The sequence below is a fragment of the Sorangium sp. KYC3313 genome, assembly GCF_052075895.1.
Taxonomy (GTDB): Bacteria; Myxococcota_A; Polyangia; order Polyangiales; family Polyangiaceae; genus Sorangium; species Sorangium cellulosum_B.
On sequence record NZ_CP197255.1, the window covers coordinates 8,251,836 to 8,309,506 of the forward strand.

Annotated in this window: 20 protein-coding genes (2 of these 20 cut by a window edge); 11 read left to right on the plus strand and 9 right to left on the minus strand. The window is 72.0% G+C overall.

Going from position 1 to position 57,671, the window contains the following annotated elements:
* Nucleotides 1-4,411, minus strand: the 5' portion of a protein-coding gene (locus ACSRUE_RS31760; protein WP_441286866.1) for a sigma 54-interacting transcriptional regulator. Its footprint begins 314 nt before the window's first position; the window shows 4,411 of its 4,725 coding nt (coding positions 1-4,411); it begins with the start codon at nucleotides 4,409-4,411; the stop codon falls past the left edge of the window.
* Nucleotides 4,412-4,421: 10 nt separating this feature from the next.
* Entirely contained in the window at nucleotides 4,422-5,921 is a 1,500-nt protein-coding gene (locus tag ACSRUE_RS31765) for a hypothetical protein (protein WP_441286867.1), read from the minus strand.
* Nucleotides 5,922-6,189: 268 nt separating this feature from the next.
* Here ACSRUE_RS31765 and ACSRUE_RS31770 point away from each other — a divergent pair, with 268 nt between their 5' ends.
* From ACSRUE_RS31770 to ACSRUE_RS31820, 11 genes are all read left to right on the plus strand, one after another.
* A complete protein-coding gene (locus ACSRUE_RS31770) occupies nucleotides 6,190-6,963 on the plus strand; it encodes an MBL fold metallo-hydrolase (RefSeq protein WP_441286868.1) in 774 nt (257 codons plus the stop codon).
* Nucleotides 6,964-7,064: 101 nt separating this feature from the next.
* Nucleotides 7,065-7,376, plus strand: coding sequence for a TetR family transcriptional regulator C-terminal domain-containing protein (locus tag ACSRUE_RS31775; RefSeq protein ID WP_441286869.1), 312 nt, complete (start codon nucleotides 7,065-7,067; stop codon nucleotides 7,374-7,376).
* A 111-nt stretch (nucleotides 7,377-7,487) separates the two neighbouring features.
* Complete coding sequence (locus ACSRUE_RS31780; protein WP_441286870.1) at nucleotides 7,488-9,011, plus strand: MbnP family protein; 1,524 nt, start codon at nucleotides 7,488-7,490, stop codon at nucleotides 9,009-9,011.
* A complete protein-coding gene (locus ACSRUE_RS31785; RefSeq protein WP_441286871.1) occupies nucleotides 9,008-10,054 on the plus strand; it encodes a cytochrome-c peroxidase in 1,047 nt (348 codons plus the stop codon). The genes ACSRUE_RS31780 and ACSRUE_RS31785 overlap by 4 nt, the downstream gene beginning before the upstream one ends.
* 223 nt (nucleotides 10,055-10,277) lie before the next feature.
* Nucleotides 10,278-10,718: a hypothetical protein gene (locus ACSRUE_RS31790; RefSeq protein WP_441286872.1), complete on the plus strand. Its 441-nt coding sequence runs from the start codon at nucleotides 10,278-10,280 to the stop codon at nucleotides 10,716-10,718.
* A 237-nt stretch (nucleotides 10,719-10,955) separates the two neighbouring features.
* Nucleotides 10,956-11,333: a hypothetical protein gene (locus ACSRUE_RS31795; protein ID WP_441286873.1), complete on the plus strand. Its 378-nt coding sequence runs from the start codon at nucleotides 10,956-10,958 to the stop codon at nucleotides 11,331-11,333.
* A complete protein-coding gene (locus ACSRUE_RS31800; protein ID WP_441286874.1) occupies nucleotides 11,330-13,030 on the plus strand; it encodes an ImmA/IrrE family metallo-endopeptidase in 1,701 nt (566 codons plus the stop codon). The genes ACSRUE_RS31795 and ACSRUE_RS31800 overlap by 4 nt, the downstream gene beginning before the upstream one ends.
* Complete coding sequence (locus tag ACSRUE_RS31805) at nucleotides 13,018-13,446, plus strand: type II toxin-antitoxin system VapC family toxin (protein ID WP_441286875.1); 429 nt, start codon at nucleotides 13,018-13,020, stop codon at nucleotides 13,444-13,446. The genes ACSRUE_RS31800 and ACSRUE_RS31805 overlap by 13 nt, the downstream gene beginning before the upstream one ends.
* Before the next feature lie 143 nt (nucleotides 13,447-13,589).
* Complete coding sequence (locus ACSRUE_RS31810) at nucleotides 13,590-14,891, plus strand: DUF6361 family protein (protein WP_441286876.1); 1,302 nt, start codon at nucleotides 13,590-13,592, stop codon at nucleotides 14,889-14,891.
* Entirely contained in the window at nucleotides 14,888-16,756 is a 1,869-nt protein-coding gene (locus ACSRUE_RS31815; protein WP_441286877.1) for a phospholipase D family protein, read from the plus strand. The genes ACSRUE_RS31810 and ACSRUE_RS31815 overlap by 4 nt, the downstream gene beginning before the upstream one ends.
* The gene (locus ACSRUE_RS31820; protein ID WP_441286878.1) at nucleotides 16,753-20,028 is read left to right on the plus strand and encodes a DEAD/DEAH box helicase; all 3,276 of its coding nucleotides are present in this window, start codon (nucleotides 16,753-16,755) and stop codon (nucleotides 20,026-20,028) included. Before ACSRUE_RS31815 ends, ACSRUE_RS31820 begins: the two co-directional genes overlap by 4 nt.
* 643 nt (nucleotides 20,029-20,671) lie before the next feature.
* Here ACSRUE_RS31820 and ACSRUE_RS31825 read toward each other — a convergent pair.
* The 7 genes from ACSRUE_RS31825 to ACSRUE_RS31855 form a co-directional block, all read right to left on the minus strand.
* Nucleotides 20,672-21,406 (minus strand): hypothetical protein, encoded by a 735-nt coding sequence (locus ACSRUE_RS31825; protein ID WP_441286879.1) that lies wholly within the window; start codon nucleotides 21,404-21,406, stop codon nucleotides 20,672-20,674.
* 150 nt (nucleotides 21,407-21,556) lie between these two features.
* Nucleotides 21,557-24,328, minus strand: coding sequence for a hypothetical protein (locus ACSRUE_RS31830; RefSeq protein ID WP_441286880.1), 2,772 nt, complete (start codon nucleotides 24,326-24,328; stop codon nucleotides 21,557-21,559).
* Nucleotides 24,325-28,284, minus strand: coding sequence for an RHS repeat-associated core domain-containing protein (locus ACSRUE_RS31835; RefSeq protein WP_441286881.1), 3,960 nt, complete (start codon nucleotides 28,282-28,284; stop codon nucleotides 24,325-24,327). Before ACSRUE_RS31835 ends, ACSRUE_RS31830 begins: the two co-directional genes overlap by 4 nt.
* Nucleotides 28,285-29,010: 726 nt before the next feature.
* Nucleotides 29,011-31,089 carry an ACP S-malonyltransferase gene (gene fabD / locus ACSRUE_RS31840; RefSeq protein WP_441286882.1) on the minus strand — a complete coding sequence of 693 codons (2,079 nt, stop codon included), beginning with the start codon at nucleotides 31,087-31,089 and terminating at the stop codon, nucleotides 29,011-29,013.
* Nucleotides 31,090-31,126: 37 nt separating this feature from the next.
* Entirely contained in the window at nucleotides 31,127-32,503 is a 1,377-nt protein-coding gene (locus ACSRUE_RS31845) for an MATE family efflux transporter (protein WP_012235825.1), read from the minus strand.
* Complete coding sequence (locus tag ACSRUE_RS31850) at nucleotides 32,500-50,370, minus strand: SDR family NAD(P)-dependent oxidoreductase (protein WP_441286883.1); 17,871 nt, start codon at nucleotides 50,368-50,370, stop codon at nucleotides 32,500-32,502. Before ACSRUE_RS31850 ends, ACSRUE_RS31845 begins: the two co-directional genes overlap by 4 nt.
* A gap of 58 nt (nucleotides 50,371-50,428) precedes the next feature.
* On the minus strand, nucleotides 50,429-57,671 hold the 3' portion of the coding sequence (locus ACSRUE_RS31855; RefSeq protein ID WP_441286884.1) for an SDR family NAD(P)-dependent oxidoreductase. It continues 3,482 nt past the right edge of the window; 7,243 of the gene's 10,725 nt are visible here — the last part of the coding sequence; its start codon lies beyond the right edge, outside the window; its stop codon occupies nucleotides 50,429-50,431.

Genomic DNA, 57,671 nt, shown 5'->3' on the forward strand with positions numbered 1-57,671 from the left:
CCCGCGGGAGGTGCTCCAGCTCGACGCGGCGCACGCCCAGCGCGGCCAGGCGCTGGACCAGGTGCGCGAGCTCCCGCACGTTGCCGGGCCACGCGTAGGCATCGAGCGCCGCGAGCGCGCGCGGCGCGATCTCGATGGGGGCGCCCGCCCGAGCCAGGTACCCGGCGAGCAGCAGCGGCACGTCGCCCTCCCGGTCGCGGAGCGGCGGCAGGTGGATCTCGATGGCGTTCACCCGGAAGAGCAGGTCCTGCCGGAACGCCCGCTCGGCGACCGCCTGCGCGAGGTCCCGGTTCGTGGCCGCGACGATCCGCACGTCGAACGGCCGCTCGTCGTCGCTGCCCACCGGGCGATAGCGCCGTGACTCCAGCGCCCGCAGCAGCACCGCCTGCCGCGCGAGCGGCAGCTCCCCCAGCTCGTCGAGGAAGAGCGTGCCGCCCTCGGCCCGGGCGAGCAGTCCGGGGCGCGCGCGCTCGGCCCCCGTGAACGAGGCCCGCGCGTGGCCGAAGAGCTCCGCCTCGAAGAGCGCGTCGGGGACGGCGCCGCAGTTGACGGCGACGAGCTCGCGCGAACGACGCGGGCCGAGATCGTGGAGCGCGCGGGCGAAGAGCTCCTTGCCCGTGCCGGTCTCGCCCGCGAGGAGCACGGGCAGATCGCTGTCGATGGCCGCGTCGAGGCGCGCGAGCGCCCGGCCCAGCGCGGCGCTCTGGCCCAGGATGTCGGGGAAGCTCCTCCGCGGCTGGGCCGCGGGGACGACGGTCGTGTCGGCGCGCCGGAGATCGGGCGCGGGCTCCGCGAGCGAGGCGAGGCAGGCAGGCGCCGGGCCTTCGCGGCGGGGCTCTTCCGGCGCGCCGGGGCGGGCGAAGAGCCGCAGGAAGAGCCCAGCGAGCGACGCCCAGCGAGCGGCCCGCGCCTCCGTGACGGCGTCGAAGCACGCTGGGCGGAACCGGTGCTCGACCACGATGAGCGCGCGCGGAGGCCCGGGGAGCGCCGGACCTGGCGAGGTCGCGCTCGCCGCCAGGGCACGCGCGCCCGCCGAGGCGTGGCCCGCGCCGGCGCGCAGCACGAGCCGCGAGCCGCGGCCGCCCGGCGTCTCCACGTCGCGCTGGTAGTGGACGGGCGCGGCCTGGCTCAGGGCAAGCTGCGCCAGGTCGGGCGCGACGCGCCGGGCCGCCTCGGCGATCTCCAGCCCGTCGAGGTCGGCGCCCCAGGCCGCGACCACCCGCCCCTGCTCGTCGACCACGGCGAGCAGCGCGCGCTCGGCCCCCGACTGCTGCACGAGGGCACGCGCGAGCCCGACGGCGGCCTCCGCGGCGCCGTCCGCGGTCGCCACGGACGCGAGCCACGCCCAGAGCGCGCCGTCCTCTCCGCTCGCCGCCGCCATCATGCCTGGGCCAGCATACGCGCCGCCCGCCGCCGCCGGCGCGCCCTGCACTGCGGACGGTGCCCCATGCGCGCCGCCCGGCGCCGCCGCCGCGGCCGGCGCCCGCCGTGCGCCCGGCCGCGCCGAGCGCAGCACGTCGAGCGCCTGCGCCTCCACCTCCGCGAGCATCGCCGCGCGCGCCCGCCGCGCGGCCCGGATCGCCCCCCGCGCCGCCCGCCGGGGCTCCGCCGGCAGCCTGGTGAGGTGCGCCTGCGCCTCCGCCACCTGGGCCCGCGCATCCACCAGCGGGTCGTTCGACCGCACGCCCGGGTCCAGCGCCGCGAGCGCCGCGAGCGCCCGCCGCCCGTCGCCGTCGAGCAACGCCACGTTCGCCCGCGCGATCACCAGATCGGCCTGGATCGCCGCGGGGAGCGACGCAGCGAGCGCCCACGCCTCCTCGATGCAGCGCTCCGCCGCGCGCGCGTCGCCGCGGCGCACCTCGATGTCCGCGCGCGCCGACAGGCACCAGCCGCGCCCCGCCACCTGCCCCAGCGATCGCGCGAGGCGCATCGCCTCGTCGAGCGCGCCGAAGGCCTCCTCGTAGCGCGACGCCTTCCCGAGCGCGATCCCGAGGTTCATCAGGCACGAGCGCATGCCGGCGCGGTCCCCGAGGGTCCGCTTGACCGCGAGCGACGCCTCGAACGTCCGCACCGCGCCGTCCACCTGGCCGCGGTACAGGGCCACGATGCCCGCGTTGTGGTGGAGCCGCGCCACCTCTTCCACGTCGTCCACGCGCTCGCCTTCCACGTCGTCCACGCGCTCGCCACCCGGGGGCAGCTTCGCCTGCGCCCCCGCGAGCCACGCCTCCGCCTCGCCCCAGTCGGCGCGCATCAGCGCCACGAGCCCCAGCGTCGACAGCGCGAACGCCTCGGCCGCGCCGCCGCCGAGCCGCCGCGCCGCCGCGAGCGCCGCGAGCGCCTGCTCCTTCGCCGCCGTCGCGTCGCCATCCCGCGCGCGCTTCTCCGCGCGCCGCCGCAGCGCGAGCACGAGCACCCGCTCGTCGCGCTGCGCCGCCTCGTCGAGCCACGCCACGACCTGCGGGTGCGCCGCGCCCACGCCCGCGTCGCGCGTCAGCCGCTCGAGCCTGCAGAGGAGCGCCGGGGTCCTCCGGTCCGGGTCCTCGCCGAGCGCGAGCAGCGCCTGGATCTCCTCCGACCGCAGCCCGGCCTCGCGCGCCTGCGCCGCGGCCCGCTCGTGGAGCTCTGCGCGCCGGGCCTTCGTGCACGGCGCCGCCGCCGCCGAGAGGAGCGCCGACGCAGGCGCGCCGGGATCCGCGAGCAGGGCCGCGGCGACCTCCTCGGCGACCTCCGGCGTGGCGAGCGCCGCGGCGAGATCCCTCGCCAGGGCGGGAGCGGACAGCGTGGTGAGCGCGCCGGTCGCCGCCTCCCGCCGCGCGATCAGCGCGCCCGCGAGCAGCTCGCCGAGGGCTCGCTCGCCGGAGGCGCGCGGCTGCCCGCCGCCCCGCGCGTCCGCCCGGCCGCCGCGCCCGAACCCGAGAGCGCAGCGCGCCTCGGGCAGGGCGCCGCCCGCGATCGCGATCGCGGCGAGCGTCGCGCAGGCGCCGGCCGACAGCCCGCGCACGCGCTCGATCGCCGTGTCCTTCGTGAGCGGCACGCGGCCGAGCGACGCGAAGAGCCACCCCGGGTTCTTCCCCGACGCCACGGCGGCCTCTCGCACGCTCGCCTCGTCGTCCACGCCGAGCGCGCGGCACAGCGCGCCGAAGCTCGCGTCGCCGAGCGGCCCGAGCGCCACGCACGCCGCGCCCTCGGGCGCGCTCCGGGCCGTCGCGACCACCTCGATCGCCGCGCCGCCGGGCGCCGCCGGCCGGCACCGGTACGCGTCGAGCGCGGCGCGGAGCTCGGCCGGGGCCTGCTCCAGGTCGTCCAGCAAGAGCAGGAGCGGGGGCCCACCGCCGGGCGGCGTCACGAAGGGCGGCGCCTGCTCTGCGCCCCGGAAGAACGCGATGAGCCGCAGCACGAGCGGGTCGGCGTCGCGCGGGAACGCCACGCAGCGGGCGCTCCGCCCGGCGAGCAGCGCCCGCGTCACGAGCTCGCGGCCGAGGTGGCTCTTGCCGGCGCCGCTCGGCCCCGTGACGTAGCGCACGCGGCCTGGCGGTGACGGCGCCTGCTGCAGCGCCTCGAGCTCGCGCTCCCGCCCGATGGGCGCGGGCGGCGTCCCGACGGCGATGCCCGCCTCCGCGGCCGCCACGCCGAGCTGCCGGAGCACCTCGCGCGCCTCGGCAGGGCGGTCTCGCGGGTGCAGCGCGAGCAGCGCCTCGATCACCTCGGCCACGCTCGGCTGGACCCACGACGCGGCGTCACGCAGCGGTCGCCGCGCGCGAAAGGGCCCGGGCGGGCGGCCCGCGGCCGAGCACCACGCGAGCGCCCCCAGGCTGTAGAGGTCGGACGCGGCCGACGGCGCGCCCCCCGCGAGCAGCTCGGGCGCGGCGAACGCCGAGGTGAACGCGACGGCGCCGCCCGGCGCGCGCGCCCTCGACACCGCCGCCCCGAGGTCGAGGAGCACGGCCTCGGCGCCGCCCCCGCCGAGGGGCCGCATCCGGACGTGCGCCGGCTTGAGATCGCTGTGCACGAACCCCGCGTCGTGCAGGGCGGCGAGCGTCCTCGCGACGCCGGCGAGCACGCCCGCGAGCCGCGCCGGGCGTTCGCCGGCCGGGGCCCGCTGCACCCACGCCGCGGCGTCGTCGCCGGCCACGTACTCCTCGACGAGGAAGGGCGCTGCCGTCCGCTCGTCCCGCCCGAGATCGTGCGCCCGCACCACGCCGGGGACGCGCAGGCGCGCGAGCAGCGCGAACTCGCCGAGCAGGGTGTCCTCGCGGAAGGCGCCCTGTCGGAACACCTTCGCGACGAGCTCACGCCCCCGCGCCTCGCGGTCGATCACGCGCCCCACGACGCCCTGCGCCCCCTGCCCGAGGATCTCGCCGGGCTCGTACCGAGCATGGGCCACGAAGGGCTCGCGCCGCGGGGCGTGCATGGCCGAGAGGTTACTCGCGCGCGGCGCTCGCCGTCGCTCCGGCTGCGATGCGGGCGAGCAGGGGCTCGCCATACGCGGGCTCGCCGAGCAGCGCGAGCGCGCGGCGGAGGCGCGGCTCGGCGAAGCGCCCGAGACCGTCGAAGTGGCGCGCGGCATCGCCGGCGAGGGATGGGTCTGCGAGCCGCCGCGCCGCGCCGACGTCGGTCGACTCGATCTCGGGCGAGAGCACCTCGACGCGGAGCATCATGACGCGCACGACGTCGGCGGGCGCGGGATCGATGAGGATCGGGATCGAGGCGTCGGTCCACGCCTGAGGAGCGAGGTAGAGCACCCGGACGCCGGGCGTCCGGAACCACTGGCGCTTCCAGGTGTTCACCATGGCGACGGCCTCGTCGTGGTACAGGCCTGTCGCGTCGAGGGCGTCGATCATGCTCGCGCCGAGCGACGCGACGAACTCGTCGAGGGGCGGCGCTCCGTCGAGCGACGGGGCGCGCTCGACGAGCGTGCCGCCCGTGGCGATGCCCTGGGGGTGCGCGACGAACGCCCCCGCCGAGGCGCCGACGTTGAGGACGAAGACGGCGCCGATCGCCTCGTCGAGGGTATTCTCGGCGGAGATCGCCCCGCCGGTGCCGGCCGTCACGCGGACGGGCAGGTCGAAGTTGCCGAGCCCTCGATAGAACAGGAAGCGCTCGTGCTGGGGCGCCTCCGTCGCGCCGGGGACGCCTGCGACGCGGAGCGGGTTGGCGCCGACCTGGCGCGCGTGAGCCCACGTGAACCGATCGAGCGGCGCCTCGGGCAGAGGGACGTCGCTGTCGCGCCCGAGGATCTCGAACGTACTCCACTGGAGGAGGCCGTTCACGCTCGGGCCGTACATCTCTGAACACATCGGCGAGCCAAAGGGGAACTCGGGGTCGAACGCCGGGTCCGCGTACGTCGTCACGCCAGCAACGGTGTTGGGCGCGATGATGGGCGGGTAGAAGTCGCGGACGGCGGGGTACCACTGCGTGAAGATCCCTTTGCGGAACGCTATCTGGACGTGCGCGGTGAGCGGCTCCTCGGCGTAGAAGTAAGTGACCGGCGTCTCCATCTTCACGTTGACGTTCGTCGACATCGAGCCATCGAGCGAGCCGGCTTCGAGCCGATCATAGACGAAGGAAGGGAGGTCCTCCTCTTCGTGGTGCAGCCCCGGTTGAAGCGCGCCGTCGGAGCCGACGACCACGGTGTCGGTGCCCCATTCGTGGACGATGAAGCCCTTGCCGGGGTACGCGAGATCCGGCGCCGAAGGCACAGCGGGCGCGGCCTGCTGGTCGGAGGGGACACCATCGTGAGGCGCCGGACCGGGCGGATCGGGCGCCACGCCATCGTGAGGCGCTGGACCGGGCGGATCGGGCGGATCGGGCGCCACGCCGCCGGTCGAGCTGCCGCTGTCGGTCGTTCCGGAGCACGCGGCGATCAGGGTGGCGAGGAGGACGGAAAGCGTCAGGCGGTGGGATGTCGGTGCGGTTACCATGGTAAGATCTCCTGCCCGGCCCTGAAGCATCTCTCGGGCCATCACGCCAATCCGTTGAATTTCAATGGATTGCGAGCGTCGCACCGACGCCGTTACCAGGGGAGGTGGTAACCGGAACGGCGGGGTGACCAGGAGCTGGTAACGCCACCACCCAGACACGCGTGTTAACGTGCGCCGCATGCGGATCGCGCCTCAGATGGTCGTCACGCCGGCCATCGGCCTCGTCTTGGTGCTGCTCGAGAATCAGGCGGGCGGTTGAGTGAAACGCATGGCCACTTTGCCGATCGCCGACCGCTGGTTCGAGATCACGCGCGTCAGCGATGACATCACGCTGCTGATCGAGCCGCACGTGGTGCCGCTGATGCGCTGCAACATCTGGCATGTGCGCGGTCGCGATCGCGACCTGATGATCGACACGGGGATGGGCATCGTCAGCCTGCGGGAGGCCATAAAGCACCTGATCGACAAGCCGGTGACGGCGGTCGCGACCCACACCCACACCGATCATGTGGGCAGCCACCATGACTTCGAGCACACCTTGGTGCACGATCTCGAGGCGGAGAACCTGCGCTCACCGACCGACCGCGGCACCTTGCTGGCCTCGGTGATGGGCGCCGCGGAAATCCGCAAGCTGGGCGACGCTGGCTATCCGATCGAGGGCGATGTGATCACCGCCCTGCCCTACGCGGAGTACGACATGGCAAGCTACGCCCTGCATGACGCGCCGGTCACGGAGGTCGTCGCCGAAGGCGACATCGTGGATCTCGGCGACCGTCACTTCGAGGTGCTGCACCTGCCCGGTCACTCGCCGGGCAGCATCGGTCTGTGGGAGGCGGCGACCGGAACCTTGTTCTCGGGCGATGCGATCTATGACGGGCCGCTGCTGGATGAGATCGAGGGCGCAGACATTCCCGCCTACGTCCGCACCATGAAGCGGTTGCGGGAGCTCCCAGTGCAGATCGTGCGTGCAGGCCACGGCCCCAGCTTCGGCCGGGCACGGCTGATCGAGCTGGTCGATGCCTACCTGGCGAAGCGCGCCTAGCGTGCGCCGGCATGTGCCTGGGGCTGCGCGCCCTCAGTCGCCGCCGAGCCCCCCGCCGCCCTCCGTCCCCTCGCGGAGCACGCCCGCGTCGAGCGACCCTTATGCTTGCCAGGGCCCCACCGACTGCGTGCTGTCGTGCCCGGAGCCCGCGGGGTGTTGCGGGTGGCCGTGCGGGTGCCAGCACGCGATCCACCGCGACCATCGCGCCGCGCTCGAGGCGCATCGCCGTCGAAGAGGGCCACTTCCGCTCGGACCTCGACCTCTCGCAGTTCGCCTTCGAGGCCTATGCCATCGCGTCCGGCTCCCACGCGCTCAGCCGCTTGATGCGCGACGAGACGTCGGAGCGCCGGGCCCGCGCCGCCTTCGAGAGGCTCGTGACCGACGCCCGGCGTTCGCCCTGCCGCGCTGCCTGATCCGTCTCGCAATCCCCCGAGGAGGTCCCCCATGCAGGAAGCCAGTCAGGTCCATTCGTCGCCCCATAATAGAACGGCCGTTCGTGCTGATCCGCGACGTCGGCCACACTCGTGGAGCTGGCCCGCGCGGTCACCGTCGCGATGGACGAGGTCGGGCCCGTCCACGCCATCGTCGCGCACTCGATCGGGGGCGCCGCGACGACGTACGCGCTGTCCCGCGCGGCGTCCGTCCGGCCCGCGGGCGCTCCGGCGCCGAGGCTCGTGTTCATCGCGCCGCCGATCAGCGCGGTCCGCTACACCCAGCATTTCGCGAAGCTCCTCGGCATCGACGAGGCCGTCCGGCGCCGCATGGTCGCCCGCCTCGAGGCGCGCTACGGCGTGCCGCTCGCGGACCTCGACGCGCTCTCTGCGGCCCCGCGGATGAACGCGCCGCTGTTCGTCGTGCACGATCGCGACGATCGCGAGGTGTCGTTCGAGGCAGGCGCGGCGCTCGCCGCGTTCGTGGCCGGGGCTCGCGGCTGGTGCACGGCTGCCCCGCACATCATCCCTCGCCTCACCGCTCGTCACGCCGTCGATCGCGCCTTGATCGCGTCTCCCAGCAAGATCCCGGCGATGCGTCATCTGTTCCGGTGTGGTGCGCCATCGCGTACACTCGATCCCACGATGAAATCTCCTGGCTTGTTCCGGTTGATCGGGTTGCTCTTGGGCGCCGCGGCGGCTTGCGGCACGTCCTCGAATCCGCAGCAAATGGCGTCCGGGACCGGCGGGGCGGGCGGCAGCCAGCCCGACGGGTCCGGTGGAGCGAGCAGCACGGGCGGCGCGGGCGGCGCGGGCGGCCAGGCCGAGGCCACCTGGCCGACCGGTTGCGCAGAGCAGCCGGCGTCCATCAGGACCGAGGGCGCCATCGTCGAGCTCGCGTTCGAGCTCGTCCTCGGCGGCGCGCCGTTCCTGTTCGGCGAGCCGAACGTCGCGCCGGGCGGCAGCACGGTCACGCCGCTCAACATTCGCTTCTACGTCTCGCACGCGGCGCTGATCGGGGCGGACGGCGATCTCGTGCCCGTCGATATCGTCGGCCCGGAGGGCGCCGCCACCCCTTACGGGGTCCACTTCTACAACGCCGAAGACCCGGGCTCGGCCACGCTCCGGCTGCGCGCTCCGGCTGGCAGCTACGAAGGCGTCAGCTTCGTCTGGGGCTTGCACCAGGCCTGCAACGTCTCCCGGCCCGAAGCGAACGTCGCGCCTCTGTCGGAAGCCTCCCAGATGACGTGGCCGCACACCGGTTACCTCTTCCTGCGCTACGAGGGCAACGTGGCTCCGCCGGCCGAGGGAGAGGGTGGTTCCGGCGATCCGGACGGAGAGACGGCCACGGTTCCGCCGGCGGTCCACATGGGAGGCAACCTGCGCGAGGATCTCGCGCCCAGGGTCGAGGTACGAGGCGCGCTGTCCGTGCCCGCGAGCGGCTCGACGGGCAAGGTCGTCCGGGTCGTCATGGACGAGGTCTTCGGGGGCGCCACGGCGGACATCGACTTGACCGGGTATGTCCCGCCGCCCGGCCCCGTGGGAGACGAGCTGTACGCGGGTGAGCGCCTGCGGCGCGGCCTCCCCGATCTGACGGTGTTCGCCTTCGATCCGTGACGCCTGGCCTCAATCGTGGCGGGGCCATCGGCCTTTCGGCGCTGCTCCTCGCGGGCGGATGCGGCGACGACGGGCCGGCGGCCCCTGGACCTTGGCCGCCGCTCGTCACGGACGCCATCCCCGCCGGGTTTCCCGCGCGCACCGCGGCGGCCAGAGCGCCGGCCGACAACGCGCTCACCGAGGCGAGGGCCCAGCTCGGCAAGAGGCTCTTCTTCGACAAGCGCCTCTCTCGCACCGGCGAGATAGCGTGCGCGAGCTGCCACCGCCAGGAGCACGCCTTCGCCGATCCGGTCCCTGTCTCCCAGGGGGTCGACGGCCGCCTGGGAGAGCGGAACGCGCCCGCGCTGGTGAACCTGGCCTGGGGCGAGAGCTTCTTCTGGGATGGCCGCGCGGCCACCCTGGAAGAGCAGGCGGGGAAGCCCATCGAGAACCCCGACGAGATGGATCTACCGCTCGCCGAGGCCGTCGCTCGTGTCGCCGGCGATGACGTCTACGTGAAGGCGTTCAAGGATGCCTATGGCGGGCCTCCCGGCGAGGAGTCCTTGCGCAAGGCCATCGCCAGCTTCCTCCGTTCGATCGTCAGCGCCGACAGCCCTTACGACAGGCACCGGCGCGGGGACGACACGCGCTTCGGAGACGCCGAGCGCCGCGGCGAGGAGCTGTTCCTGACCGAGCGGGGCGGCTGCTTCCATTGCCACCCAACCGGAATGCTCACCAACGAAGGCTTCTTCAACAACGGCACCTACCTCGACGGCGGCGACGCCGGGCGGCAAAGGATCACCGGACGGACGGGAGACCTTGGCAAATTCAAGGTGCCCGGTCTGCGGAACATCGCGGCGAGCGCCCCCTATATGCACGACGGATCACTGGCGACGCTGGAGGAGGTGGTCGACCAGTACGATCGCGGCGGGCTGGGCCATTTCTCGACCGATCCGCAGATCGATGAGCTGGGGCTCTCCCCGGACGAGAAGGCCGATCTGGTGGCGTTCCTGCGGTCGCTGACCGATCCCGCCTTCCTCGACGATCCGCGGTACCGTCCGTGAGCGGCAAGCCAGGGGCATGGCGCCGTGTCCCCGGATGCCCTCTGTGCCGCCTGGTGGTGAACCCGCGGCCGGCCGACCCCGCCGAAGGCCCAGCATCGTCGACACCAGCGCGAGGCCAACGTGACCGGCCCCGAGGCGTGGCCAGGCAGCATCTCTGCGCAAGCGAGGCCGGAAATCGCGCCCATAGGAGCTCCGTGCCGTATCATGACCGCCCCCCTGCCCCATGCAGACCTCCCGAGCCACGTCCCGGCCGCCCCCGTCTCCCGATGCCTCCCTCGCGGAGGGCCGCTTCGCCCGCGTCCGTGGCCGTCGCTGGGTCATCCAGCGCGTCGAACGCGCGCCCGGGGAGGACACCGCCGTCCCCCTCGCGTGCGTCGAAGACGACGCGGCAGGCGCGCCCCTCGAGGTCCTGTGGGAGCGCGAGCTCGACGCCCAGCTCCTCGGCGAACACGCCTTCGCCAGCGCCCCGATCACGCGCTTCGACCGCCCCGAGCTCTTCGCCGCCTACCGCGATACACTCCGCTGGAGCTCGGTCACCTTGACCACGCCCGACCTCTTCCAGTCCCCGTACCGCGCCGGCATCGCCATCAAGGCGCACCAGCTCGCCCCCCTCCGCAAGGCGCTCCTCCTGCCGCGCGCCAACCTAACTCTGCCTTGGAAATAGCAAGCTAAGTGCTTGAATTTCCATGCCTGGTAGTGCGCCGCAGGCGCATCCCGTCTACTGCGGAAAGTTGCCCCGGATCAGCAGAAAAACCGCCAAGTCGCCAAGGACGCCAAGGGGAGAGGGGGGAAGGGGGCCGTCCCGGCATTCCCCCCTATTGCCCGGGTTTCTTGGCGCCCTTGGCGGCTTGGCGGCTCGCTTCCCCGGCCGACTTCCCGCAGTAAAGCTAAGATAGGCTCCATGCTGGTCTACAAGGAGAACAAGAAACACAAGCCGGGGTCCTTCGGCCTGGGACCACCACGCTGGTTTCCGGACTGGGATATGCCTTGCCCAGATGACCTCGCTCCCAGCCAGGCACAGCGTTTGCTTGAGGACTCGCTGGAAGGAGCGGACGACGCGCATCCGAACCGCAAGGCGCGTTACGCCATGGATGAAAAGGGTCGCTTCTTCAAGGGCTACTGTGAAGCCACAGCCGACGGGGCTGAACAGTGGCACGGCTACGAGGTGCGGGAGGCCCGGGTGCCTCGGGATGTGCCAGCGCGCATCCTCAAGAACTTCGTGAAACAGGGCCGGCTCACTCGGACGCGCTACAAGAAGCTGCTCGGAGGCGCCGCGTGACCCTCTTCGGTGACAGGAAGACCTTTGCGTTCGAGCTGCGCCCACTCGCGAAACCTCCGCCGGAAGCGGATCACAGCGCTGCAGCGACCTGGGCCGAGCTGCAGATCTGGGTGTGCGGACGGAACGTCACCCGGCATGTGCACGAGGACCGGTCCCCTCAGCTCTGCGAGGGACTTCACTGGCCGGTCATCTACCTGGCGCGCTGGCTTGCGCGGAGCTGGCCGAAGCTCTTCGAGCAGCAGGTCTGGCCCATCCCCGGGTCGTACCGGAACGCGCGGGACGTGTGCCGGGCGCTCGACACGCACCTCCTCCAGCTCGAGGAGGAGGCGGATCGGGGGACAGTGGATGACGACGAGATCGACCGATTCGCCGAGGAACGGGACGACTTCGTGCGTTCGCACGCGCTCGCCGCAGGGGCGGCCGGCGGCCTCTGCCCCGACATGTACTTCGCCCGCGACGGGGCGCGGCTCTCGATCGCCCTGCGAAGCGCGGCCGCTCCCCCTGACGTCCAGTTCCTCTACAGACCGCACCAGAGGGACATCGAGGCGCCGCTGTTCGTGGATGCCGTCCGGGGGCTGATCGGTTGGGCTCACGAGCAGATCCGGACGATCGATGAGCCGGTCTGCATCGAGGACAGGGAGCTCTTTTCCGCGTGGCTCTCGCGGGTCGAGAGCCCGGCGGCCGCCGAGGCGTCGCTCTTCGGTTACATGGGCATCGCCATGACGAAGCTCGGTGGCAGGTTCCACAGCGCTCTCGACAGGCTGCTACCAGCACCAGGAAAGGAGGTCGCCCGGTTGCTGGAGCTGACCCAGCTCTTCGAGCTGGAGGATTCCTGGTGGAAGGAGGGCGCCAGCTTCGACCCGTCCCGATCCGGCGTGGCCATGGTCTTTCGCGCCCTGGCGCCGACGCTGATGCCCAGCGATATCCTCGGTATCGTCCAGACGCTCCGCTCCTACCCGAGGATCGACCGGGCAGACGGGGCGCTCCTGGCAATGCGCGGCAAGCTCCCGCCGAGAACAGGGCGCGAAAGGGACTTCGATCACGGCTATGCTCTCGCCGCGGCGTTCCGCGAGCATCTCGGGAACGTGACCGGCAGGCTCGACGTCGAAGCCTGGCTTCAGGAAACTGGCATTTGCATCGAGGAGCTCCCGATCGCAGACCCTGACGTCGATGGTGGAGCCGTGTGGGACGACGCGCACGGGCCGGTCATCCTCGTGAACCCGGATTCGCCACGAGCGAAGACGCGATGGGGACGGCGCATGGTGCTCGCCCACGAGCTCTGCCATCTCCTCATTGACCGGGATGCCGCCATACCGCTCAAGATCATGAGCAGCGCGTGGGCCCCACCCCTGCTCGAGCGCCGCGCCAACGCCTTCGCGGCGGAGCTGCTCCTGCCCCGGGCCGGCATCGTGGATCAGATCGGCATCCCGTCGGCCCTGCCCGACGAAGCCACGCTGGAACACTTGATGGATATGTTCGAGGTCGGCGAGACCGTGTGCGTGGAGCACATCCAGAATCGTTTTCAGCTCGATGTGTGGGGACAGGCGTACCGGCCGCAGGCGCCCGTGCGCCCCGCGCGCCCCGCTCCGCCGAAGGGCCTCAAGGAGATGCTGCTCGCCATGCCCGATGTGGGAGAAGACGCCGACTTCGAGCGGCCGCTGGATCATGGGAGACCCGACGAGCCGTGGGACTCTTGATCGACACCAACGTCCTCTCGGAGCTGCGAAAGAAGCATGGCCCCCACCCGAACGTGGCCGCGTGGTTCGCGTCCGTGGACGAAAACGACATCTACCTCTCCGTCCTCGTGATCGGAGAGATCCGCCGCGGGATAGAGAACCTCCGCCGCCGGGACGCGACCGCCGCGCACGCGCTGGAGGCATGGCTGATGCAGCTCGAAGCGGGATACGGGGCTCGCATCTTGCTCGTCACCCGGGACATCACTGACCGCTGGGGGAGGCTCTCGTCTCCAGATGTCCTGCCTGTCGTGGACGGGCTCCTCGCCGCCACCGCGCTGGTCCACGGCCATACGCTCGTCACGCGCAACACCCGGGATGTAGCGAGGACCGGGGTGCCGGTGCTCAACCCCTTCGAGCCGGCGAACCCCTCCCCGTGAGGTGCCAGTCGGGCCGGGACCGATGCCGGGACAGCGGCTCACCGCCCGCGCGGCCCTCGGCGCGGCTTCGAAGGAGGCGGCTCCGAGCGTCCGGCACGCCTTGACAGCCCCCCGCGCGCCCGCGTCTAGTAGTGACCACTAGCTTGGCCGCCCTCACGAGCACCGTCGGCTGGATCGATCTCTCCCCCGCCGCCCTCCGCACCATGCGCGCGGAGCTGGAGGGGCAAGAGAAGGGCGTGCTCGACGAGATGGGCGTCGGCGCGCTCCACGCCGGTTACGCCGACGCCTTCTTCCCGGGCACCTCGGTCCTGCAGACCCGCGCCCGCTACCTGCTCTTCGTCCCGTGGACCTACCTCTGGGTGGCGAGCCGCCGCTCGAGCCCGGAGAACGCCGGCGCCCTGAAGGAGAACGCCGATGCCTGGCTCATCAGCCGCCTCCGCGAGACCGAGAGGGGCAACGGGATCATCGGCGGCGAGGTCTATCCGCGCCCGCCCGTGCAGCCGCCCGACGTCGCTTACTGGACCGCGCTCCGCACCTTCCGCCTTTACGACGGCAGCGCCTCCCGCGCGCAGCTCCTCGCCCGCTGGGATCGGCGCCGGATCCTGCGCCGCGACGACATCCGCCGCGGCGACGAGGATCTCGATCAACCGCCGCTCGGCTGCTTCGACGTGCCGGGCGTGCCGAAGTGGTGGATGAACGAGGATCACGAGGTGCGCTTCTCGCTGGAGCCGGAAGAGGCCCAGTTCCTGCGCGATCGACTCGTGGCGTCCCAGCCCGGTTGCCTGCTCGGCATGGCAGCCTCGATGCTGAAGAAGAGCCGGCGGCCCACGAGCGACCGGCTCTGGGACGACGCCTTCATGCTCGATGCCGCCCGCGCGCTGGACGAGCGGAACGGCGGCCACGGAGAGAGGACGGCCTCGGTCGTCCAAGCCGTGGAGCGGACCCGGGGAGCGTCGGCGATCGCCGAGATGGTGCGCGCCATCTACGCGGCGCTCGTCGAGGGGCAACGGGAGATCGACCTGCGACGGGCCGGGCGGCCGACGCCCGACGATGTCTTCGGCTACCGGAATGGCCTGTACAAATGCTGGTCGGGTGACGGGAAGACGACCGTGGACGAGGCCGCGGCGCTCGACCTCGCGGGGCTGGCCGGCGACATCCACCTGCCCGGCGATCTCCGCTTGCTCCTCGAGCACGTTCAGTCCCGCCTTCAGGCCATCAAGAGGGCCAAGCAGGTCGATGCCCTGCTGCTCGACTCGAGCACGCGCGAGCTGTTCACCCGGATCGAGCGACGCCGGAAGCGGGCGCGCGCGCGCTTGCCGGAGCGAGACGGGCTCACACGGCGCGAGGGCTTCGACGCCGGGACGGTCAGGGCGCGCGGGCTGGACTTCCGGTACCAGGTCGCGCGGCAGCTGCTCCTGGACCTGCACGGAGGGCTCTTCGCATGAGCGACTCCGAGGGCGGCGAGCGGCGAGCGCGCGCGTCCTCCCTCGCGCTCCTGGACTGGCTCCGCCCGCCGGCGGGCTACGTCACCGATTGCGCGCTGGGGACGTCGTTTTCCCTGGACCTGATCACCTGCGTCGCCGCGCTGGTCGCGCTCGACGGCGCCGCGTGCGACACGGCGGACTTCAGCTTGACGGCTGCTCTGCGCGCGATGAACCGGCTCTCGGACAACGTCCGGGTGGTGGTGCAGCAGGGGTGCATCCACTGGCGCCCGGGCACCCATCCCGGCGTGCTCCCTCTCTTGGATCGCGTCGTCCGGCCTGTGAGCCTGCCGCTCACCGGGGGCTCGTTCCACCCCAAGGTCTGGGTCGTGCGACAGCGCCCCGCCGGCGAGGAGACGGGCGACGTGCGCTACGTGCTCGTGGTCGGATCCCGTAACCTGACCCGTGACGCGTCGTGGGATCTCGGCGTGGCGCTGGAGGGGTACGTCGGTAAGGCGGCGGGGCTCGATGGCCACGACGAGCTCGTGGACTTCGTGCGCTTCGTCTGTGAGGCGGGCGGGACCAGGAGCTTCGCCGAGCGCTTCCGCGATCTGGGCTCCGTGTCCTGGGCGCTGCCGCCCGGGGTGAGCGAGGCGCGCTTCGGGTTCCACGGGCGAAGGCGCATGGACTGGTCGGAGACGGCGCTGCTCTCGCTGCCGGAGGACGCCCGGCGCGTGCTCGTGCTCTCGCCGTTCCTGGACGCCGACAGCGTCAAGCAGGTCGCGGCGCGCTGGGGAGATGCCCCGGAGCGCCGGCTCGTGTCCGGGACCGAGGCGCTTGACCAGATCGCGCGCAGGCAGCAGCACGCGGCACTGGACAAGCTCGATCCGCGCTGCATGGAGATCGCCCGGGACGAGCCGGTCGTGCTTCGCAGCGAGCCAGCGGCGGAGGCGGCCGAGACGGCCGCCCGGGAAGATCCCGAGGTCGCCGAGGAGCCCCGCGGGCTGCACGCGAAGGTCGTCGCGGTGTGGCACCGGCGCCGCGCCCACGTGCTGATCGGCAGCGCCAACCTCACGCGCCCCGGCTGGCTCGGCGCCAGCGCCGAGGCCTGGCTGCTGCTCTCCGGCAACCCCACCCTGGCCGACGCGCTGTGGGACTGGTCCGCGGAGAGGTCCTGCGAGTATCACGCGCCGAGCAAGCCGGCGGCCGGCCCCGATACGGAGATCAAGGCCCTCGACGACGCCCATCGCTACGTGGCCGCGCGGCGCTACACGCTCCAGGAGCACGGTGCGGAGGAAGCGCGCCTCGAAGCCGATGCGCCCCCGCTGCCCCGGGCGCCGGGCCAGCTCGACCTGCGCATCGCGCGGCTGTCGCAGCCGAAGGTGACGTCGCCCTGGGCCCCGCAGGCGTGCGCCATGGCCATGCCGGCCTGCGATCCGGCGGAGCGAACCGCGTTCTTGATCTTCGCGCTGCGCGCGGGAGCCGGCCCGGAGGCGCTGGAGCGCGCCTGGGTGCAGCACGTCACGCTCGAGCCGAAGCTCGACGATCAGCGCGACGGCGCGCTGCTCCGCCGCGTGCTCGGCCCGCGGCAGTTCCTCGAATACCTGCGCGGCTACCTCGATCCGGCCGCGGGAGACGGCCCCGACGAGCCACCCGGCGAGGCGCACGCCGGCCCGTCCTACCGCGGGGATGGCTCGTCGAGCTCCCCCACGGAAGAGCTTCGCATCGAGACGATCCTGCGCGCTCTGGCAAGGAACCCGAAGGAGACGGTCGCCATCCTGGGCAAGGCCATCGAGCAGTACCGCGCGGCGGCGACGGACGAGGGCGATCCCCGGCTCAACGAGCTCTGGACGGCGTGGCAGGCCATCGAGGAGGCCTACGGCCGATGAGCACGACCAAGCGAAAGGCGTTTCAGCAAGCCACGGTCGATCACGCGCTCGCACGGCTCCGCGACCGCAAGGGCTCGCGGCGCTTCCTCGTCGCCGACGAGGTCGGGCTGGGCAAGACGCTGATCGCCCAGGGCGTGATCGAGGATCTGTGCGCGGACGCCAGCGCCGAGGGGCGGGTGCTCCGGGTCTTCTACGTGTGCTCGAGCCTCGGCATCGCCAGCCAGAACACGACACGACTGCTCGACGTGCTGCCGACCGAGGAGCAGCGGGAAGCGGCGGGGGTGCCGGTGGGTCGTTTGACGGAGATCCCCGGTCTCGAGGCGCCGCCGGACGCGCCCTTTCACCTCTATTCGCTGACCCCTGGAACCTCGTTCCAGGCAGGCACTGGCAGGCTGGCCGAGCGTGTCCTGATCGGGAAGGCGCTCGAGCAGATCTGGCCGGATCTCCCGGAATGCGATGGATTCGTCGACGCGATGCGAGGCCAGGCGGGCCTCGGATCCTGGCGCCACGCCTGGAACAAGATGCAATGGCCCGAGCGCGGAGTCGGCTACCTGAGCCGCTTCCGCGCTCATCTAGCGCAGGCGCTGAACCGCAGTCCGCATGCCTGGCGTGGAACCATCCAGAAGCTGCTCCGCGCCCGGTTCGAGGAGACAGTGCAACACCGCGACACCATCGAGCTCCTGCGCCGCGCCATGACGCTCGCCGTGGTCGAGCAGCTGGCCCCCGATCTGGTGATCTTCGACGAGTTCCAACGCTTCTTCGAGGTGCTCCCCATCGACGCAGACGACGAGACGGACGAGCAAGACGAAGACGACGATCGCATCGAGGAGGCCCACCATGTCGTCCGGACGATGCTGCGTCACGAGGCGGATCCAGCGGTGCGGCCCGCCGTCCTGCTGTTGTCGGCGACACCGTACCGGATGTATGCGCGTTTCCGCGACGGCGGCCGGCACCACGAGGAGCTCTTCGATTTGCTTCGCTTTCTGCACGGCGACTCGGCCGCGAAGGAGCTGCCGCAGCTGCAGGAAGATTTCCAGCTCTATCGAGAGCGCATCATCCGCGATCCGCCCGGCTCCGAGGCTGTGCACGCCGTGCGGCAGCGCATCGAGCAGAAGCTCAAGCGAGTGATGGCCCGCACCGAGCGGCGTGCCCTGATGCGCGCAGAGCTGTCACGCGAGCGGTCGGCGCCGAGGACAGCCCCGGTCGAAGCACGGGATCTCGCGGTCTTCCGGCACTTCGCAGCCTGCGTGCGCCCGGAGGATCACCACATGGTCGAGCCGCTCTGGTCCTCCATCCCTTACCCGATCCAGATGATGCGGCACGACTACGTTGCCAGCCGCCACGCGGACCTGACGCAGGCCACTGCCCCGTCGCCAGAGGTCCGCCTCAGTCGGAAGCGGCTTTGTGACTACTCGCACGCGGAGCACCCGAACCCGAAGCTCCGGGCGCTCCTCGACGCGATGCCGCAGCAGGTGCTCGCCCTGCCCTGGATGCCGCCTTCCCGTCCGTGGTGGCCGCTCGGCGGCATCTTCCGAGATGTGGCGGCCGGTGCTGCGAACCCCTCGAAGGCGCTGATCTTCTCGCGCTTTCGCGCTGTCCCGCGCGCGCTCGCGACGCTCCTCAGCTACGAGGCCGAGCGCGCCGCCTTCCAACCCGAGGGCGGTCGTCGTTTCGGTTACTGGATGCGCCACCGCTCGGACGCGCGCAAGGCGCGGAAGGGGCGAGCACGCGCCAAAGGTCGACAGGAGCTGCTCCGTCCGCCGCCGCCTGCGTTCACCTTCGGGGCCTCCAGAGGGCACGATCTCCGGCTGCTGCTGATGTTCTTGCCGCTGCCACGACTTGCGGAGCTGGGCGACCCGCTGACCTTCGAGGCGGCGCACGAGATGGTCCTAGCGACGGCGCGCGAGCGAGTCAGGGCGCGACTCGAAGAGATCCTCGACGTCGACGACGCGAGGGAGCGGCGTGAGCCGGCCTGGAAGTGGGCGCTGCACTTGGAGCGCACGGCGCCCACCTGGGAGGCGCTGCGAGAGGGCATCGAGCAAGCGGCGGACGAGCTGCGCGCAGAGCATCGCGGCGTGGCGACGGCGTGTGCGCACCTCCTCGAGGCGCCCTACGGCAAGATCGAGGGCGTACCTTCGCCGGCGGAGCTCGACGACCTCGCGGAGCACGCGCTCACGGCGCCGGGGATGGTGCTCTGGCGGGCCAGGACGAGGGTGTTCGGTGCGGCGCAGGATCCAGCCGCAAGCATCGCACGCGTGGCGCGAATCACGCTGGTCGCGCTGCGCACGTACCTGGACGCGCCCGAGTGGCACAGGATCCTGGCCGCCCAGGCCGCGCGGAGACCAGCGTGGAAGCGGCGGGCCGCGACGCAGCCGTACCCGGGCGCGCTCCGCCGGGCGGTGTGGGACGGGAACCTGGAGGCGGTCCTCGACGAGTACCTGGTGAGCTTGCAGGGCCTCGGGCACCGCTCACCGAGCGGTGAAGGCGACGAAAAGGCGCTCTCCGAGCTCGGGAACGTGCTCGCCATCCGCGGTGTGCGCCTCGAGGTCGACGGTCTCGGGCCGAAGCGGACCAAGCTGCCGTTGCGCTGCCACGCCGCGCTGCCCTTCGGCCTGACGTCGAGCGAGGCCAGCGCCGACTCCGGCGAGCGCCTCCGCAGCGACACCGTGCGCGAGGCGTTCAATTCGCCCTTCCGCCCGATGGCGCTGGTCACGACGTCGATCGGGCAAGAAGGGCTCGACTTTCACCGCTACTGCGGGCACGTCGTCCACTGGGATCTGCCGAGCAATCCGGTCGATCTCGAGCAGCGCGAAGGGCGGGTCGCCCGCTATGGTGGCCTCTCGGTGCGTCAGGCGCTCGCGGCCCGGATCGGGGAGCTCGCGCGGGATCGCAGCCCCTGGCACCTGCTCGCCGAGCGCTTTCGCGACCGGGAGTCGGCCGGGGGCCTCGTCCCCTGGTGGGACTTCGACGGAGCGAGGATCCGGCACACGATCGTGCGGCCAAGCTTCTCGGAGCAGGAGCGCCGCCTGGCCGAGCTCGAGGACGCCCTCGCGCTGTACCGCTACGCGCTGGGACAGCCCGATCAGGAGGCCCTCGTGCGGGCGCTGGAGCGGCGCATCGCAGGCGCCGATGACCACGAGCGAGAGCGGCTGAGGGAGTGGCTCCGCGAGGCGGCGCTGGATCTCTGCCCGCTCCTCCCCGAGCAGCGGCGCCCTTGTGACCAGCCCGATCTCCGCGATAGCGTCGAGATCATCAGGAGGAGCGCCCCGTGATGGATCCGGTGGATGTTCGGGATCGCCTCGTCGACGTGCTGCGTGACGACCTCATCGGCCCCACCGAGCCCGAAGAGGCCCTGGTTGAGTCGCCGTCCAGCTGGTACCTCACAGGCTTCCTCGTTCCATTCGAGGGCGGAGAGGCCGCGCGCTCCGATCCCGAGGCCGACGACGAGCTCGAAGCCCCTGGCGACAGCGGCGACGGGGACGACGCCACGCAGCCCGAGGAGGTCTCCAAGCGAAAGGTCCTCCTGCCTGCGTCCATCGGCATCAGCGTGCTGCTCGCGCCGGGTACGAGGACGATCGACGTCACGGCGCCCTGGGGCAACTCGGACGACGACGCGCCCACCCAGATCGAGGTGCGCTGCGTCACCCCGCACTGCGCCTGGTCGGGTGGACAGGTCGAGGTCCGCGGCCTGGCCAAAGGGATCGCGGGTCCGGAGGGCGGCCTCTCCACCGCGGAGATGGGTGCCACCCATCTTTTCCTGGAGCCACGTCCACCGGGAGATGGCTGCCACCCATCTTTTCTTGGAGCCACGTGCACCGGGAGACGAGTGCCACTCGTCTTTTGCTGGAGTCACGTCCACCGGGAGACGAGTGCACCTCGTCTCCCGCGTGGAGGAGCCGGCTCACCCGGATGGGTTCACGGCGTCCCGCCCGCCCCGAGCGGTGGCGTCGAGACGGCTTCGGGCTTTGTCGCGGAGGCTCTTCGACGGGGCTTCGCGAGGTCGTCGACCATCTCGACGTAGGGCGCCAGCAGGAACGCGGCGAGCGCCTCGCTCCCCGGGAACTCCGGGTCGGCGTGGCTCTCGATCTTCTGGATCATGCTCCGCAGCGCATCCCGGGCGGCGCTCCACTGCGGCCGGCCGGCCGTCGGCGCACCTTCCTTTGCGAGGACCACGTTCGTGAAGCCGTAAGCCTCGCCGAAGCGCGCGTGGGCCGCGACGAGCTGCCGGTGATGCCGGGTCCCGCCGAACCCCTCGATCACCCCCCGCGCGCGCTCCTTCTCCAGCGTCTTCATCCGCTGCGCCATCGCGGCCCACTGGACCCGGGGCCGCCGCGTGATGAAGCGAAGCCCCTCGGGCGCCGGAAAGAGCTGCGCATACAGCCAGCGCGCCTCGGTGGGCGATGGCGTCTCTCCATCCTCCGAGAGCCCGGCGGCGCCCGCGTTCCACTGCTCGAACGCGCGCCGTCGGTCGTCGCTGTCGGTGCTCGCCGCGCTCCGCTCGGCCTCGGTCGGCGCCGCATGGCGCTGGTCGGCCTGCGCGCTCGCCCGCGAGCCGCGGAACCCCTGGCGCTCCGTCGCGGCCGCATCGAATCGCTTCCACGGCCTGTCGACGTGCGGCGACAGCGCCGCGACGGGGCAATGCCCTGTCATGATCCGCAACGGATTGCGCTGTTGCGCAACGCTCCCGTCGGCGCATCACGACCGCTTGTGTGTCGCGGTGCCCGGGATCTCATGGACCGCCAGGATCACGGAGCTCCGGAAGAACTCCAGGCGCCGCGCCCGCCATCTCTCCACGAACGCTCAGGGCAGCCACCGGCAAACGTCGACGATCTCCCGGGCCACCGCGGCGACGCCCTGCGGTCCAGCGACGCGGGCGAACAACGGCGCCAGGTGCCCGAGGTCGTCCTTCGTCCAGTCGTCGAGGAGATCGGGCCGCGGCTTCCAGCCGAGCTCGTTCAGGAGTCTCTGGCAGACGCGGCGTGCGTGCGGCTCGGTCATCGACGCGGCCAGCGGGAGCAGCGCGAAGAGCGCCTCGTCCTCGTCGCTCGGTTGCTCCAGAGCGCGCTCGACCAGATCGCGCGCAATCGCCGGCGCGTGGTCCGGCGAGGCCACGGCGATCGCGACCAGGTCTGACCACGGGGCGCCGATCTCGCGTGACAGGTCGAGGACCGCATCGGCCCCGACAGCCCGGGTCCACGCAGCGGCGTTCCGCTCGAAGAGCAGGCGCGCGCCGTCGCTCGCCCGCAGATCGCCCGACAGCTGGGCCCAGGCGGCCTCGCGGACCGCGGCGGGCAGGTGCGCGAGCAGGGCGGATCGCGCCTCGATCCGGTCCGACGGCTCGGGCAGCGTTTCCACCAGCGCGAGCGCATCCTCCACGCGCCCCAGATCGCAGAGGCGCGCGGCGACGGCCTTCACCACCGGGAGGCGGAAGCCGGCCGCAGCCGCGCACGCCTGGACCAGCGCAGACGCGGCGCCGGCAGGTGCGTGCGGCGCGAGCGCGCAGATGCTCCAGCACGCGTCCGGCGGAAGCGCCTCGCTCTCGAGCAGCGACAGCGCCAGCCCCAGCGCCTCCGACACGCCCGCCTCCCGCTCCTCCGCGGGCAGCCCTGAAGCGAGGCGAGCGAGGACCAGGTGCCGATCCGAGGGGGGCAGCGCCTCGGACCATGCCCAGAGCCCGCGCACCGCCGCGGGAGACCATCGCGCGGCGGCCTCCGAGAGCAGCGGCAGCTCGTTGCTCCTCTCGTCGGCCGGGACCTCGGCAAACGCCTCGCGACCGAGGTCGCGCGCCTCGTCCTCGGGCAGCAGCGCCGCCAGGGACACGCGCGCGAGCCGGCTCTCCCTGGTCCGCTCGCGACCGAGCCGCGCCGCTGCCTCGCACGCGGCCGTCACGCGCGCCTGCCCGTCGAGCGCGTGCGCCAAGGCGGCGAGCGCGCCCCCCTCGGCGTGCTCCTCGCTGGCGGCCTCGAGCGCCCAGCCGAGCACGACGGCGCGCTCGGCGTCGGGCAGCTCGTGCGCCAGCCGGATCAGGGCACCGGCGCGCTCCGCGGCGTCGGCGATCGGCCGTCCAGCATCCAGGATGTCCTCGCCCACGCGCGGCATCTCGATGTGGGGTCCGGCGGAGCCCTCGCCGCCCTGGGCCCCTTCCTCTTCCTCCTCGTCCTCCTGCGCGGCCTGCGCAGCCAGCACACGCCGCGTCTCCTCGAAGCCAAGGATCTCCCGCACGGAGCTCGTGACGAGCAGGCAGCGGATCCGCGCGGCCAGCACCGCCACGACATCGCCTCCGGCCGCGGCATCGACCAGAAGGCTCGCCGCGCACGCCGCCGTCGCGTCCACGTCGGCGATGAACCCGGACGAGCCATCCGGGCGTGTCCTCCACACGTCGAGCCACGCCCTCGAGGCCAGCACGATCCGCTCTGCGAGGCTCGCGCCGACCCGCTCCAGGTGAGCGCGCCAGTTCCGGCATACGTAGTCGGAGACCGTACCCGACGCGAACGCGCGCTTCCCGTGGTCGGCGAACCGGTGATCGATCCCCGCGCGCTCATGCGGCGCGAGCCGCCCTTCGATGGCCTCGGCCCAGGCCGGGTGACGGAGCGCGAGGCCCGGCTCTCCGGCGGCGACGAGCAGTCCGCTCGGCTCGTTCCAGGCGCCGCCGTTCACCGTCGAGATCGCGAGGAGCTCCTCCACCTCGATCGGCGCGAGCGCGCCTGCAAGCCATGGCAATATGGGGCGGATCGTGCCGCCGGCGCAGAGATCCAGGACGCCCGGAGCTCCGGCGGGAGCGCTCGCGAGCGCCGTTCCCACAGCCGCGGCATCCCGCGCGAGTACCTCGATCAGCGCCTCCACGAGCAGCCGGTCCCCGCCGCTCACCCGTGCGACATCGTCCTTCACGCTGGCCGGCAGCTCGCCAAGCCTCCGCCCAATCGCCTCCGCGACCTCGTCGACCTCGATCGGCGGCAGCGCGACCACCTCCGTCCCCTCCCGGAGCCCTCGGAGCGCCTCGCTCGAGCGCGCCGACAGCACGGCGCGCACGCCGGGGCCGAGGTCTCGCAGGAATCGCTGCGCTGCATCGAGGGTCCAGGAGGCGCCCTCGTCAAACCCGTCGAGAATCACGATGAGCGGCCTGCTTCCGGGCGGGCGGCCCTCCTCGAGCATGATCGCGAGGTCGCGCCGCATCTCCTCGACCCCGTGCGCCCGTTCGCCGATGCGCCGCGGCGTCCTGAGGAACAGAGCCACGCGAGCATAGAGGAGGTTCAGCGCCGTGGACTCCAGCGCCGTACCGAACCGGCGGCTCACGGGGACGAACGCTACCTCGTACCGGCCCGCACGGGCCAGTTCCAGCGCCCACGCGCCCAGCAGCATCGACTTGCCGCGCCCGCTCGGCCCGAGCAGCGCCACGCGCGCACCGCCATGCTCCAGCCACGCTTCGAGGCCCGCCACGGCGCCAGCGCGCGCTCTCCCGCCGAGGGGGGCGCTGCGGCAGCGCTCGACCTCGCGCCAGAAGTCGAGGACGCCGCGCTCCGCCGCCGCCGGGCCAGCGGCCGGCGCATCCGGTGCTCGCGAAGGAGGGCTCATGTCCCTTCGAAGGGCGGTGTGCTCGAGGGAGCAGTCCTGAACGGCACGGAGCGTCCCGCTAGCCATACATTGCCGTTCCACGCCTTGCCATCCGAGCCGATGACACCGTTCTTCTTGCCAGTACCGCCGTTGTTCGCCGGGTGAAGGCCGAGCTCACGCAGGACCTGCGCGCAGAACTTGCATGGATCCATGAGCTTACCGCGCCTGTCCGTCGTCGTCATCTTGCCCTCCTTCACCTGTTTCTGCAGCTCCTTCCTGATCTCGATGTCTTCGGCCGCGGGGTCTTTCAATGTCTTACCGTTCTGCTTGCGGTCCTGCCGGATGTCCTTCGCCAGGTTGTTCAATGCATCGATCTCGGCGCAGTGGCCGGCGCTCGATGGCGCCGGCCCCGCCACCTTGCCGTCGTCGAACTTCTTGTGGGCATCGGCGACAGCGGTCTGGAGCGCGGGGTCGAGCGCGCCCCCGAACGTGCTCGATCCGTGGTGCGTCTTGCCGCCGGCGGTCTCGATCTCGGTCCCGGCCTTGGCCATGAGCCCGTCCGGATCGACGAGCCGCGTCGGCTGGTTCTCCGCGTAGGCGAAGCCGTTCAGACCGCCGAGGACCCCGATCGGATCGGCGCTGATATAGCGACCCGCCTCGGGATCGTAGTAGCGGTTGCGATTGTAGCAGAGGCCGATCTCCTCGTCCCAGTACTGCCCGCGAAAGCGGATCGGCGTCGACACCGGCGCCAACGCGTTGCGCGCGGGCTCAACCTTTCCCCAGGCGCTCCGCCGCAGCTCGCAAGCGACGGCGCCATCGGGGCCGACGAGCCGCTCCGGCGTGCCGATCTCGTCGTTCAGGTAATGATACCACTCGCCCTCCCCGGCGCGCTGCGCCCACGGCGCGCCGGCCTCGAAGACGTAGGTGCGCGCATCCACGGTCGGCACGGCGTGGGCAGCCGCGTCGCCGGTGACCTGCCGGATCTCGTGCACGAGCTCGGCGCCATCCCAGACGAACCTCGTCGCGCTCTCCGGCCGCAGCTCGCCGGTCGAGAGCCGCCGGGAGACCCGCTTGGCGACGCGCCGGGCGTCAGGATCGTACGAGAACTCCACGACGGTGCCATCGGCGCGCTCCACCGACTGCAAGAGCCCACGCGCGTCCCATGTGTATTGGGTGACCTCGAGCGCTCCGGCGGGGGTCCTGGCCCGCGTCTCCTTGAGGCGCGCGTCGTCGTCCCAGAGGAGCTCGGTGTCGCCCTTCCTGAGCAGACGATTGCCAGGACCGTACGAGCGATCCTTCTTGCCAGCCGCGACGTCGAACACGTTCCCGCAGGCGTCGTAGCGAAAGAGCTCGGCGCGCTCGTGCTCCGGGACGTTCGCCAGGATCTGGCTCGCAGGGTCGTACTCGAAGCGGCGCGTGCCGTACGCCTGGTCCCACGCCTCGACGAGCTCCGACGCAGGCGAGTATCGGTACGCCTGGTGCACCGTCACCGACGCCGGGGCCGGGCCCACCCATTCCGGTTCGTTCGGCCCGACGTGCACGCGGCTCGACGGCGCGCAGACGCGCCGTTCGACGAGGCGATCCATCAGGTCCCACGCGCTCTCGATCCGGCCGCCTCGCGGCAGCGCGCGGCAGACCTCACGCCCCGCGGCGTCGTAAGCGACCCGGACCTCGTCTCTTCCGTCGAGGATCACCTTCTCCGCGAGCCCGCCGACGTTGCGAATCCACCTGGCGGAGTGACCGAACGACGTGGTGCGTTCGACGACATCACCCATGAGATCGAAGGTGCGCCGGACGGTCGCGGCCTCGCCTCCCACGATCTGGGTCTCGGACACGACCCAGCCGACGGCGTTGCGCTCATACGTGAACGAACCGGCGGGGCTCTCGGCGGCGATCACGTCGCCGCGGTCGTCGTACGTGAACCTCTCGACGCTGCCGTCGTCGAAGGTGCGCGCGACGAGCTGCCCGGCGAGGTCGTACGTGTACTCCGTCCTCTCGCCCGCGGCGTTCTGGAAGGAGATGACCCGGCCATTGTAATCGTACTTGGTTCGAGACACGCGCCCGTCGAACCCACGCTCGCTGGTCACCATCCCCGCGGCGTCGAGCTCGATCCTGTGGCGCTCCCCGAGCGCGTTCTGGATCTCGACGAGGCGCCCCTCACGGTTGTACCGGAACCGTGTGATCTCTCCGTTCGGCTTGTGCACCTCGCAGAGCTTGTGGAAGCCGCCTCGCACGAACCGGGTCACCTGCTGGTTTGGCTGGAGGACCGCGGTGCAGTCCCCCATACCGTCGTATTCGTAGCGGGTCGTCCCGCCGTCGGGCCGGTGGACGCCGGTGAGGTTGCCGCGATTGTCATAGGTGTACGACAGCACCGCGCCGCTCGTGTCCCGGATCGAGCGGCACCGGCCCCAGTAATCGTAGGCGAGCTGCGTCTTGCCCCCGAGCGCGTCGGTCTTCTCGACCATGTTCCCGAGATCGTCATAGCGGTACGTCGTGCGGCCGCCGTTCGGCGCCACCGTCTCGATGAGCCGCCCGTGCGCGTCCTGGCGCACCTGGAACACCGCCCCGAGGGGGTCGGTCCAGATGAGCCCGTCGGGCGTCCGCCCGATCTCGGTGATGCCGCCCGCCGGATCGATCGCTCGGCGGATGTGCCCGTCCGGATCGCGCTCGATTTTCGTCATTCGACCGAGCGGATCGGTGATGGAGAGCTCGCGGCCGAGGCGATCCCGCTGCCAGACGGTCATGGCGCCGACCGGATCGACGAACGTCCTGAGGTGCCCGTGCTCGTCGTACGTCCGGCTGAACACGGCCCCGGCGCTCACGGCCTTGTCGAGCTTGCCGAAGCGATTCCCGAAGTAGCGATGAACCGTGATGGAGTCCGCGACTTCGACGTATCCGCCCTCTCCGAACTCCAGCTTGCAGTGGTAGATGCCTCTGGCGACGGTCCTCCCGTCGGCCAGGTGCGTCGGCGCGTCCTCCGCCAGGCTGCGGTCACGCCCATCGCCGTAAGCGCCCCATGTCTCGACGCAACGGCGCCGATCGTCGTAGCGGAATGAGAACGTGAGCCCTGTAGGGCTCGTATGGGAGGTGAGGAGGTGTTCCTGGTACGTGTAGCGCGTCGTGTATCCGTCGGCGTCGGTCGCGGACGTGAGATCTCCGGCGGCGTCGTAGCTGTACTGCGCGAAGGGCACCCAGACACCGCGCTCCCGCGCGTTCTTGATCTCGAACGCGCCGATGCGCCCGTCGGGCGCCCGCCGGACCCGGACGATCCGGCCGACGCTGTCGGTGATCTCGGTGAGCACGCCCTCGCGGTACGAGAGCCTGATCTCGTTGTTGTATCGGTCCTTGATCGCGGTGAGCCGGAACCGCTTCCCGGCCGCTTCGGCGAACACGTACCAGCGGCCGTCGCCTGTATCGAGGACGAAGCCGCGTTCCTCCCGGGCGAGGACCCATCCGTGGGGGCCCGCCACGCCGGCGCCCACGGGCATCGTGTCGAGATCGACCGGCCCATCGTCGGTCCAGACGCGGAGGATGCGCTGCCGCACCTCGATCTCCCACGCCAGCGAGTGGCTCCACCCGAACCCCAGCCCGACGTCGCGCTCGAACGCCGCGGTGGTGTAGGATCGCACGATCGAGAGCGGCAGCGGTCCCGGAAGCTCGAGGTCGACGGCGGGAATCGTGAACACCCGGCCCGTCACCACGTCGACCGGGTCGCCCTTCGCAGCCATTCCCGATTTCTTGCCGCCATGGTGGTTCGGGCAGCCGGCGCCGTCGCCGCCTGCGCTGCCACACCCGGACTTCCCACCGCCGCTGGCGTCCTTGCCGCCGTTGGATCCATTGCCGCCCTGTTTACCGCCAGAGCCGCTTCCTCCAGCGCCACCGCCCCCGCCACCGGCCCCGCCCCCTCCCATGATGAAGACGCCCGGGTTCATTCCAGGGATGGCGGGGATGTTCGGTACAGGCGCAGTGCGGGCCATGGTCGTCTCCCGGGTCTGGTGCGGCCTTGCCGCCGTGCGATCCCGGCGAAGGTACACCGCCTGGGGCCCGGATGCACCAACACGCTCGCGGCCCGGGGCAATGCGCATCGACGAGGAGGGGGATACCGATGAAGTTCAAGAAGAAGATAGGGGACGGCGGCCATTTCTTGTCGACTCGATAGCGTCTCGCCGCAATGGGAGCGAGGACGCCACCATCCGCTGTCGAGACGGGTCCTACGACCTGTTTGCGTCCGACTTCAGAGCTCGGCCAGGTCGACGAGACATCACGTACGCTTGGTGCGTTGATTACGCTTGGTGCGTTGATGACGAGAGCAGCCCCACCGCACAGCCGCACGGGGACGACGCGGCCGAGCAGCGCGAGGCGCGCGAGCCGGCCACGCAGGTCGACCACCTGCGCGGGCAACGCCTCGGCGGCCTCACCGCTGACGCGTCGACTCGCCGCGCGCGCACGGAGCTCACACGCGATCGCATCGAGACCGCGCGGCTCCGCCAGCGCGAGCCGCAGGAGCCACCGGTCCCAGTGCGAGAAGCCTTGTCGAGCTTGCCGAAGCGGTTCCCGAAGCAGCGATGAACCGTGATGGAGTCCGCGACTTCGACGTATCCATCCTCTCCGAACTCCAGCTTGCAGTGGTAGATGCCTCTGGCGACGGTCCTCCCGTCGGCCAGGTGGAACGGGCAGGGCGTCTCCGGATCGTCGCCGCCCGCTCACGCCCCCGATGGCTGCCGCTCGATCTGCTGGACGAGGCGCGTCAGCACGTTCCCCGGGCCAATCTCCCTGAACTCTTTCACCCCCTGCGCCATCAGGAAGCTCACGCTCTGCACCCACTGCACGGGACGGGTGATCTGCTGGACGAGCAGCGACTTGATGGTCGCTGATGGGTCCTTCGCCTCGTAGGGCCTCGCGGAGACATTGCTGATGACCGGGATCCGGAGTGCCTCGAACCTCATCGGAGCGAGGAAGTCGGCGAAGGCGCGCCCCGTCTCCTCGACGTAGCGCGAGTGAAATGCGGCGCTGACCGGCAATATCACGTACGTGCGCGCGCCAGCGTCCTCGAACACCGTGTGGCCTCGGGCGATGTCGGCGACTGGGCCAGAGATGACGATCTGCGAGGGAGAGTTGAAGTTCGCGACGTCGATCGTACCCAGCCCGTTCTCCGTGAGGACCTGCTTGATGCGACCTTCGTCCATCCCGATCACGGCGGCCATGCCTCCGCTCACGGACGCCGCCATCAGCTCGCCGCGCTTCTTCACGAGGCGCAGCCCGGTCAAGAGGTCGAAGGCGCCCGCCGCGAGCAGGGCGTTGTACTCGCCGAGGCTGTGGCCGGCCACGTAGTCCGGCCGCTGCCCTCGCGCGATCGCGTCGTAGTAGTGGAGCGCGTTCACGACGTAGAGCGCGGGCTGCGTGTACTGTGTCTCCTTCAGGCGCCCGCCGGGATCCTCGTGGCAGAGCGCGCGCATGGAGTAGCCGAGCAACGCGTCGACCTCCCGCTCGACCGCCGCGTACTCGGGCACCGAGTCGAAGAGCCCCGCGCCCATTCCGCGCTTCTGCGACCCCTGCCCAGGGAACATGAAGGCGACCGTCGCCCGCGGGCCAGCGTGCACGCCGTTCGTGGCGGCCGCACCGCTCGCCTCCGCGCGGAGCGGCCGCGGCCCGTCGCTCGGGGCGCGCGCCGGCGCGCCGGATGGCTCAGAACCCACGGCGCGATCGCTCGAGCTCGCACCCGCAGGCGCCGCAGGGCGCGAGGCCGCCTCGAAGCCCCGAGGCGACGGCCCGGCGGCGCGCGCGTCCGCGGCGGCGCCCGAAGGCGACGGCGCCTCGGCGCGCTCGTCCGTGCCGGGGCGCGGGGGGCGCGCGCCGAGCTCGGTGGCGGCAGCGGTGAAACGCTCGAAATCGCGGCCGAACGGGGACAGCACCGTGTGATGCGTGGATCGGGAGCCCCCCTTCGAGAGGATGTACTTCATGAACGTCGCCAGCGTGCCCGACGGACCAACGTCCACGTAGCGATAGGGTCCGCTCTCCTCGAGGCGCTTCATCGTCTCGAAGAAGCGGATCGGCTCACGGGCCACGGACCACGCATGGTCGGCCGTGAACGTGTCGATCGCCCTCGTGCGCGCGCAGCAGACCAGCGGCAGGCGCGCCGGACGGGCGCGCATCGATCGCGATCGCTCCTTGAAGAGCGCCTCCGCGGCGTCGAGCCACCGCGAGTGGAAGGCGAACGAGACCGCCAAACGCTGGAAGACGATGTCCTTCACGCGCAGGATCTTCTCGATCTCCGCTGCTCCCTGCATGGTGGCGGCCACGACGAAATGCGCGTCGAAATTGACCGCCGCCAGCTCGCCGTGACGGCTCAAGCCGGCGTCGTCGTACAGGCTCGTCGGCCCGAGCACCGCGATCATGGCCCCTCGCTCGCAGCAGGCCTCCAGGGACCGCGCGTGCCGGATCGTCATCTCCAGGGCTGCCTCGACGTCGAGGCAGCCGGCCACGCAGGCGGCGGCGACGGTCCCCAGGCTGGCGCCGATCACGACGTCCGGCACGACGCCGGCCTCGATCAGCGACTCCGCGAGCGCGTACTCCATCATGAGGAGCGCCGGGTGCGTGAGCAGCGTCCGATCGAACACGTCCCCCTTGCCGCGGCCCTCCTGGTAGAGCGCCTCGACGACCGAGCTCCCCGCGAGATCGCGCACCAGGACGTCCAGGCGGTCCATCCAGCGACGGAACGTCGGGTGCCGGGCGTAGAGCCCCTCGCCCATTCGAAAGTAATGCGAGCCCTGACCGGAGAACATGAAGGCTAACTTCGGCGTCGACAAGCTCGTGCTCCTTTCAAGAATTCGCGCCGAGACCGGCGCCGCTGGCGACAAACCCGGGGACGAAACGCTGCTTGAACTCGGCGCGCAGCAAGAGAACGCTGGCGATCGCCTGGAGCGTCGTGCTCGCGATCGACAGGTACCAGACGAGCTCGATGCGGAAGCCGGGCAGCGTGGACAGCCAGATCGCGGGCACGGCGAACGTCACCAGTCGCGCGCCGGAGCTGAGCAACGACGGTGTGGTGTTGCCCAACCCCTGGAAGATGCTCGAACACGTGAAGATGAGCCCCTGCGCGACGAAATTCCAGCACGCGAAGCGGAGGAACTGCGCGCCCACGGCGATGGAGTCCGCGTTCTTGGCGAAGCTGCCGATCAGGGCCTCGGCGCGCCAGCCGACGAACAGCGTCAGAAGGACCATCAGCGCGCTGATGATCGCCGCCGAGATGCTGAACGTGCTCCGCACGCGGTCGGCCAGCTTCGCGCCGAAGTTCTGGCCGGCGATGGGCCCCGCCGCGAAGGAGACCGCCATCGCCGGCAAGATGAGCCCCTGGATGAGGCGCGAGCCGGCTCCGTAGCCGGCTTGCGCCGCCGAGCCGAACTCGCGGAGCGTCCAGTAGACGATCGCGGAGTACACGAAGATGAGCGCGAACTCGCCTCCCGACGGGAGCCCGATCGCGAGGAGCTGCCGCCAGATGGGCAGGCGCGGCCGGAGGAGCGGCGCGGACACGCCGACGTAGCGCTCGAGCCGCCGGAAATAGGCCCACAGCGCGATGACCGCGACGACGAGCGAGAGCGTGCTCGCGAGACCCGCCCCGGCGACCCCCATCGGGCGGTGGGTCCCCCACCCCGCGATGAGGATCGGCGCGAGGATGGCGTTGAGGACGATCGTGAGGAGCTGAACGACGAGCGTCGGCTGGACGAGACCGGTGCCGCGGAGCGCTGAACCCATGGCGACGAGCGCGAACTGGAGCGCAAGGCCGGGCATGAACCAGAACAGGTACGTGCGTCCGGCCTCGACCGTCGCGGCGTCGGCGGCGACCGAGCGCATGTAAGGCGTCGTCGTCAGGTACCCTAGGACGAGCACGGCCAGGCCGCTGACCGCGGCCAGGGTGAGCGACTGATTGAAGACGACGTTGGCCTCGTCGCGGTCCTTCCGACCGACGGCCTGCGATATCATTGCCACCGTGCCGACGCCGAGGACCTGTGTCAGGGCGAGCACGAGGAACGTCGCGTTACCCGCCGCGCTGACGCCGGCGAGCGGCACATCGCCGAGCTCCCCGACGAAATACAGATCGATCATGTAGTAGAGCGTCTGGAAGATCATCCCCACCGCGATGGGCACCGCCATCGTCACGATGTGACGGGCTATCGAGCCCTGTGTCAGGTCCTTCATGAGATCTCCTCGCTAAGCGATGTGGAAGCTCGGCCCGCCGCGGCTCCGGCGAACGGCTTCGTCCCCTCGGCGCTCACGCCGTAGAGGCGGCGACACGTATCACGAATCCTCTCGAACGGATCCGCCTCGGAGAGCAGCGAGAAGTGATCGGTCGCGCTGGTGAGGTGCAGGGAGAAGCGCGGCAGGCGCCGCATCCACGCCTCGGCGCACCCCTTGTCCCGGAAGTAATCGTTCGTCCGCTCGACCATGGCCCCGGCGAAGCGGCTGGGATCGAAGTACACGCCGGCCGTCCTCCGCTGGAAGTAGTGGCACTCGACGGCGCCAGGCCGCGGCAGATCCGCGATCTCGTAGGATTCCGCGGCCCTCTCATTCGCCTCGGCGATGCGGTGGAAGCGCTCGATGGTCTCGCGCAGCTCGTCAGGCGAGTAAGGCAACCCTCTCTCCAGGCCATGCCGGACGAGGAGAGGCAAGACGTCTTCGGCGCTCGCTCCCTGGAGCGGCAGGGCACCGATGTCGGTGAAGCCGCCCAGCTTGTTGATCATCAGGATATTGGCGTAGACCATCGCGTAGCGCAGCTTCCGCGTGTCCTCGTCCTTCAAGAGATGAACCCCGCCGTGGAGGTACGGCGTGTCGATCATCACGAGGCTCCTCACGTCGTGACCCATTCGCTGGAGGTGCCGTGTCACCTCGTAGGCGATCAAGCCGCCTTCCGAGTACCCGCCGAGCTGAAACGCGGCGCCCGCGCCGCCCCGGGCGGCGAGCAGGATCTCGGCGTAGTACTTCGCCATCTCGGAGAGATCGTCGATCGGCTCCTCGTTCGCCTTCACCCCCCTCGACTGGACCGCGTAGAACGGCAGCGTCGGGCCGAGGCCCCGCGACAACCCGAGGTACGTCTGGACGGTGCCCAGCGACCCGTGGAACCAGAAGACGGGCGGCAGGTCCCCCTTGGACTGGAGCACCTCGAGCTCCTTGTACCTCCTCGGCAGGGTCCCTGCGCCGGCGCGCGCCCCGGCCTTGCCGCGCAACATCGCGCAGAGCGCGGCGATCGACGCGCAGCTCGTCACGTCCTCCAGCGACACATGAATGGAATACCGATCCTCAAGGGCGCCGATCATGTTCATCAAGAGGAGCGAGTCAATCCCGAGGTCGGCGAGCGGCCGCGCTGTGTCAATGGCGTCGATAGGGCGCTTCGAATACCCCGCGATGAGCTCGAGGATCGGGTCGAGCGCCCCGGACGCCGCCTCGCGCGAGCGGCCGCCGGCCGTGAACGGATACGCGGGGAGGGAGACCCGCCTCGATTGCGCTCGCTCGTGCACCTGGCTCCAGTCGACCGCGGCGCCGCGCACCCAAGCCTCCGCGAGCTCGGCGGCGCGGGAAGGGTCCGCCGGCGCGATCGTGCGCTCCTGGCCGGTGGTGAAGATCGATCGCGACTGGAGGCCCTCGTCGCCCGACGCGCTCGCGTAGACGTCGAGCTTCTCGATCGCCGCGCTCACCGAGGAGGCGACGAGGGCCAGCCGGCACGGCATCGCCTCACGCCCGGTTTGCAGGGTGAAGGCGACGTCGTGCAGGTCGGAGAGCGGCGTGCTCGCGAGGCGCGCCCGGAGGGTCCGCGCATAGGACCGGAGCGCCGCGTCGCTCCTCGCCGACAGGACGATCACGGCGCGCCCGGACGCGGCGGCGCCCAGCGCGCCCGGCGCGTGGGCGCTCGCTCGCTCCGGCTCGTGCTCCTCGACGACGGCGAAGACGTTCGTCCCGCTCATGCCCGTCGCCCCGACCATCCCGCACCGGCGTTCGCCGGCCGCCGACACCGTCCACGGCCGCGCGACGTCGCTGATGGTGAACGGGCATGTCGCGAGATCGATGTACTCGCTCGGCCGGCGATAGTTCGACGTGCCGGGGATCTGGCGGTGTCTCATGGCCAGGCATATCGCGATCAGGCTGACGACCCCGGACGCGGCGAAGGTGTGTCCGATCACCGGCTTGATCGATCCGAGGGCGAAGGGCCGGCGCCCCTCGGTCCGCTGGTCGAGCGCGTCGCGCAGCGCCTGCGCCTCGATGGGATCGCCGAGCGCGGAGCCCACGCTGTGCCCGAGCACGTACTGGATTCGCTCCGGGCCGATCTCCGCGCGGCGCAGGACGCTCTCGATGAGGCGCTGCTGCGAGAGGCCGCTCGGCGCCGTGATCCCGTTCGTCCTGCCGTCGTAGTTGACGCCGGTCGCCCTGATCACGGCGTGGATCGGGTCGCCGTCCGCCACGGCCTGCGACAGGCGCTTCAGCACCACCGCCGCCACCGCTTCGCCCGGGACCATGCCGCTGGCCCGCTCGTCGAACGCGTAGCACTCGCCCTCGGCCGAGAGCATGCCGCTCCGGGTCAGGGCCACGTACGTCGCCGGCGACGTGAGCACGTTCACCCCCCCGGCGAGCGCCATCGAGCACTCGCCGTGCAGCAGGCTCTGGCAGGCCGTGTGCACCGCGACGAGCCCGGAAGAGCACGCCGTATTGAGCGCCAGGTTGGGCCCGCGCAGGTCGAGCACGTACGAGATCCGCGCGGCCAGGATCCCGTTGTGAGCGCTCGTCGCGGGCCCCGGCGCCGCGTCCGGCGCGGGGAGGGCCTCCTCCACGCCGATGAAGACGCCGCAATCGGTCCCGCGCAGCCGCTCGCCCGCGTACCCCGCGTCCTCGAACGCGCGCCACGCCTCCTGGAGCATCAGCCGCTGGCGCGGCTCCATCCACTCTGCCTCGCGCGGCGAGATCTCGAAGAACAGCGGGTCGAAGTGGTCGAGCCCGCGGAGGAACGCGCCCCTGTTGCTGGCGATCCGATTGTCCGTCGCGCCAGGACCGCTGTAGTAGGGCCGCCAGTCCCAGCGTTCCTGCGGCACCTCCTGAATCTGCTTGTGGCCCTTCAGGAGCAGCTCCCACAGATCGTCGACGTCGTCTGCCCCCGCGGCGCGCACCGACATCCCGATGATCGCCACCGGCTCCTGCACCGAAGGCGACACGCGCGCGCCCAGGCGACGCGGGCCCTCGCGCGGGACGTCGGGTCGCGCGGCATGATGCGCGCCGTTCACGAGCGGGGCGCGCGCGATCGCCGCGCCGCGGCGGTCGTCCGCCTGGCGCGGCTCCGCGGGCTCAAGGGGCGCGTCGGCGCGCTGATACGCCGCCTCGATCGCGTCGCGGTGTTGCTCGACGAGGTGCGCGGCGAGCTTCTCGATCGTGCTGTAGCTGAAGAAGACGTTCGGCATCACCTCGAAGCCGAAATGCCTCGTGAGGAGCCGCGCGAGCTGCGCCAGGCCGATCGAGTCGAGGCCGATATCGGCGAAGCTCGCGTCCTCGTCCAGGCGCCCCGCGGGGAGCTTCAGCGCCCCCTCGACGCGCGCCTTCACCTCGGCGGCGACCCGCTCCCGCAGCGTCGCCGGCGACCGGGCGGCCAACCCAGGCGCAGCGGCGGCCAGCGGCGCGGCCGCGGCGCTGGCGCCCCGCTGCTCTCGTCGAGCGATCGACGCACCGACGCCCCCTTCCGCGCTCGGCGGCGAGCGGAGGGCCGCGCTGGTGCCCGCGTAGATGCGCGAGAGGAAGCCGTGCACGCGCCGCGGCTGCCCCGCCAGCACGAGCCGCGGGCTCACCCCCGCGCCCATCGCCCGCTCCCACGCCGCCAGCCCCTCGGCGCGCTCCAGGTAGCGCTGGCCGCTGGTCCGCAGGTACATCTCGATCCCCTCGGAGCCCACCGCTCCCATCCCCCCGTCGCGCCACAGCGGCCAGCACACCGCCACCGTCGCCCCGCTCCGCTCCCCGCGCCTCCGCAGCTGCTCGCGGTGCTGCGCGTACGCCACCTGGAAGCGGTTCGCGGTCGCGTAGTCGCACGACCCGCCGTCCCCCAGCACCGCCGCCGTCGACGAGAACAGGCACATGAAGTCCAGCGGCTGCCGCGCCGTCACCTCGTCGATCACGCGCGTCCCCTCCACCTTCGGCCGCGCGACCGCCGCCACCTGCTCCCAGCTCCTGTCCACCACCGCGCCGCTCGACTCAACCCCCGCCGCGTGCAGCACCCCGTGGATCGCTCCCCACCTCGCCTCGATGGCAGCCACCGCCCCGCTCATCTGCGCCGCGTCCGCCACGTCCGCCTCGAAGTACTCGGCCTCCGTCGCACCCGCCTCGCGCAGCCGCCCTAGCTGCGCCTCGATGCGCTCGTCTCGCCTCCGCCGTCCCACCAGCGCTATCCGACCCGCGCAGCGCCGCGCCAGGTGCTCGCCGAACACCTGGCCCAGACCTCCAGCCCCGCCCGTGATCACGTACACGCCGCCGTCCCGGAGCTGCGCCTGCGCCGCGCCGCTCGACGACGCGCGCCGGACCCCCAGGCGGTATCGCTCTGCCGCCTCGCAGCGGATCACCCCCGCCATCCACGCCTCACGCGCCACCGCGTCGGCCTCGACACCCTCCGCGCCCCCGAGCACCACCCCCACACTCAGCTCCGGCAGCGCAAAGGCCGCCGAGCGCTCCACCCCGATCAGCGACGCGTCGTAGCACCCGCTCACCTCGCCGTCGGCAACACGACCCGTCAGCACCAGGCGACGCAGCGGCGCGCCGCTGCCGCGCGCCCCTCGAAGCAGACCGTGCACGCCCTGCAGCCGCTCCAGCTCTCGGCCCCACGCGTACACCACACCGAGCGCTCGACCCGCGCTTCGCCGCGCGGCGTCTCGCCTCTCCATCTCCTCGAACAGCGACAGGAACCACGCCTCGCTCGCCTCCGGCACCGCGCTCCGCGCGCCGCCGTCCCACCCGAACGCGCCCCCCACGCTCACCCCGATCGCCTCGCACCCGGGCTCGTGCCTGCCCAGCGCCTCCACCACCGACGCCCGCCAGGCCTCGTCCCCTCCGACCACCAGCCAGCGCAGCCCCGGCTCGCCCGCGGCGCGCTCCTCCCTTCCGAGCCGCTCCCACACCTCCTCGTACTCCACGACCGCCGCGGCCTCGGGCGACGCCTCGACCGCCGGCGCCGCCGCCGCGGTCACGGCTCCCTCGCCCAGCGGCAGCCAGTGCCGCTCCCGCGCGAACGGGTACGCAGGCAAGCTGATTCGCCGCGGCTTGCGCTCGCCGTACAGCCGCTCCCAGTCCAGATCGAGGCCGCGCACCCAGAGCTCGGCGAGCTTCCGCAGCTTGCCGCGCTGGATCCACTTGCCGATCGTCTCCTCGAAGTCGTCGTCGTGCGCGACGACGCCGAGCGCGTCCTTCTCGAGCCGCGCTCGTCCGCGGATCACCTCGCCCGGCGCCGCCGATCCCGCGACGAACGCGCGCAGCTTCTCCTCTAGATCCGCGACGCTGCCGACGATCACCGCGAGGCGCTCATCCATGGCCTCGCGCCCCACCTGCAGCGTGTACGCGACGTCGCGCAGGTCCGCGTCGGTGAGCCCGCGCGAGCGGATGGCGGCGACGAGATCGCGCGCGCGCTCGACCACGGCGTCGCTCGATTTCGCGCTCAGCGCGATGAGCACCGGGGCGGCGGCGGGCGCGTTCGCGTCGCGGTCTCGACGCTCCGCCTCGGCATACTCCGCGACGATCACGTGCGCGTTCGCGCCGCCGGCGCCGAAGGACGAGATCCCGGCGATCCGCGGCGCTTCCACGGAGCGGCCGCCCACCGTGAGCGTCGGGCGCTTCCACTCGCCGAGCCGCCGCTGCACCACGAAGGGCGTCTCCTCGAACGCGATGTGCGGGTTCAGCTCGTCGACGTGCAGGCTCGGCGCGATCTGGCCGTGCTTCATCTGCAGGAGCACCTTCGTCAGCCCCGCGATCCCCGCCGCCGCCTCGCAGTGGCCGATGTTCGACTTCGCCGACGCGATCGCGCAGAACTGCACGTCCGGCGTCGACGCGCGGAATGCCTGCGTCAGCCCGGCGATCTCGATCGGATCGCCCAGCTCCGTCCCCGTCCCGTGCGCCTCGACGTAGCTCACCGCGCGGGCGTCGACCCCCGCCCTGGCGAGCGCGCTCAGGATGAGCTCCCGGTGCGCCGCAGGGTTCGGCACGAGATAGCCGTTCGTCTTGCCGCCGTGGTTGATGCTCGTGCCGAGGATCACGCCATAGATGGGGTCGCCGTCGGCCTCCGCGCGCGACAGGGGCTTGAGCAGCACCGCGCCCACCGCCTCCCCGGGCACCATCCCGTCGGCCCCGCGGCCGAAGCTCCTGCTGCGCCCCTGCTTGGAGAGCATCCCCGCCATGCACAGGAGCACATAGCTGCTCGGGTGCAGGTACAGGTTCACGCCGCCGGCGATCGCGAGCTCGCACTCGCCGCGGAGGAGGTGCTCGCACGCCTCGTGGATCGCCGTCAGCGACGACGAGCACATCGTGTCGATCGGCATGCTCGGGCCGCGGATGTTCAAGAAATACGAGACCCGGTTGGCCACCGAGCTGAACGACGTGTGCGGGAACGCGGCAGCCCCTCGCCGCCAGAGCTCCGGGCCGTACAGATCGAACCCCGTCTTCGTGATGCCGGCGAAGACGCCGACCCGCCCGCCGTGCCGGCGCGCGAGCGACTCGCGCGTGTACCCCGCGTCCTCGAGCACGTCCCAGCTCGCCTGCATGAACAGCCGCTCCTGGGGGTCGATCCCCTCCGCCTCGAGCGGCGAGATGTTGAAGAACATCGGGTCGAACTCGGCGAACCCGTCGAGGAAGCCGCCCCACCGGCAGTAGCTCTTGCCAGCCTCCACCGCGGCGCGCGGGTCCTCGCAGTAGAATCCCTCGATCGCCCACCGCTCGGGCGGTATCTCGACGACGCTGTCCTTGCCCGCCTTCAGGTTCTCCCAGTACTCGTCGATGGTGCGCGCCTGCGGGTACCGCCCGCTCAGGCCGATGATCGCGATCCTGCGATCGGCCGCCGCCGTCTCGACGCGCCCTCCGCGCGACACGCTCGGCCGGACGCGCGCGCCGGCGCGCCGCCCCGCGCGCACCGGCGGCGCCGCGACCGACGACGCGGGCGCCGTGGTCGACGGCGCGGCCGCCGCGGCGTCGCCGACGCCCGTGAGGCGGCGCAGCACGTCCCGCTTCGTTCGCAGGAGGTGGTCGACGAGCGCGTTGATCGTCTGGTGCTCGAAGAACAGCGTGCTGCTGATGTCCGGGATGGCCTCCTTCAGCGCGTCGGTGAGCTGCACGACCAGGATCGAGTCGATCCCGTAGCTCTCGAGCGACTCCGCCGGGTCGAGCTGCGCGACGTCGATCTTCAGCGCCTTCCCGACGAGGCCAAGGAGGTGCGCGACGGTCCTCTCGCGGAGGAGCTGTTCGCGCCCTCCGGCCGCCGGCGGCGTGGCGTCGACCGCGGGCGTCGCGGCGCGCTCGGTCGGCCGAGCGCGCCGTGACTCCGCGATCTCCGCGCCGGAGCGCGCCGGGCTCCGGGGGGGCTGCGCCGCCGGCAGGGGCTGCGCTGCCGGCATCGGCTCCGGGGGCCGCGGCCGACGGACGATGCCGTCGCTCTCGGCGGCGATCACCTGCTGCCCGATCTCCGCGGCGCGCTCGGTCGGAAAGAGCACCGAGCGGAAGCCCTCGTCCTCCAGCACGCGTCGCCAGGTTTGCGCGCTCAGCCCCGGCGTGCCGGGCATCCGCAGCGCGTCGTCCTCGTACCGCCACCAGCCCTCGAGCAACCCGAACGTCAGGTGCACGAGGAGCGCGTGGCTGGTGATCTCGTTCAGCACGAGGACGCCGTTCGGCTTCAGCATCGCCTTCACGTTGCGCAGCGTCCGGCGCACGTTCCTCGTCGCGTGGAGCACGTTCGCGGCGATCGCGACGTCGTAGGTGCCGATCTCGATCGACTGCTCCGACGGGTCGCGCTCGACGTCGAAGATCTGGCACTTCAGGTACGGCGCGCGCGTGGCGTAGTGCTCCTGGGCGTGGAACAGGAACGCCTTCGACAGATCCGTGTAGCGGTACACCTCGACGTGCTCGCGTCGGCTCCACAGCCTCTCGAACACGTGGGCGCTGGCGCTCCCGGTGCCGGCGCCGATCTCGACGATCCGGATGCGCGCCGCGGGGTCCCGCGCGATCCGGGCGTCGACGAAGGCGAGCACCTGATCGGCGAGCGCCGCGTTGAAGTAGTCGGCCGGGCCGTTGTTCTTGTAGACGTCCTCGACCAGCGCCATCGACGAGCGCGGGAAGATCACCTCGGTCGCGGGGATCGCGCCGGTGAGGATCCGCGGCAGCGCGCGCAGCGTGGCCTCGACCAGGCGCACCTGGGCGCGGAGGTTGGGCTCGGCCGACCACGCCACCTTCTCCTGCTCCCAGCGCCGCCATGCCTGCGCGGCGTCGACGTCGCTCCGCGCCGCGCCGCGAGCGCGGAGCAGCCGGAGGCTCTCGCGGAGCCACCGGTCGTAGAGAGGCGGCATGCCGATGGCCCTGCTCTTCTCGACGAGCGACGCGCCTCCCTCGTCCAGCAGGCCGAGATCGCGCAGATGGATCGAGAGGATCTCGCGCAGGTGCTCGTCGAGCTGCTCGAACATCCTCCGCGAGGCGCGGTCCGCGTCCAGGGCCGGCGGCGGCGCCTCGCGGAGCGACATGGCGCCGATCACGGACGGATCCCGCGGCGGGGGAGCCACGAGCCACGGCGTCTCCGCCTCGACCGAGCCCGACGTGCCCCCGCGCGCCACCTTGTTCAGCCCGAGCTTCTCGAACTTCATCAGCCCGAGCTGATCGAACGGGCCGGCGAGGAGCGCCTCGAGCGCGCTCGCCGCGTCCTCGGCGCCGATCGCGCTGATCCCCGCGAGCGCCATGCGGTTCTTGTACGACTGCGGCACGACGCCGGCGGCGCCGATCTCGCCCCACCAGCCCCAGTTCATCGTCTTCACCGCGAACGGCCGGCTCTTGCCGAGCTGGTGCGCGTACGCGTCCTCGAACGTGCCGCCGGCCGAATAGCCGCACTTGCCCGCGTCCTTCGAGAACGAGTTCATCCCTGAGAAGAACATCGCGAAGTCGAGCGGCTCGTTCCCGAAGACCTGCGCGAGCCGCACGCTCACGTCCACCTTCGCCCTCAGCACCTCCGCGAACTGCTCCGGCGTCGTGTTCGCCACGCTCTTGTCGAACGTCCCCACCGCCGAGTGCACAACCCCGTGAATCGCTCCGTGCCGCGCCTTGATCCTCCCGTACGCCTGCTCCAGCGCCTCACGGTCCGCCGCATCCGCCTGCTCGTACTCAGGCCTCGGCCCAAGCTCCCCGAGCCGCTTCAGCTTCGACTCCAGCTCCTCCGTCGCCCCCCGTCGCCCTATCCACACCACCTGCGCCCGGTAACGGCGGATCAGGTGCTCGCTCAGCACCTCGCCGATACCGCCCGCTCCCCCGATCACCACGTACACTCCGCCCTCGCGGTAGCCTCCACCTCCGCTCGACGGCGACACCTCGCACGGCAGCAGCATCTGCCGGAACCACTCACCCCCGCGGTTCGCCAACGCGTCCCCCTCGCCCGCGGGCGCCAGCGTCAGCACCTCCGACCAGCCCGCTCCCTGCTCGCCCTCCAGATCCGCCACACGGACCTTCCACCTCGGGTACTCCTTGGCCAGCGTGCCCAGAAGACCGTGCACGCTCGCGTGCGTCGGCTCGATCTCCTCTCCCTTCCTCACCGCTTGCGCCCTGACCGTCACCGCCGTCAGCGCCAGCTCCCTCGACCCGTAGCCCCGCGCCAGCAGCGCCTTCACCAGCCGGAAGCAGCTCTCCACCCCCACCCGCTGCTCCTCCAGCACGCTCTCGCCCTCGATCGCCGTGTACCGGCTCCGCGGCGCGATCCACACAATCTCCCCCACCTCGCCGCCCGCGCCGAGCTGCTCCGCCAGCTGCTCGACGCTCGCCTCGTGCCCTCCCGCCACCGGCAGCCACGACGCGCCCAGCAGCGCTCGCTGCTCCTCGTCCCCACCCACCACCCACACCGCGCCCCGCGGCGCCTCCACACGCCCCACCGCCCGCGCTTCCACCGGCTCCCATACCGGCACCAGCCGCAGCGCCTGGCCGCCTCCGCTCCCCTCCGCTGCCGCCTCCACGGACGCGCGACGCGCCGGGGCGCCGTCGTGTACACGCGCGCTCACGCCGGACAGGCGCGCGCAGACGACGCCCTCCTCGTCGCACACGTCGATGTCGAACTGCCGCACGCGCTCGGTGCTGGCCGCGCTCACGCGGATCCACGCCCACATCCGCGGCGCGCTGGCCCGAACGACGTCGACGTCGCGCACCGAGAACAGGAGCGCTGCCTTCGGCGCCGATCCCGCTGCCCCGGGCCCCTCCGGCTCGCCCATGCTCACACAGGCGGTCCCCTGGAGCGCCCCGTCGAGGACGCTCGGATGGATCACGAACGCCGACGACGCTCGCTGCGCCTCGGGGAGCTCGAGCTCGACGAGCGCCTCGCGCGCGCCGAGGTGAGCGCGCCGAAGCACGCGGAACGCAGCCCCGTACGCGATGCCGGCCGCGTCGAACGCCTCGTAGCACCCGGCGCCGTCCACCTCGCCGGCCGCGCAGCGCGCGCGCAGCTCGCCGAGGTCGAGGCGCTGCGGTGCGCTCTTCTCGACGAGCGCCGCCTCGCCGCGGCAATGGACGATCTCCGAGCCCCCTTCGCCCTCGCTGTACACCTCGAACCGCGACGCGCCATGCTCGTCCGGCACATCGAGCGAGACGTGAAGCGCCGACCGCCCGTCCACGACCGTGAACGGCTGGAGCCACGCGACGTCGTGAAGCGCGACGTCGCCCGCGCCGTCCCCGCTCGAGAGCTCGAGCGCCGCGCGCACCATCTCGAGGTACGCAGCCCCCGGGAGCACGCCCCTCCCCTGGACGACGTGCTCCTTCAGGAAGAACTCGCTCCCCGTGAGCTCGCTCGTGAAGCGCTGCCCCGCGAAGTCCGACGTATTTCGATGAAGGAGCGGGTGCAGCGCCGCGACGGCGCCGTCGCTCGCCTGGAGGGCCGAAGCGGCGCCCATCGCGCCGCCCGCGGGCCAGTAGCGGTCCCGCGCGAACGGGTACGTGGGGAGCGGGACCCGCCTCGGCGCGCCGCCATCGTGGAGCCTCATCCAGTCGATGGCGAGCCCCTTGACCCACAACTCGAGCAGCCGGGCGTACTTCTTCTTGCCGATCCAAGCGTCGACCGCGCGCCGCAGGTCCTCGTCCTCGGCGAAGAGCGATATCCCGTCCTTGGCGCGCTTGATCTCGCCGCGATGGAGATCCTCGCTCGGCTCGCCCCCCGCGACGAAGCGGGCGAGCTTGCCGCACAGCTCCCTCACCGACGCCGCCGTGAACGCGAGGCGGTGGTCCATCGCCTCGCGCCCCACCTGCAGCGTGTACGCGAGGTCGGGCAGCTCGGCGTCGCCGTACTCGCTGCTGCGCACGGCGGCGAGGAGCTGCGCGGCCCTCGCCTCGAGCTGCGCCTCGGTCCGGGCGGACAGGACGACGGCGACCGGCGCGGGTGACGCCGCGCTCGCCCTTCCGAGGGCCGCGCGCTCGTCGACGTACTCCGCGACGATCACGTGCGCGTTCGCGCCGCCGGCGCCGAAGGACGAGATCCCGGCGATCCGCGGCGCCTCCACGGAGCGGCCGCCCACCGTGAGCGTCGGGCGCTTCCACTCGCCGAGCCGCCGCTGCACGACGAAGGGCGTCTTCTCGAACGCGATGTGCGGGTTCAGCTCCTCGACGTGCAGGCTCGGCGCGATCTGGCCGTGCTTCATCTGCAGGAGCACCTTCGTCAGCCCCGCGATCCCCGCCGCCGCCTCGCAGTGGCCGATGTTCGACTTCGCCGACGCGATCGCGCAGAACTGCACGTCCGGCGTCGACGCGCGGAACGCCTGCGTCAGCCCGGCGATCTCGATCGGATCGCCCAGCTCCGTCCCCGTCCCGTGCGCCTCGACGTAGCTCACCGCGCGGGCGTCGACCCCCGCCTTGCCGAGCGCGCTCAGGATCAGCGCCTTGTGCGCCGCCGGGTTCGGCACGGTGTACCCGTTCGTCTTGCCGCCGTGGTTGATGCTCGTGCCGAGGATGACTCCGTAGATGTGGTCGCCGTCGGCCTCCGCGCGCGACAGGCGCTTGAGCAGCACCGTGCCCACCCCCTCGCCGGGCACCATCCCGTCTCCGCCGACCCCGAAGCTCCTGCACCGCCCTCGCGGCGAGAGCATCCTGCCCAGGCAAAGCATCACGTACGAGCTCGGGTGCACGTACAGGTTCACGCCGCCAGCGATCGCGAGCTCGCACTCGTCGCGGAGGAGGTGCTCACACGCCTCGTGGATCGCCGTCAGCGACGACGAGCACATCGTGTCGACCGGCATGCTCGGGCCGTGCAGGTTCAGGAAGTACGAGACCCGGTTGGCCACCGAGCTGAACGACGTGCGAGGAAACGCCGCGATGCCTCGCTGCCAGAGCCCGGGGCCGTGCAGCTCGAAGCCGCCCCGCGTGATGCCGGCGAAGACACCGACCCGCCCGCCGTGCCGGCGCGCGAGCGACTCGCGCGTGTACCCCGCGTCCTCGAGCACGTCCCAGCTCGCCTGCATGAACAGCCGCTCTTGGGGATCGATCCCCTCCGCCTCGAGCGGTGAGATGTGGAAGAAGAGCGGATCGAACTCGGTGAACCCGTCGAGGAAGCCGCCCCACCGGCAATAGCTCTTGCCCCGGGTGACCGCCTCCTCGACGTCATCGCAATAGAAGCCGTCCAGCGACCATCGCTCGGGCGGTATCTCGACGACGCTGTCCTTGCCCGCCTTCAGGTTCTCCCAGTACTCATCGACGGTGCGCGCCTGCGGGTACCGTCCGCTCAGGCCGATGATCGCGATCCTGCGGTCGTCGAGGGCGTCGCGCGCCGGTCCGGCCGCCGGCGAGCCGTTCGCGCGCGGCGCGCTGCGCGCGCTCGCCAGGCTCGGAGGCGCAGGCCCCTCGGCGCCGTGCGCCGCTCGAGGCCCCTCGGCAGCCGACGCGGCCGCGGACGACGTGAGCCCGGTCAGCTGGCGCATCGCCTCGCGGTGCGTGCTCACCAGGTGATCGGCGAGCGCGTCGATCGTCTGGTGCTCGAAGAACAGCGTGCTGCCGACGTCCGGGATGGCCTCCTTCAGCGCGTCGATGAGCTGCATGACCAGGATCGAGTCGATCCCGTAGCGCTCTAGCGGCTCCGTCACGTCGATGAGCGCCGCGTTGACCCTCAGCGTCCGGCTGACCAACGCGCGCAGGTACGCCACGCTCTTGGCGCGGAGGAGCGACTCGTCGAGCTGCTCGTCCGGCGCGGCCGCGTCCGCCTCGACGCCGTGGCGCGCGCGTTCGGCAGGCAGGCGCTCCGGCTCGCCCCGAGCGGCGATCGCCGGCGGCAGCTGGTCCTCCGGCCGCGCGGGGTCCGTCGCCGGCGCGCTCGGACCGAGGGCTTGCGCCCCTGTGGTCTTGGTCAGCCCGAGCTGATCGAACGGGCCGGCGAGGAGCGCCTCGAGCGCGCTCATGGCATCCTCGGCGTCGATCACGCCGATCCCCGCGAGCGCGATGCGGTTCTTGTACGACTGCGGCACGACGCCGGCGGAGCCGACGTCGCCCCACCAGCCCCAGTTCATCGTCTTCACCGCGAACGGCCGGCTCTTGCCGAGCTGGTGCGCGTACGCGTCCTCGAACGTGCTGCCGGCCGAATAGCCACACTTGCCCGCGCCCTTGGCGAAGGCGTTGAGGCTCGAGAAGAACATCACGAAGTCGAGCGGCTCGTTCCCGAAGACCTGCGCGAGCCGCACGCTCACGTCCACCTTCGCCCTCAGCACCTCCGCGAACTGCTCCGGCGTCGTGTTCGCCACGCTCTTGTCGAACGTCCCCACCGCCGAGTGCACAACCCCGTGAATCGCTCCGTGCCGCGCCTTGATCCTCCCGTACGCCTGCTCCAGCGCCTCACGGTCCGCCGCATCCGCCTGCTCGTACTCAGGCCTCGGCCCAAGCTCCCCGAGCCGCTTCAGCTTCGACTCCAGCTCCTCCGTCGCCCCCCGTCGCCCTATCCACACCACCTGCGCCCGGTAACGGCGGATCAGGTGCTCGCTCAGCACCTCGCCGATACCGCCCGCTCCCCCGATCACCACGTACACTCCGCCCTCGCGGTAGCCTCCACCTCCGCTCGACGGCGACACCTCGCACGGCAGCAGCATCTGCCGGAACCACTCACCCCCGCGGTTCGCCCACGCGTCCCCCTCGCCCGCGGGCGCCAGCGTCAGCACCTCCGACCAGCCCGCTCCCTGCTCGCCCTCCAGATCCGCCACACGGACCTTCCACCTCGGGTACTCCTTGGCCACCGTGCCCAGAAGACCGTGCACGCCCGCGTGCGTCGGCTCGATCTCCTCTCCCTTCCTCACCGCTTGCGCCCTGACCGTCACCGCCGTCAGCGCCAGCTCCCTCGACCCGTAGCCCCGCGCCAGCAGCGCCTTCACCAGCCGGAAGCAGCTCTCCACCCCCGCGCGCTGCTCTTCCAGAACGCTCTCGCCCTCGATCGCCGTGTACCGGCTCCGCGGCGCGATCCACACAATCTCCCCCACCTCGCCGCCCGCGCCGAGCTGCTCCGCCAGCTGCTCGACGCTCGCCTCGTGCCCTCCCGCCACCGGCAGCCACGACGCGCCCAGCAGCGCTCGCTGCTCCTCGTCCCCACCCACCACCCACACCGCGCCCCGCGGCGCCTCCACACGCCCCACCGCCCGCGCTTCCACCGGCTCCCATACAGGCACCAGCCGCAGCGCCTGGCCGCCTCCGCTCCCCTCCGCTGCCGCCTCCACGGACGCGCGACGCGCGGGCGCCGCCTCCGCCGGAGCCACCTCGACCCGCGCCCGCTCCCCCGCGTGCCGCTGCGGCCCTGCGCCCCGCGCGCGGCGGTCGCCCGCCTCTTCGCGGCTCGCAGCCCGCGGCGTCGCCTCGCTCCAGTACCGGTCGCGCGCGAACGGGTACGTCGGCGCGCTCACCTTGGACCGCCGCGCGCCCGCGTGGAGCGAGCTCCAGTCCACGGCGTATCCCTCGACCCACCGCTCCGCCAGCCGGCGCAGCGCATCGCCGGGCGCGCCAACGGCGCCGTCGCCCCCGTCCGAACCGGAGGCACGCTCGGGCGCCTTGGCCTTCTTCACCTTGCCGCGAAAGCACCCCTCGACCCGCTCCTTGCCCGCCACGACGTCGCTCAGCCGGCTCGCGAGCGACTCCAGGTCGTCGGCGATGACGGCGAGCCGGTGCTCGAACGCCTCGCGCCCCACCTGGAACGTGTAGGCCAGGTCGGCCAAGCGCTCGTGCCGGGTGGTCCTGTCGGCCTCCGCCGCGGACAGCGCGTTCACGTGCGCGAGGACATCCGACACATACTGGAGGAGCTGATCGCCGGTCCTCGCCGAGATCGGGAGCAGCGATGGCCCGTCATCGGCGGTGCCGTGCCCGTCGCGCGGCGGCGGGACATACTCCTCGATCACGACGTGCGCGTTCGTCCCGCTGAAGCCGAACGAGCTGACCGCGGCCCGGCGGCGCTTTCCGCCCTCCACGACCCACGGGACAGCGCTCGTGTTGACGTAGAACGGGCTGTTCTCGAAATCGATGTGACGGTTCGGGATGCCGTAGTTGAGAAGGCCAGGCAGGAGGCGGTGCCTCAGCGCGAGCAGCACGTTGATGACGCCGGTGACCCCCGCGACCGTCACCGTGTGCCCGACGTTCGGCTTGACCGAGCCGATCGCGCAGAACCGGCGCCGATCGGTGAACCGCTGGAACGCCTCGGTGAGCGCGCGCAGCTCGATCGGATCGCCCAGCTTCGTCCCCGTCCCGTGCGCCTCGACGTACTGAATCTCGCCGGGATCGATCCCGAAGCGATTGTAGACATCGAGCTCGAGCTGACGCTGTGACGCGGCGCTCGGCGCCGTGATCCCGTTCGTGGCGCCGTCCTGGTTGATGCCGCTGCCGACGATGACGCCGTGGATGCGGTCGCCGTTCGCGATCGCGTCGTCCAGCCGCTCGAGGACCAAGACCGCGACGGCTTCGCCCGAGACCATGCCGTTTGCGCGGTCGTCGAACGTGAAGCACTTGCCGTCGGCGGACAGCATCTGCGCGCGGCCGGCGGCGACGCCGAAGTGCGGCGTGGCCTGGATGAACGCGCCGCCCGCGAGGATCACGTCCGTCTCGCGGCTCCACAGGCTCTGGCAGCCGATGTGGACCGCGACGAGCGAGCTCGAGCACGCGGTGTCGATCGCGATCGCCGGCCCCTTCAGGTTGAGGAAATAGGCGATCCGCGCCGGCAGGATCGAGCCCGCCGTACCCCAGAACGAGTGGCCAACCTTGTCCTCCTCAATGTAGCTCGCGTACTTGCCGTCGACGACGCCGGCGACGACCCCGGTGCGGCTTCCGTCGAGGCGCGCCAGCGTCAGCCCCGCGTCCTCCAGCGCCTTCCAGCTCTCCTGCAGGAAGATCCGCTGCTGCGGGTCCATGTGCTGCGCCTCCTGGCCCGAGATGCTGAAGAAGAGCGGATCGAAGCACTCGATGTCGTCGAGGTAGCTCCCCCACGGGTCCATCTCGACTCCGCGCTGCGCCGCCGGGAGCTCCAGCGATTGGAACAGACGCTTCCGCCCTTCGGGCAGCTGGGTGATCAGGCCCCTCATCTCCACGACGCATCGCCAGAGCTCGTCGATGTCCTTCGCGGCGCCGAAGCGCCCCGACATCCCGACGATCGCGATCGGCTGCTCGCCGCGCGCGCCGGCCCTGTCCGCGGGGCGCGCCGCCGGCCGCGCGCGCTTTGGCGCCTCCCGGCGCACGCTCGCCGTCTTCGGCCCAGGCACGGTGACGACCACCTTGCCGATGTTCCGGCGGTCCGCGAGGTACCGGTACGCGTCGCCGATGGCGTCGAAGTCGAACGTCTTGCCGACCACGATCCGGAGCTCCCCCCGCTCGACGAGCGAGAAGAGCTCCTCGCCGAGGTCCGCGGCGTGCTCGGGGACGTCGAGCAAGAGCTTCCGCAGATCGAGGCTGTGGAAGCTCTGGTTGTTCGACATCCTGCTGAGATCGATGCTCCGGGCCGATTTGAGCCCGGTCATCGCGATCTCGACGTAGCGCCCCCGCGGGCTCAGGCAGTTGATCCCCTTCTGGATGGCTTCGCCCGCGAGCGTGTTGATGACCGCGTCCACCCCCTTCCCCTTCGTGATCGCCATGACCTCGGCCTCGAAGTCGCGGCGGACGTAGTCGATGACGTGGGGCACCCCCATCGCGGTCAGGTAGCGGAGCTTCTCGTCGGAGCTGGCGGTCGCGATGATCGTCGCGCCGGCGCGCTGCGCGAGCTGCACGGCCACGAGCCCGGTGCCGCCGGTGGCGCTCTGGACGAGGATCGTCTCCCCCTTGGCCAGCCGCAGCCGGCGGAACGCCTCGACGATCGTGAGCCCCACCGTCAGGAACGAGGCCGCCTCTTCGAAGGACAGCCGCGCAGGCTTCGCGACGAGCTGCGACTCGTCCGCCACGATCAGGGTGGATTGAATCCCGAGCCGGACGCTCGCGGAGACGATCACCTCGTCGCCGGCCGCGAAGCGGGTCACCTTGCTGCCGACCGCCCGGACGATCCCCGACGCCTCGAAGCCAGGCGTGAACGGGTACGCGGGCATCGTGGGATAGAGCCCCTGCACGCACAGCAGGTCGCCGAAGTTGAGCGAGATCGCCACGGCGTCGACGTGGATCGCGTGCTCCTCCGGCGCGCCGACCTCGTCCTCGACGACGCGGATGTCCTCGATCGAGCCGGGGCCGTCGAGGACCACCCTCCGACGCCGGACGGTCTGCGTCGCGCCGGCCCTGTCCGCGGGGCGCGCCGGCGCGCCGTCGCTGCCGCTGGCGACAAGCTGTGCGTAGCGCGCCCTGAGCTCCGCCTCCGACAGCAGCCCGGACTGGTACTCGCGCAGCAGCGCTTCGATTTGGCTCTTCACTGTGCTCTCTCCACGTGGCTCGTAAGAATGCTCAGGCATGCGCGCGCCGACGGGCCGATCAGGCCCTGAGGCGATCCAAGGTCTGGTCGAGCGAGATCCGCCCCAGGGCCAGCTCTTCGGCGAGCGCCTCGACGGCACGCCTCTCCAGGACGGCGCCTCCGTTCGCCTGCGTTCCCGCCTGACGGCGCGCGAGGTCGTCCGGATGTTCGGCGCACAGATGGGCGGCCAGCCGTCGAATGTTCGGGAAGTCGAAGATGACGGTCGTCTTCAGCGACAGCCCCAGCGATGCGTTGATCCGGCGGACGAGATCGACCGCGACGATCGAGTCGACGCCGAGGTCCGACAGCGCGAGGCCGGGATCGAGGTCGTCGTCCGACAGCTTGAGGACGTCGCCGACCGCTCTGCGCACCTGCGCCTCGACGTACGCCGGCAGATCGCCCTGGGTGTCGCGCGCCTTGCGCGCGCCCGACGATCTCGTCGGCGGGCGAGCCGGGGCCGCGGGCGCCGCTCGCGGCCCCGGCTCCGCCCGCCGCACCCGCCCGTCGCTCTCCGCGAGGATCACGAGCTCCTGCGCGGCGGGCGACGCCGGGGCCGACGCCCAGGCCCGCCCGAAGCCTTCTTCGGCGAGGCAGCGCGTCCACTGGTCGCGCGAGAGCGCGGGGCTGCCCTCGAGCCGCACCTCCCGGTCCTCCGCGGCCCACCACCCGTCGAGGAGGCCGAACGTCAGCGTCGTGAACGGGCGCTTGCCGCCGATCTCGTTGAGGACGAGCAACCCGCTCCGCTTCATGCAGCGCTTCACGTTGCGGAGGGTGCTCGCGATGACCTTCGTCGCGTGCAGCACGTTGGCGGCGACGACGACATCGAAGCCGCCCTCCTCGAGCCCCTGCTCGACCGGCGCGCGCTCCACGTCGAAGGGCCGGACGCTCATGTACGGCGCGATCTCGGAGTATTTCGCCTGCGCGAGGCCAAGGAAGCTCCTGGAGACGTCGGTGTAGACGTACTCGACGCGATCGCGGTGCGCGGCGAGGCGCTCGAAGATGCCCTGGCTCGTCCCGCCGGTGCCGGCGCCGATCTCCAGGATCCTGACCTTCGCCGGCCCCGAGAGCGCCTCGCTCCGCGCCGTGACGGCGGCCTCGACGGCGTCGGCGACGAGGCCGTTGAGGAAGTCGGCGTAGGCGTTCTTCTTGTAGATGCCCTCGACGAGCGACGTGCTGGACCCCGGGAAGAGCACCTCCGTCGCGAGCACCTCGCCGCGCAACACCTGCGGGAGCGACCCGAGGCACGCGTCGGCGAGCGCCACGTGGGGGGCGAGCTCGGGATACCGCGACGTCACGTCTTCCGCGCGGCGAGGCGCGCCCGGAGAGGGCGCGTCGCTGCGCATGATCCTCACGATCTCCTCGAAGAGCGGCCGCTGCTTGTCCACGACCCCGGCGCGCGCCGCGAGCGCCTCCACCGGCGCCGCCTCTGCCCGCGGATCGCCGACGCCGGCCGCGCCCATCACCGCCCGGAGGCGGTCGACGACGTACTCGTTGAGGCACGCGTCCGCGGCGTCGAGCTCCCGGAGCTGCGCGGCGTCGACGTCGCGCGGCGCTCGGCCCGCGCCGACCGCCGCCTGGACCCGATCGAAGCACGAGGGCTGCGTCGCGTCGTACAGCTCCTCTCCGTCCGGGCGGATCCCCAGCGCGTCGCGCGTCGCAGGCGCCAGGTCGACGGCGAGGACCTGGGGGACCCGGTGCGCGATCACCGCCTCCTGCACGCGTATCCCGTCGCGCGGCTCGAGCGATCCGATGCCGAGGGAGGTCATCCGGCTCCGGTAGGCCTCGTTCGCGACGACGCCCACGGTGCCCCAGTACCCCCAGTCGATGGTGTGGACGGGGAACGAGCAGGCCATCGAAAGCGCCCGCGCGTACGCGTCCTTGAAGGTGCAGCCGGCCGCGTAGTTGCTCTGCCCCGCGCCCGCGTACACCGACTGCATCGACGAGTAGAAGCAGATCCAGTCGAGGTCCTCGCGCCCGAAGGCCTCGCCGAGCACGGCGCTCCCTTTGACCTTCGGATCCAGCGCCTCGCGGAAGCGCGGCTCGTCCATCTCGCGGAGGCTCCGGTCCCGGAGGACGATCGCCGAGTGGATCACGCCGTGAATCCGGCCGTGCTTCTCCTTGACGGCGTCGCGGGCTCGCGCGACGTCGGAGAGGCTCGTGAGGTCGACGGTCGCGTACGCGACCGTCCCGGGGCCGTCGGCGAGGCGGCTCAGCTGGTCGCGGATCGCCTCGTCCATCGGCCGCCGCCCCCACCAGACGACGTGCGCGCCGTACCGCCGGACGAGGTGCTCGGTCATCACCCGACCGAGCCCCCCCGCGCCCCCTGCGATGACGTAGACGCCGCCCTCGGTGAAGGCCGGCCGCTCGTCGCGCGGCAGGACCAGCGGCGCGATCTCGCGCTCGTAGCGCGCGCCCGCCCTGTACGCGACCGGGAGCGGCGAGCCCGCCGCCTCGCGCTGGAGCAGCTCCGCGATCTGCCGGGCCGCGCCTGGCCCGGACATGTCCGCCTTGCCGATGTCGACGTGGCGCACGCTCCAGTGCGGGTACTCCCGGGCGAGCGACTGTGTGAGCCCTGGCAACGCGCCGCCGCCGGCGTTGAGCTCCGCCTGCAGCGGCAGCGACTCGCCGTCCTGCGTGAGCACCGTGACGTCCAGCGAGGCCTGGTCGTACCCCTGCTCGATGAGCGCCTTGATCGTCCGCAGCCAGGGGATGACCGTGCGCTCCTGCTCCTCCTCGACGTACGCCGTGTCCAGGCGATAGTCACGGTCGCCGAGCAGCGCCGCGAGGAAGTACACGCGCCCCACGCGCCCGACGTCGCGCAGGACGCGCGCGATGGCGCCTGGATCGCGGACGTCGATGATCCACCCCTGCTCGCCGGTCCGCTCCGTGCGGTCGCCCAGGCACACATTGACGCTGCCCGGCGCGAGCTCGCTCAGGGCGTCCTCGAGGCGAAAGCCGTTCTGCCGGTGGATGATCAGCGCGCGGGCGCCCTCGCGCGCCGGCGCGGCCGGCGCGAGCCCCCTGCGGCGCCATCGCCCGACGTACGTGAGCTGCCGCGGAGGCGCGGCCTTCACCGGGCGCACGACGAAGTCGCGCAGCGCCGCGAGCGGCGCGCCAGCGCCGTCGACGACGACGATGTCGAACCGCCCGGGCGCGAGCCTGCGCGCGTGCACGAACGCGCGCCCCTCGATCGGCCCCAGGAGCTCGACCCGCCCGATGGAGTACGGCAGGTAGACCTCGCCATCCCCCTGCGGCGCGACGTCGCTCGCCGCGATGCCGGCGACGCTCTGGAGCGCGGCGTCGGCGACGCACGGCGTCCATGCGTACCGCCGCGGGTCGTCCTGCGCCTCGCGCGGCGGCTCGACGAGCCCCAGGCTCTCGCTCGTGGAGCCCCAGAGGCGACGGAGCCCGCGGAAGTACGGCCCGTAGTCGACGCCGTTCGCGCGGTGCTTCTCGTAGAAGCCGTCGTGGCCCGCGTCGTCGCCCCACCGCGGCGTCAGCGTGCGCATGAGCGCCTGGACGTCGATCGCCGGCGTGTCGGTGTCGACCTCGTCGAAGGCGACGAGCCCCTGCGCATGGACCTGCTGCGCTCCCTCCACGACGGCGCGGATCTCGAACCGGAGCTGGCCGCCGTGCGGCTCGAGCTGCGCGAGCAGCGTCCGCCCGCCGTCGGGTACGTCCACCGGCTTCATCCAGACGACGTCCTTCAGGACGGCGCGGCGCTCCGCGTGCACGCGCTGCGCGGCCTCCATCGCCATCTCGATCATCGCGACGCCCGGGAGGACGCGGCGGCCCTGCACGCGGTGGTGCGCGACGAGCGGGTCGCTGGCCTCGAGCTCGGCCTCGAAGACGACCCTGGGCGCCTCCCCGAGGCTGGCCGCCGGCAGCATGCGCTGCAGCAGGCCGCCGGCGACCTCGCGGCCGGCCGCGCGGCTCGCGGGCCGCTGCACGGGCAGCCCGCATCGCTTTCGCTCAAACGAGTACGTCGGGAGCGAGATCCGGCGCGGCCGGCGCCCACCAGGCGCCCCCGAGCCGGACAGGAGATCCCAGTCGAGATCGAGCCCCTTGGCCCAGAACGCCGCCAGCTTGTCGAGCCGCCCCGCGCCGATCCACTTGGCGACGACGGCGCCCTTCACGTCCTCGTCGGCGAGGAGGTCGAGGCCGTCCTCGCTCGCGTGCCCCGCGCGGTAGCCCCCTTGTTCCCGCGAGAGAAAGTGCCTCATCTCGGCCGCGAGGCCGCCCAGGTCCGCCGCGACGAACGCTACGCGGTACGGCATCGGCTCACGCCCGGTTTGCAGGGTGAACGCCACGTCGGCGAGCTCGATCGCGGATCCCTCTCCCGCCGCCGCGCGCGCGATGACGTCGAGCATGGCGCCGACGACCGCGTGGAGCCGCTCCTCGGTGCGCGCCGACATCGGGACGATCACCGCCGCGCCGCGCGCGCTCCGCGCGTCCGCCAGAGGCGCGTCGTCCTCCGTCCACTCCTCGATGATGACGTGCGCGTTCGCGCCGCCAGCGCCGAAGGAGCTGACGCCGGCGACGCGCGGGCGCGGCTCGCCGTGGATCGTCGGGGCCCGCCACGGGGCGAGCTCGCGCTGCACGACGAACGGCGTGCTCGCGAAGTCGATGTACGGGTTGAGCTCAGCGGCGTGCAGCGAGGGGGCGAGCGTCCGGTGCTTCATCTGGAGGAGCACCTTGCAAACGCCGGCGATGCCGGCCGCCGACTCGCAGTGGCCGATGTTCGACTTCGCGGAGCCGATCGCGCAGTACTGCTTGTCGTCGCTCGCGCGCCCGAACGCGCGGACCAGCCCGGCGATCTCGATCGGATCGCCGAGGCTCGTGCCTGTCCCGTGCGCCTCGATGTAGCTGATCTCCCGCGGATCGACGCCCGCCTCGCGGATCGCGAGCGCGATCGTCGACGCCTGCGCGACCGGGCTCGGGACCGTGTACCCGCTCGCCTTGCCGCCGTGGCTCAGCGCCGATCCCTTGATGACCCCGTAGATGTGATCGCGGTCGGCGCGCGCGCGCTCGAGCGGCTTCAACAGGACGCAGCCGACGCCCTCGCCAGGGACGTACCCTTCGCCCCCCTTGCCGAAGCTCTCGCAGCGCCCCCGGGTCGAGATGATCCGCGCCTGGCTGAGGACGGCGTACTTGTTGGGGTGGATGCTGACGTTCACGCCGCCCGCGAGGGCGAGCCCGCACTCGCCGCTCCTCAGCGCGCGGCACGCGAGGTGGATCGCCGTGAGCGACGACGAGCACATGGTGTCGAGGGCGATGCTCGGCCCGTGGAGATCGAGGACGTAGGAGACGCGATTCGCGACGCCGGCGATGTTCCCGGCCACGCCGAAGATGCGACGGTCCTCCTCGACCTCGAAGCCGTAGAGCTGGTACTCCGAGTACATGACGCCCACGTAGACGCCGACGCGCTCCTCGGGGCGCAGGCTCTCGGCCCGCCCCGCGCCGAGCGCGGCGCGCGTGTACCCCCCGTCTTCCAGCGTCTCCCATGCGGCCTGCAGGAACAGCCGCTCCTGCGGATCCATCATCCCCGCCTCGAGCGGCGAGATCTTGAAGAAGAGCGGATCGAACTCGTCGACGCCGTCGATGAACCCGCCCCACTTGCAGTGCACCTTGCCGGCGGCCGACGTGTCGGGGTCGTAGTACCGGTCCGCGTCCCAGCGAGACGCCGGGACCTCGGTGATGCAGTCGCGCCCGGCGCGCAGGTTGTCCCAGAACTCGTCGACGCTGCGCGCGCGCGGGAACCGGCCGCTCATCCCGATGATGGCGATGTCCAGCGGGCCGCTGCCCCCTCGCCTCTCCGCGGCGGCGCGGACCGGCGAGGGCGCGCTCCGCGCCGAGGCCGCCGCCCCCGCGTCGCCTGCCGCCGGCTCGCGCGCGCCTGCGGCCGCGGCCGCGTCGGGGAGGCGCCGCGCGCGCTCCAGCGAGGCGCCGTGCTCGGCGACGAGGTACTCCGCCAGCGCGTCGAGCGTCCGGTACTCGTAGAAGAGCGTCTTCGGCAGCGGGCCGAGATCCACCTCCAGCGCGGCGGTCAGCGCCAGGACGTTGGCCGAGTCGATCCCGAACGCGTCGAGCGGGGCGCGGGGATCCAGCCGCTCAGGAGGGAGCCGGAAGACCCGCGAGAGCGCGTCGCTCAGGTACCGGACGGCGTGACGCCTCAGCGGCTCGTCCCCGGCGCGCGTCGCCTCGGCCGGGCCTCTGTCGGGCGCCGCGCGGGCCGCCGCCGGCGCGCCCGCGTTCTCCGCGCGGACTGCCGGCGCCGGCCGGGAAGCGAACATCTGTCGGCCGCCGTCGATCGCGCACACGATCCGCTGGCTCTCGGCCCCGCGGATCGACTGCTCGAACGCCTGGAGCCCGTCGCCCTGAGAGAGCGGGATCATGCCGGTCTTCTCCTTCAGGGCGAGCTCGTCGCGGGCGTCGATCCGCATCCCTCCGTCGCGCCACAGAGGCCACGCGATGGACACCGTCTTTCCGCTGCGCTCGCCGCGCGCGACGCGCGCGTCTCGGAGCGCCGCGTACGCGTCGAGGAAGCCGTTCGCCGCCGCGTAATCCGCCTGGCCAACGTTCCCCCATGCGGCCGCGACGGACGAGAAGAACGCGACGAACTCGAGCGGGGAGCGCCGCGTCGCCTCGTCGATCGCCTCGGCCCCGAGGACCTTGGCCGCGAGGACCTCCTCGGCCTGGCGCCCCGTCTTGTGCAGGAGGAGCGCGTCCCTGGTCACGCCGGCGCAGTGGAGGACCCCCGTCAGCGGCCCGAAGCGCTCCTCGATCGCGCGGACGGCGCGCTCCACGTCGCCCCTGGCGCTCACGTCGCAGGGCACGAGCTCGACGCGCGAGGCGGGAGCGCCGAGCGCTGCGAGCTCGCGGCGCTGCGCCTCGGAGGGGGCGGTTCGTCCGCTCAGGATGACCGTGGTGCCTTCGACGCTCGCGATGTAACGCGCGAAGATCTTTCCCAGGCCGCCGAGGCCGCCCGTGATCCAGTAGACGCCGCCGGGTCGAAACACGGTGCCCTCCACGGCGCCGGGCTCGACCTCCTCGTGGACTCGCACCTCCCGCCGGCCCTCGCTCGTGTAGCGGACGTCGACGTCGTCGTCGGTCGAGGCGATCTCGTCTCGCACGGCGCGAGCGGCGCGCGCGGGGTCGAGGGCGCTGGCGACCGTGATCACCTTGACCCGGAGATCGCGGCTCTCGCGCCTCGCCGACTTCAGCAGCGCGGACAGCGGCGCGTACACCACCTCCGGCTCGCGC

Bases quoted from the DNA above. Each gene is read 5' to 3' on its own strand.
- ACSRUE_RS31795 (WP_441286873.1), top strand. From the start codon at position 10,956: ATGCTGGTCTACAAGGAGAACAAGAAACACAAGCCGGGGTCCTTCGGC.
- ACSRUE_RS31845 (WP_012235825.1), bottom strand. From the start codon at position 32,503: ATGAAGGACCTGACACAGGGCTCGATAGCCCGTCACATCGTGACGATG.
- ACSRUE_RS31770 (WP_441286868.1), top strand. From the start codon at position 6,190: ATGGCCACTTTGCCGATCGCCGACCGCTGGTTCGAGATCACGCGCGTC.
- fabD (WP_441286882.1), bottom strand. From the start codon at position 31,089: ATGTTCTCCGGTCAGGGCTCGCATTACTTTCGAATGGGCGAGGGGCTC.
- ACSRUE_RS31830 (WP_441286880.1), bottom strand. From the start codon at position 24,328: ATGAGCCCTCCTTCGCGAGCACCGGATGCGCCGGCCGCTGGCCCGGCG.
- ACSRUE_RS31775 (WP_441286869.1), top strand. From the start codon at position 7,065: ATGCTTGCCAGGGCCCCACCGACTGCGTGCTGTCGTGCCCGGAGCCCG.
- ACSRUE_RS31790 (WP_441286872.1), top strand. From the start codon at position 10,278: ATGCAGACCTCCCGAGCCACGTCCCGGCCGCCCCCGTCTCCCGATGCC.
- ACSRUE_RS31835 (WP_441286881.1), bottom strand. From the start codon at position 28,284: ATGGCCCGCACTGCGCCTGTACCGAACATCCCCGCCATCCCTGGAATG.
- ACSRUE_RS31815 (WP_441286877.1), top strand. From the start codon at position 14,888: ATGAGCGACTCCGAGGGCGGCGAGCGGCGAGCGCGCGCGTCCTCCCTC.
- ACSRUE_RS31825 (WP_441286879.1), bottom strand. From the start codon at position 21,406: ATGACAGGGCATTGCCCCGTCGCGGCGCTGTCGCCGCACGTCGACAGG.
- ACSRUE_RS31765 (WP_441286867.1), bottom strand. From the start codon at position 5,921: ATGGTAACCGCACCGACATCCCACCGCCTGACGCTTTCCGTCCTCCTC.
- ACSRUE_RS31820 (WP_441286878.1), top strand. From the start codon at position 16,753: ATGAGCACGACCAAGCGAAAGGCGTTTCAGCAAGCCACGGTCGATCAC.